This window comes from Candidatus Leptovillus gracilis, from assembly GCA_016716065.1.
Lineage (GTDB): Bacteria > Chloroflexota > Anaerolineae > Promineifilales > Promineifilaceae > Leptovillus > Leptovillus gracilis.
Genome location: JADJXA010000017.1, coordinates 1 through 56,606, shown reverse-complemented (window position 1 = coordinate 56,606; position 56,606 = coordinate 1). Strand labels below are relative to the sequence as shown.

Annotated in this window: 63 protein-coding genes and 5 tRNA genes (1 of these 68 running past the window's edge); 57 read left to right on the top strand and 11 right to left on the bottom strand. The window is 55.4% G+C overall.

Annotated features, from left to right (window positions below; all coding sequences use genetic code 11):
• From IPM39_25205 to IPM39_25190, 4 genes are all read left to right on the top strand, one after another.
• A protein-coding gene (locus IPM39_25205) for a GAF domain-containing protein (protein MBK8989319.1) crosses the window boundary here: on the top strand, positions 1-1,795 show its 3' portion. Its footprint begins 632 nt before the window's first position; the window shows 1,795 of its 2,427 coding nt (coding positions 633-2,427); its start codon lies off the left edge, out of view; the stop codon is at positions 1,793-1,795.
• Positions 1,796-1,870: 75 nt separating this feature from the next.
• A complete protein-coding gene (locus IPM39_25200) occupies positions 1,871-3,685 on the top strand; it encodes an NAD(P)H-dependent oxidoreductase subunit E (protein ID MBK8989318.1) in 1,815 nt (604 codons plus the stop codon).
• Complete coding sequence (locus IPM39_25195; protein MBK8989317.1) at positions 3,682-4,371, top strand: (2Fe-2S)-binding protein; 690 nt, start codon at positions 3,682-3,684, stop codon at positions 4,369-4,371. The genes IPM39_25200 and IPM39_25195 overlap by 4 nt, the downstream gene beginning before the upstream one ends.
• Positions 4,368-4,904 (top strand): hypothetical protein, encoded by a 537-nt coding sequence (locus tag IPM39_25190; protein ID MBK8989316.1) that lies wholly within the window; start codon positions 4,368-4,370, stop codon positions 4,902-4,904. Before IPM39_25195 ends, IPM39_25190 begins: the two co-directional genes overlap by 4 nt.
• Before the next feature lie 79 nt (positions 4,905-4,983).
• On the opposite strand, the gene malQ is transcribed toward IPM39_25190, so the two are convergent.
• Positions 4,984-6,501, bottom strand: a complete 1,518-nt coding sequence (gene malQ, locus IPM39_25185; protein ID MBK8989315.1) for a 4-alpha-glucanotransferase — start codon at positions 6,499-6,501, stop codon at positions 4,984-4,986.
• A gap of 13 nt (positions 6,502-6,514) precedes the next feature.
• A complete protein-coding gene (locus IPM39_25180; protein ID MBK8989314.1) occupies positions 6,515-7,888 on the bottom strand; it encodes a glycogen synthase in 1,374 nt (457 codons plus the stop codon).
• Between the two features lie 270 nt (positions 7,889-8,158).
• Between IPM39_25180 and IPM39_25175 the strand changes: the two genes are divergently transcribed.
• The 4 genes from IPM39_25175 to IPM39_25160 all read left to right on the top strand — a co-directional run bounded on the left by IPM39_25175 (position 8,159) and on the right by IPM39_25160 (position 12,120).
• On the top strand, positions 8,159-8,578 hold the full coding sequence (locus IPM39_25175) for a hypothetical protein (protein MBK8989313.1): 420 nt from the start codon (positions 8,159-8,161) through the stop codon (positions 8,576-8,578).
• A 338-nt stretch (positions 8,579-8,916) separates the two neighbouring features.
• Positions 8,917-10,095 (top strand): hypothetical protein, encoded by a 1,179-nt coding sequence (locus IPM39_25170; protein MBK8989312.1) that lies wholly within the window; start codon positions 8,917-8,919, stop codon positions 10,093-10,095.
• A 24-nt stretch (positions 10,096-10,119) separates the two neighbouring features.
• Positions 10,120-11,316, top strand: coding sequence for a Flp pilus assembly protein CpaB (cpaB, locus tag IPM39_25165; protein ID MBK8989311.1), 1,197 nt, complete (start codon positions 10,120-10,122; stop codon positions 11,314-11,316).
• A gap of 102 nt (positions 11,317-11,418) precedes the next feature.
• Positions 11,419-12,120: an NUDIX hydrolase gene (locus IPM39_25160; protein ID MBK8989310.1), complete on the top strand. Its 702-nt coding sequence runs from the start codon at positions 11,419-11,421 to the stop codon at positions 12,118-12,120.
• A 69-nt stretch (positions 12,121-12,189) separates the two neighbouring features.
• On the opposite strand, the gene IPM39_25155 is transcribed toward IPM39_25160, so the two are convergent.
• From IPM39_25155 to IPM39_25135, 5 genes are all read right to left on the bottom strand, one after another.
• On the bottom strand, positions 12,190-12,840 hold the full coding sequence (locus IPM39_25155) for a metal-dependent transcriptional regulator (GenBank protein MBK8989309.1): 651 nt from the start codon (positions 12,838-12,840) through the stop codon (positions 12,190-12,192).
• Positions 12,841-13,023: 183 nt separating this feature from the next.
• Positions 13,024-14,757: a M3 family oligoendopeptidase gene (locus tag IPM39_25150; GenBank protein MBK8989308.1), complete on the bottom strand. Its 1,734-nt coding sequence runs from the start codon at positions 14,755-14,757 to the stop codon at positions 13,024-13,026.
• A gap of 160 nt (positions 14,758-14,917) precedes the next feature.
• Positions 14,918-14,988 (bottom strand) — tRNA-Cys (locus IPM39_25145).
• Positions 14,989-15,026: 38 nt separating this feature from the next.
• A tRNA-Gly gene (locus IPM39_25140) sits at positions 15,027-15,098 on the bottom strand.
• 24 nt (positions 15,099-15,122) lie between these two features.
• A tRNA-Phe gene (locus tag IPM39_25135) sits at positions 15,123-15,195 on the bottom strand.
• A gap of 109 nt (positions 15,196-15,304) precedes the next feature.
• On the opposite strand from IPM39_25135, the gene IPM39_25130 reads away from it, so the two are divergent.
• Positions 15,305-15,403, top strand: a tRNA-Sec gene (locus IPM39_25130).
• A gap of 155 nt (positions 15,404-15,558) precedes the next feature.
• Here IPM39_25130 and IPM39_25125 read toward each other — a convergent pair.
• Positions 15,559-16,914: a cytochrome-c peroxidase gene (locus IPM39_25125; GenBank protein ID MBK8989307.1), complete on the bottom strand. Its 1,356-nt coding sequence runs from the start codon at positions 16,912-16,914 to the stop codon at positions 15,559-15,561.
• Between the two features lie 172 nt (positions 16,915-17,086).
• Here IPM39_25125 and IPM39_25120 point away from each other — a divergent pair, with 172 nt between their 5' ends.
• Positions 17,087-17,803, top strand: coding sequence for a class I SAM-dependent methyltransferase (locus tag IPM39_25120; protein MBK8989306.1), 717 nt, complete (start codon positions 17,087-17,089; stop codon positions 17,801-17,803).
• A 7-nt stretch (positions 17,804-17,810) separates the two neighbouring features.
• On the top strand, positions 17,811-18,476 hold the full coding sequence (locus IPM39_25115) for a hypothetical protein (protein ID MBK8989305.1): 666 nt from the start codon (positions 17,811-17,813) through the stop codon (positions 18,474-18,476).
• Positions 18,477-18,502: 26 nt separating this feature from the next.
• Here the strand turns inward: IPM39_25115 and IPM39_25110 are convergent, their stop codons facing one another.
• Both IPM39_25110 and IPM39_25105 read right to left on the bottom strand, forming a co-directional pair.
• Positions 18,503-19,492, bottom strand: a complete 990-nt coding sequence (locus tag IPM39_25110; GenBank protein ID MBK8989304.1) for a hypothetical protein — start codon at positions 19,490-19,492, stop codon at positions 18,503-18,505.
• A gap of 25 nt (positions 19,493-19,517) precedes the next feature.
• On the bottom strand, positions 19,518-20,462 hold the full coding sequence (locus tag IPM39_25105) for a hypothetical protein (protein MBK8989303.1): 945 nt from the start codon (positions 20,460-20,462) through the stop codon (positions 19,518-19,520).
• Between the two features lie 244 nt (positions 20,463-20,706).
• Between IPM39_25105 and IPM39_25100 the strand changes: the two genes are divergently transcribed.
• The 5 genes from IPM39_25100 to IPM39_25080 all read left to right on the top strand — a co-directional run bounded on the left by IPM39_25100 (position 20,707) and on the right by IPM39_25080 (position 24,690).
• Positions 20,707-21,369 (top strand): FHA domain-containing protein, encoded by a 663-nt coding sequence (locus IPM39_25100; GenBank protein MBK8989302.1) that lies wholly within the window; start codon positions 20,707-20,709, stop codon positions 21,367-21,369.
• Between the two features lie 36 nt (positions 21,370-21,405).
• Positions 21,406-22,650, top strand: coding sequence for an AmmeMemoRadiSam system protein B (gene amrB / locus IPM39_25095; protein MBK8989301.1), 1,245 nt, complete (start codon positions 21,406-21,408; stop codon positions 22,648-22,650).
• A gap of 184 nt (positions 22,651-22,834) precedes the next feature.
• Positions 22,835-23,047 (top strand): helix-turn-helix domain-containing protein, encoded by a 213-nt coding sequence (locus IPM39_25090; protein MBK8989300.1) that lies wholly within the window; start codon positions 22,835-22,837, stop codon positions 23,045-23,047.
• A gap of 58 nt (positions 23,048-23,105) precedes the next feature.
• Positions 23,106-24,233: a cell division protein FtsZ gene (gene ftsZ / locus IPM39_25085; GenBank protein ID MBK8989299.1), complete on the top strand. Its 1,128-nt coding sequence runs from the start codon at positions 23,106-23,108 to the stop codon at positions 24,231-24,233.
• 384 nt (positions 24,234-24,617) lie between these two features.
• Positions 24,618-24,690: transfer RNA gene (locus IPM39_25080), tRNA-Glu, on the top strand.
• A 151-nt stretch (positions 24,691-24,841) separates the two neighbouring features.
• Here IPM39_25080 and IPM39_25075 read toward each other — a convergent pair.
• A complete protein-coding gene (locus tag IPM39_25075; GenBank protein ID MBK8989298.1) occupies positions 24,842-25,081 on the bottom strand; it encodes a hypothetical protein in 240 nt (79 codons plus the stop codon).
• Between the two features lie 1,164 nt (positions 25,082-26,245).
• On the opposite strand from IPM39_25075, the gene IPM39_25070 reads away from it, so the two are divergent.
• From IPM39_25070 to IPM39_24870, 41 genes are all read left to right on the top strand, one after another.
• Positions 26,246-26,419: a hypothetical protein gene (locus tag IPM39_25070; GenBank protein MBK8989297.1), complete on the top strand. Its 174-nt coding sequence runs from the start codon at positions 26,246-26,248 to the stop codon at positions 26,417-26,419.
• A 65-nt stretch (positions 26,420-26,484) separates the two neighbouring features.
• Entirely contained in the window at positions 26,485-26,769 is a 285-nt protein-coding gene (locus IPM39_25065) for a hypothetical protein (protein MBK8989296.1), read from the top strand.
• 119 nt (positions 26,770-26,888) lie between these two features.
• Positions 26,889-29,348 (top strand): hypothetical protein, encoded by a 2,460-nt coding sequence (locus IPM39_25060; GenBank protein ID MBK8989295.1) that lies wholly within the window; start codon positions 26,889-26,891, stop codon positions 29,346-29,348.
• Between the two features lie 333 nt (positions 29,349-29,681).
• Complete coding sequence (gene ssb, locus IPM39_25055; protein MBK8989294.1) at positions 29,682-30,095, top strand: single-stranded DNA-binding protein; 414 nt, start codon at positions 29,682-29,684, stop codon at positions 30,093-30,095.
• Positions 30,096-30,155: 60 nt separating this feature from the next.
• Entirely contained in the window at positions 30,156-30,446 is a 291-nt protein-coding gene (locus tag IPM39_25050; protein ID MBK8989293.1) for a hypothetical protein, read from the top strand.
• 12 nt (positions 30,447-30,458) lie between these two features.
• A complete protein-coding gene (locus IPM39_25045; protein ID MBK8989292.1) occupies positions 30,459-30,680 on the top strand; it encodes a hypothetical protein in 222 nt (73 codons plus the stop codon).
• 593 nt (positions 30,681-31,273) lie between these two features.
• Positions 31,274-31,447 carry a hypothetical protein gene (locus IPM39_25040; GenBank protein MBK8989291.1) on the top strand — a complete coding sequence of 58 codons (174 nt, stop codon included), beginning with the start codon at positions 31,274-31,276 and terminating at the stop codon, positions 31,445-31,447.
• Between the two features lie 741 nt (positions 31,448-32,188).
• The gene (locus IPM39_25035; GenBank protein ID MBK8989290.1) at positions 32,189-32,506 is read left to right on the top strand and encodes a single-stranded DNA-binding protein; all 318 of its coding nucleotides are present in this window, start codon (positions 32,189-32,191) and stop codon (positions 32,504-32,506) included.
• A gap of 327 nt (positions 32,507-32,833) precedes the next feature.
• The gene (gene radC, locus IPM39_25030; protein MBK8989289.1) at positions 32,834-33,577 is read left to right on the top strand and encodes a DNA repair protein RadC; all 744 of its coding nucleotides are present in this window, start codon (positions 32,834-32,836) and stop codon (positions 33,575-33,577) included.
• 13 nt (positions 33,578-33,590) lie between these two features.
• Complete coding sequence (locus tag IPM39_25025) at positions 33,591-34,049, top strand: hypothetical protein (GenBank protein ID MBK8989288.1); 459 nt, start codon at positions 33,591-33,593, stop codon at positions 34,047-34,049.
• A 39-nt stretch (positions 34,050-34,088) separates the two neighbouring features.
• Positions 34,089-34,895, top strand: coding sequence for a hypothetical protein (locus IPM39_25020; GenBank protein ID MBK8989287.1), 807 nt, complete (start codon positions 34,089-34,091; stop codon positions 34,893-34,895).
• Between the two features lie 49 nt (positions 34,896-34,944).
• On the top strand, positions 34,945-35,151 hold the full coding sequence (locus IPM39_25015; GenBank protein ID MBK8989286.1) for a hypothetical protein: 207 nt from the start codon (positions 34,945-34,947) through the stop codon (positions 35,149-35,151).
• A 2-nt stretch (positions 35,152-35,153) separates the two neighbouring features.
• The gene (locus IPM39_25010; GenBank protein ID MBK8989285.1) at positions 35,154-35,381 is read left to right on the top strand and encodes a hypothetical protein; all 228 of its coding nucleotides are present in this window, start codon (positions 35,154-35,156) and stop codon (positions 35,379-35,381) included.
• Positions 35,378-35,689 (top strand): hypothetical protein, encoded by a 312-nt coding sequence (locus tag IPM39_25005; protein ID MBK8989284.1) that lies wholly within the window; start codon positions 35,378-35,380, stop codon positions 35,687-35,689. Before IPM39_25010 ends, IPM39_25005 begins: the two co-directional genes overlap by 4 nt.
• Entirely contained in the window at positions 35,682-35,924 is a 243-nt protein-coding gene (locus IPM39_25000) for a hypothetical protein (GenBank protein MBK8989283.1), read from the top strand. Before IPM39_25005 ends, IPM39_25000 begins: the two co-directional genes overlap by 8 nt.
• Before the next feature lie 167 nt (positions 35,925-36,091).
• Positions 36,092-36,652 carry a hypothetical protein gene (locus tag IPM39_24995; protein MBK8989282.1) on the top strand — a complete coding sequence of 187 codons (561 nt, stop codon included), beginning with the start codon at positions 36,092-36,094 and terminating at the stop codon, positions 36,650-36,652.
• Positions 36,645-36,890: a hypothetical protein gene (locus IPM39_24990; protein MBK8989281.1), complete on the top strand. Its 246-nt coding sequence runs from the start codon at positions 36,645-36,647 to the stop codon at positions 36,888-36,890. The genes IPM39_24995 and IPM39_24990 overlap by 8 nt, the downstream gene beginning before the upstream one ends.
• 260 nt (positions 36,891-37,150) lie before the next feature.
• The gene (locus IPM39_24985) at positions 37,151-37,372 is read left to right on the top strand and encodes a hypothetical protein (protein ID MBK8989280.1); all 222 of its coding nucleotides are present in this window, start codon (positions 37,151-37,153) and stop codon (positions 37,370-37,372) included.
• The gene (locus IPM39_24980; protein ID MBK8989279.1) at positions 37,372-37,572 is read left to right on the top strand and encodes a hypothetical protein; all 201 of its coding nucleotides are present in this window, start codon (positions 37,372-37,374) and stop codon (positions 37,570-37,572) included. The genes IPM39_24985 and IPM39_24980 overlap by 1 nt, the downstream gene beginning before the upstream one ends.
• 82 nt (positions 37,573-37,654) lie before the next feature.
• Positions 37,655-38,254, top strand: a complete 600-nt coding sequence (locus tag IPM39_24975) for a hypothetical protein (GenBank protein MBK8989278.1) — start codon at positions 37,655-37,657, stop codon at positions 38,252-38,254.
• Positions 38,255-38,282: 28 nt separating this feature from the next.
• Positions 38,283-42,215 carry a hypothetical protein gene (locus IPM39_24970; GenBank protein MBK8989277.1) on the top strand — a complete coding sequence of 1,311 codons (3,933 nt, stop codon included), beginning with the start codon at positions 38,283-38,285 and terminating at the stop codon, positions 42,213-42,215.
• A 6-nt stretch (positions 42,216-42,221) separates the two neighbouring features.
• On the top strand, positions 42,222-42,416 hold the full coding sequence (locus IPM39_24965; GenBank protein MBK8989276.1) for a hypothetical protein: 195 nt from the start codon (positions 42,222-42,224) through the stop codon (positions 42,414-42,416).
• Positions 42,413-44,149: a hypothetical protein gene (locus IPM39_24960; protein ID MBK8989275.1), complete on the top strand. Its 1,737-nt coding sequence runs from the start codon at positions 42,413-42,415 to the stop codon at positions 44,147-44,149. The genes IPM39_24965 and IPM39_24960 overlap by 4 nt, the downstream gene beginning before the upstream one ends.
• Positions 44,150-44,496: 347 nt before the next feature.
• Positions 44,497-45,168, top strand: coding sequence for a hypothetical protein (locus IPM39_24955; protein MBK8989274.1), 672 nt, complete (start codon positions 44,497-44,499; stop codon positions 45,166-45,168).
• 93 nt (positions 45,169-45,261) lie between these two features.
• Positions 45,262-45,801: a hypothetical protein gene (locus IPM39_24950; GenBank protein MBK8989273.1), complete on the top strand. Its 540-nt coding sequence runs from the start codon at positions 45,262-45,264 to the stop codon at positions 45,799-45,801.
• On the top strand, positions 45,798-47,201 hold the full coding sequence (locus tag IPM39_24945) for a hypothetical protein (protein MBK8989272.1): 1,404 nt from the start codon (positions 45,798-45,800) through the stop codon (positions 47,199-47,201). The genes IPM39_24950 and IPM39_24945 overlap by 4 nt, the downstream gene beginning before the upstream one ends.
• 11 nt (positions 47,202-47,212) lie before the next feature.
• On the top strand, positions 47,213-48,598 hold the full coding sequence (locus IPM39_24940; protein ID MBK8989271.1) for a hypothetical protein: 1,386 nt from the start codon (positions 47,213-47,215) through the stop codon (positions 48,596-48,598).
• 134 nt (positions 48,599-48,732) lie between these two features.
• Positions 48,733-48,918 carry a hypothetical protein gene (locus tag IPM39_24935; GenBank protein ID MBK8989270.1) on the top strand — a complete coding sequence of 62 codons (186 nt, stop codon included), beginning with the start codon at positions 48,733-48,735 and terminating at the stop codon, positions 48,916-48,918.
• 44 nt (positions 48,919-48,962) lie between these two features.
• On the top strand, positions 48,963-49,193 hold the full coding sequence (locus IPM39_24930) for a hypothetical protein (GenBank protein MBK8989269.1): 231 nt from the start codon (positions 48,963-48,965) through the stop codon (positions 49,191-49,193).
• A 248-nt stretch (positions 49,194-49,441) separates the two neighbouring features.
• Positions 49,442-50,137 (top strand): hypothetical protein, encoded by a 696-nt coding sequence (locus IPM39_24925; GenBank protein MBK8989268.1) that lies wholly within the window; start codon positions 49,442-49,444, stop codon positions 50,135-50,137.
• Positions 50,138-50,141: 4 nt separating this feature from the next.
• On the top strand, positions 50,142-50,759 hold the full coding sequence (locus IPM39_24920; GenBank protein MBK8989267.1) for a hypothetical protein: 618 nt from the start codon (positions 50,142-50,144) through the stop codon (positions 50,757-50,759).
• Between the two features lie 32 nt (positions 50,760-50,791).
• Positions 50,792-51,880: a major capsid protein gene (locus IPM39_24915; protein MBK8989266.1), complete on the top strand. Its 1,089-nt coding sequence runs from the start codon at positions 50,792-50,794 to the stop codon at positions 51,878-51,880.
• A gap of 8 nt (positions 51,881-51,888) precedes the next feature.
• Entirely contained in the window at positions 51,889-52,257 is a 369-nt protein-coding gene (locus IPM39_24910) for a hypothetical protein (protein ID MBK8989265.1), read from the top strand.
• Entirely contained in the window at positions 52,254-52,589 is a 336-nt protein-coding gene (locus IPM39_24905) for a hypothetical protein (GenBank protein MBK8989264.1), read from the top strand. Before IPM39_24910 ends, IPM39_24905 begins: the two co-directional genes overlap by 4 nt.
• Entirely contained in the window at positions 52,589-52,981 is a 393-nt protein-coding gene (locus IPM39_24900; protein ID MBK8989263.1) for a hypothetical protein, read from the top strand. Before IPM39_24905 ends, IPM39_24900 begins: the two co-directional genes overlap by 1 nt.
• Positions 52,982-53,006: 25 nt before the next feature.
• The gene (locus tag IPM39_24895) at positions 53,007-53,432 is read left to right on the top strand and encodes a hypothetical protein (protein MBK8989262.1); all 426 of its coding nucleotides are present in this window, start codon (positions 53,007-53,009) and stop codon (positions 53,430-53,432) included.
• Between the two features lie 7 nt (positions 53,433-53,439).
• Positions 53,440-53,709, top strand: coding sequence for a hypothetical protein (locus tag IPM39_24890; protein ID MBK8989261.1), 270 nt, complete (start codon positions 53,440-53,442; stop codon positions 53,707-53,709).
• 29 nt (positions 53,710-53,738) lie between these two features.
• Complete coding sequence (locus IPM39_24885; protein ID MBK8989260.1) at positions 53,739-54,269, top strand: hypothetical protein; 531 nt, start codon at positions 53,739-53,741, stop codon at positions 54,267-54,269.
• Positions 54,270-54,545: 276 nt separating this feature from the next.
• The gene (locus IPM39_24880) at positions 54,546-54,917 is read left to right on the top strand and encodes a hypothetical protein (GenBank protein ID MBK8989259.1); all 372 of its coding nucleotides are present in this window, start codon (positions 54,546-54,548) and stop codon (positions 54,915-54,917) included.
• Positions 54,918-54,955: 38 nt separating this feature from the next.
• A complete protein-coding gene (locus IPM39_24875; protein MBK8989258.1) occupies positions 54,956-55,264 on the top strand; it encodes a hypothetical protein in 309 nt (102 codons plus the stop codon).
• On the top strand, positions 55,257-56,606 hold a 1,350-nt coding region (locus IPM39_24870), incomplete at its 3' end, for a phage tail tape measure protein (protein ID MBK8989257.1). The genes IPM39_24875 and IPM39_24870, both read left to right, overlap by 8 nt.

Here is a 56,606-nt window from a genome sequence, read left to right as displayed (position 1 = left end):
GTTTGCCGAGCGCCTGGAAGCCATGCACGCCATTGATCAGGCCATTCTCTCGCGCCGCGCGCCAGAACAAATGGCCCAGGTCGCCTTGCAGCGCCTGCACCAGATTGTGCCCTGGTCACGCGCCAGTGTGATGCTGCTAGAAGAACATACGGGCATGACTAACATGATAACCGTGAACGGACAGATTGTCCTCACCCAGGATTCTGGCATTCAGTTCCAATTTGACAATGAAGAGGCATTGCAAAGTGTTCGGCGCAACGAAGTGCATTACGTGCCCGATCTGAGCCAATACAAGACCGATTCTAATGTGTTTGAGTGGCTGTATGAAACGGGAACCAGAGCCTATGTAAACATCCCGCTGATGGTGAACACCGGCGAACTGATCGGCCTGTTGAATCTAGGCGCAAACGAACCGGGGGCTTTTCGTGATGAACACATTGCCATTGCCCGTGAAATTGCCGACTCGTTAGCCATTGCCATCCAACATACCCGGCTCTACGACGCTGAAAGACGGCAGCGCGAAAAAGCGGAAGCGCTGCAAGAAACGGGGGCGGCGCTTAGCTCCACGCTGGATTTCGACCAGGTGCTGACGCTTATCGTGGACCAGATTGCGCGGGTGGTGCCGTATGACACGGCCAACATCATTCTGATACGCGGCGATCATGCTCATGTGACCAATTCTCGCGGTTACGAACTGTTTGGGCACGACGTGGCGATTCGAGTAGCCAACCTGACTTTTGATCTCAAAAACACGCCAAACCTGGCGCACATCTTGCAAACCCGGCAGCCATTGATTATTGATGACGTACAGACCTATCCCGGTTGGCTCAAAGAAAAAGCGGCTTCACATACCCGGTCGTGGTTGGGTGTGCCGATTTTTGTGCATGGCGAGGCAACGGCCGTGTTCGCCCTTTCCAAAAGCCAGCCCAACTATTATCACCAGAACCATGTGGAGATGCTGCAAGCCTTTGCCGCCCAGGCCAGCCTGGCTCTAGACAACGCCCAATTGTACGAGCAGCTCCGCACCCATGCCACCCAGTTGGAAGACCGCGTCATGGAACGCACCCGCGAACTGGCCGAAATGAATGAACGCCTTACCGAATTAGACCGTCTGAAATCTAAATTCATTTCGGACATCTCCCACGAACTGCGCACCCCCATCACCAACATGAACGTCTATCTTGATTTGCTGGAAAAAGGTAAACCGGAAAGACACGAACGCTACCGGCAGATCCTCAAGCAAGAAACCCTGCGGCTGACACATCTCGTTGAAAACATCTTCGACGAATCCCGGCAAACCAGTTACTTACACCAGGCAGACTACACCCTGGTCGATCTGAATCAGGTGGTCGCAGATGTGCTGAATGATTACGACAGCCAGATCACAGCCCGAAACCTGATGCTGACCAGCGCCCTCGATCCAGACCTGCCTTCTGTTTTTGGCGAGCGGTCGCAGCTAACGCGGGTGGTGGCAAACCTGCTGGCAAACGCCATCAACTATACGCCAGCCGGTTCGATCCAGATCAAAACATTCCGGCAAAACAGCAGCATCCACTTGCAAGTGGAAGATACCGGGGTGGGCATTGATCCGGAAGACCTGCCACATTTGTTTGATCGCTTTTACCGGGGTCGTCATGCCAGCCAATCTACGATTCCGGGCACGGGTTTGGGGTTAGCGGTCGTACAAGATATTGTGGGGCTTCACCACGGCGAAGTAAATGTACGCAATCGGGCCGAAGGCGGGGCGATATTTGACATTCGGCTGCCCGACAGGATGCCGCTGTCCAGGTCATAAACGGCCGTTTCGCTTGATATTGGTCGGTTATGGCTTACAATGGGAAGCATCCCTGCTTTTCCTGAGAGGTGAGTTGTGAATGGCCCTCTGACCGACGCAGTTGATTTGACTCTTTTGGAACCGGTGTTGGCGCGGTATCACGGCCGTTCCCGTTCCGCCCTTCTTCCCCTCTTGCACGAGGCCCAGGCCCTCTATGGCTGGCTGCCCCGCGACATACAACAGGCCATCAGCCGTACCCTGCGCGTCCCCCTGGCCGATGTGCATGGCGTGGTGGAGTTTTACACCATGTTCTACAACCAGCCAACGGCCAGACAGGTGGTGCGCCTATGCAGCGATGTGGCCTGCACGCTAAATGGGGCGGATGATGTGGCGACGGCCGTCGAAAGCAAATTGGGCCTAAAACCAGGCGCGACGAGCGAAGACGGTCGGTTCACCTACGAGCGCGTGCCCTGCCTGGGCATGTGCGAACACGCCCCCAACGGCCTAAACGGAACCCGACCAGCCGGCAACCTCACCCCTGCCGCCGTAGACGCCTTCCTGGCCGGAACCCACCCCGAACCCGAAGCCAGACTCTACGGCACAACCCTGCTCAAACTGCACCGCATTGGCAAAATTGACCCCACCAGCCTCAAAGATTACCTGGCCCACGATGGCTACGTCGGCCTGCGCCGGGCGATGGGCTACACGCCAGAGCAAATCATCCAGATTATGGAAACCAGCAGCATTTTGGGGCGCGGTGGAGCCATGTTCCCGCTGGGTCTCAAATGGAAATTCACCCGCGCCGCGCCCGGCCACCCGGCCGAGAAGCACGTCATCGCCAACGCCGACGAAAGCGAGCCGGGCACATTTAAAGACCGCGCCGTCTTAGAAGGCGACCCCTACAGCCTGATCGAGGCCATGAGCCTGGCCGCTTACGTCGTTGGCGCGGCCAACGGCTGGATTTTTGTGCGCGGCGAATACCCCCGCGCCTACCAGCGCCTCGGCCACGCCGTGCAGCGGGCGCAAGAAGAGGGCTACCTGGGGCGCAACCTGTTCGGCCGTCAGGGATTTCATTTTGACATTGAAGTGCGTCTGGGAGCCGGGGCCTACATCTGCGGCGAAGAGACAGCGCTGTTTGAAGCCATCGAGGGCAAGCGGGGCTTCCCACGCATCAAGCCACCCTTCCCCACGACACACGGTCTGTTCCAGCAGCCCACCGTCATCAACAACGTCGAAACGCTTATCGCCGCGCTCACCGTCGCCCGCGTAGGGGTGGAGGAATGGCTCCGTTTTGGAACCAACGAGTCGGCCGGTACAAAGTGGTTTTGCCTGAGCGGGCATGTAGAAAGGCCGGGCTTGTACGAACTACCTTTTGGCGTCTCCATCCGCGAGCTGATTGCCATGGGCGGCGGCATACGCGCCGGGCACGAGATTCAGGCGGTGTTGATTGGCGGGGCAGCCGGCGTGTTTGTGGGACCAGATAAGTTGGATGCAGCGTTGACCTATGAAGACGCGCGGCTGCAAGCCTTCCCCATTGGCTCCGGGGTGGTCATGGTGTTCGACGAAACGGCCGATATGCGCCATGTTCTCTACCAACTGAGCCACTTCTTCGCCCATGAAAGCTGCGGTAAATGCTTCCCCTGCCAGATCGGCACGCAGCGCCAGATGGAAATCTTGCGCCGCGTCGCCCACTCCCACACGGCCCAGCCCGGCGACCGGGCAACCTTGTTGGATGTGGGCTTCACCATGACCCAAACGTCGTTGTGTGGTTTGGGGCAAACGGCCGCTTCAGCCATCACTAGCGCCATCAAATTGTGGCCGGAACTGGTCGCTGTCCAAGCAGTTGGCGCGCAAGGCACTCAATTGCCCAACAGAAAACACCTTCGCCGCAACCATAAGGATTCACGATGAGCGAAACTGTAACATTGACAATGAACGGCCGTTCCCTCACCGTCGCCGCTCAGACCACCATTCTCGACGCCGCCCGACAGTTGGGCATCGAGATACCGGTCATCTGCTACCATCCACACCTGACAGCCAACGGGTTGTGCCGCGTCTGTTCGGTGGAAGCGGGCGGGCGTGTGCAAGCGGCCGCCTGTGTCACCGCCTGCAGCGAGGGCATGACGGTGCAAACAGATTCATATGCGGTCCACCGCACCCGGCGCACCATCCTGGAGATGCTGGCCGCCACGGTGAACCTGGCCGAGGCGCCACACATTCTGGCCCTGCTGGCCGAATACGGCGCGGACGCCGCCCGCTTCCCAGACGCCACCCGCCGCGAATCGCCCATCCACGACGACAATCCGTTCTATCGGCGCGACTATAACCAGTGCATCAACTGCTGGCGCTGCGTGCAGGTGTGCGCCGAGGATGCCCAATACGCTTTTGCCTTGAGCTTTGACAGCCGGGGCTACCACACCACCATCGGCACATTCATGGGCGATGGCATGACAGATACGACTTGTGTTTTTTGTGGGCAGTGTGTGGGCGTGTGCCCAACCGGGGCGCTGAAGCCCAAACGTCAGGCGCTTCTGGAGCAAGGCATGAACCCCGACGACATTTTTTACCAGACGCGACTGGGAAAGAAGAAACGATGAACAACGACCCTCTAACCGAGATAGCCTGCCCCAACTGCCTGGCGCCTATGGAACTGCACGGCCGTCACCAACACATCACCTGCGACGCTTGCGGCAGCCATTTTTTGTTGGAAGGGCACATTTGCCCTGCCTGTTACACCTACCACCGCGAAGCGCGGGCCATTTGCCGCCAATGCGGCGCAGCCCTCACCCGGGTCTGCCAGAAGTGTCAGGCTGTCAATTGGGCCGGCGACGAATATTGCCACACCTGCGGCGCAGCGCTGGACATTTTTGCGATGCTGCAAAAGGTGGACGCCCAATCACGCACCGCCCGCCTGAATGAACGCCAGACGCAGATCCGCCAGTTGAAAGAAGAAGAAGAGAAAGCCTCGCAGCGGCGCATGGCTGAATTAGTGGCTGTCGAAGAGGAACGCCAGGCGGAATTGGCCCGCCAAACGGCCGTCAGCCGCCGCCGCGACCAACAAATCCTGACGGCCGTTGGCGTGGGGCTGCTGGTTTTTGTCCTGGTGATTTTAGCTGTCGCCCTGCTGTAAGCAAAAATAAAAACGGCCGTTTAGCCATAGGCAAACGGCCGTTCAATCGTCAATCCTTCGGCAAGCTCAGGACCAATCGTCAATCGTCAATCACCAATGGCTCCCGCCCATATAACACCGTTAGCTCCCGCAAAGCATGGGTGATGTGCGGCGTCAGCATATCGGCCGTGTAGCGCCAACGCCAATAGCCGCCGACCTTACCGGGGAAATTCATCCGCGCTTCAGTGCCCAGGCGCATCAGGTCTTGCATCATCACCACGGCCGTATCCCCCACCGACATATGGGCCATGCGCATCATGTCCCAGGCCACGTTACGGCCGTCTACGGCCATATAGCGCCGGAAATGGTCCCGTTCAGCCTCGCTGGAACTGGCATACCAGCCCAGCACTGTGTCGTTGTCGTGCGTACCGGTATAGACAACACAGTTAGCCGCAAAGGTGTGGGGCAAAAAGCCGCTGTTGCGTTCGCCGCCAAAGGCAAACTGCAAAATTTTCATGCCGGGAAAATCAAACCGGTCGCGCAGGGCCACCACTTCCGGCGTAATCAGACCCAAATCTTCGGCAATGATTGGCAGCACGCCCAACTGCCGCTCCATGCTCTCGAAGAAATCGGCCGCCGGCCCCTTCGCCCATTGCCCAACAACGGCCGTTGGCTCCTCCGCCGGAATCTCCCAATATGCTTCAAAACCACGAAAATGATCAATGCGCACAATGTCGGCCTGGAGGAAAGTCATTTGCAGCCGCTTCACCCACCAGGCATAATCGGTGGCCTTCATCTGCTCCCAGCGATAGAGCGGGTTGCCCCAACGCTGTCCGGTAGCGCTAAAATAATCCGGCGGCACACCGGCAATAAACGCCGGCGAGCCATCTTCCTTTAGATAAAACAGGTCAGGATTGCCCCACACATCGGCGCTGTCGAAGGCCACAAAAATGGGGATATCGCCGACAATTTTGACGCCGCGTTCATTGGCGTACTGCTTCAGCGCCAGCCATTGCGCAAAGAAAAGGAACTGCAAAAATTTGTGTAAGGCGATTTCGTCGGCCAGTTGGTGTGACCAGGCGGCCATCGCTTGCGGTTCGCGGTGGGCAATGTCGGTCGGCCAGGTGTTCCACACGCCGCCATCTTGATCTTTGTGGTACTGTTTGACGGCCATGAACAAGGCAAAATCGTTCAGCCAGAAGCCATTGTCGGCGCAGAACTGATCAAACGCGGCCACTTGTTCGGGCGTGCCCTGCTGTTGGAAATGGGCAAACACCTGCCGAAACAGCCCATTTTTGTACTCGATTACCGCGCCATATTCAACGGTGTGGCTGGGGAAGGGTGGGACGGTGTGCACGGCCGTTGCCGGCAAATAACCATCCACCACCAATTTGTCTGGACTGATAAGCAGGGGATTCCCGGCGAAGGCAGAAAAACATTGGTAAGGAGAATCGGCGTAACCGGTTGGCCCCAGCGGGAGCACCTGCCACAACGATTGTTTGCTGGCTACCAGAAAATCAACAAATTCATAGGCGGGGCCGCCAAAATCGCCCACGCCAAAACGACCGGGGAAAGATGTGGGGTGTACCAGGACACCCGCTGCACGGGGAAAACGCATGTGAAGTCACCTCTTACTCATTACCCACGCGGGCAATGGCCCATTCATACAATTTTTCATAGCCAACGGCCGAACGCTGCCAGGAGAAGTCGGTCGTCATGCCGTTTTGTTGAACAGCTTGCCAGCGGGGTTTATCTACATTGTAGACATAAATGGCGCGCTGAATCGCGTGCCAAAACGCTTCTTCGTTGTAATCGTGAAAGACAAAACCGGTGATGGGTTCTTGCACAGTATCGGCCAGGCCGCCGGTGGCGCGCACGATGGGCACGCTGCCATAACGCATGGCGATGAGCTGGCCCAACCCGCACGGCTCGAACAACGACGGCATCAGGAACATGTCGCTGCCGGCGTAAATGAGCGGGGCCAGGTCGGCTTCGTAGGCGAGAACGGCCGTCATCTTCTGCCGGTGATAGGCGGCCAACTGGGCAAACATGTTCTCGTAATGGCTGTCGCCCGTGCCCAATACCACAAACTGCGCTTCGCCGGAAAAGCCATTCAGCAATAGGTGCAAGACGTGGCCCATCACATCCAGCCCTTTTTGGCTGGTGAGTCGGGAGACCATCGCCAGGATGGGTACGTTGTCTACCTGAGGCAGGCCCAGGCGGGTCTGGAGGGCGCGGCGGTTTTGCAGACGGCCGTCTAAATCCACCGCGCTGTACTGGGCGGGCAGTCGGAGATCCGCTGCTGGGTTCCACTCGTCGTAATCAATGCCATTCAGAATGCCATGCACGTCGTAGGCGCGATGACGCAGCAGGCCATCCAACCCGGCCCCACCCTCTTTGGTGCGAATTTCCAGGGCATAGGTAGGGCTGACGGTGTTGACCATCGTGGCGTGGTAAATGCCGCGGGCGATCAGGTTCACTTCGCCGTAGGCCTCTTCGGTCAGGGCATGGGTGAGAATGCCCAGGTAATCGAAGATGTGCCAGTTGGTGTTGCCCTGAATTGCCAGGTTGTGGATGGTGAACACGGTAGGGGTGTTGGCGAAGAAGGGATCGCCGGCGCCGGCCGTCGCCAGCCAGGTGATGGCTGGGGCGGTATGCCAGTCATGGGCGTGAACAACGTCTGGCTGCCATTTCAGCGCCCGCACCAGTTCCAGGGCGGCGCGGCTGAAGAAGGCAAAGCGGTATGGGTCGTCCCAGTAGCCGTAAATGTTGTCACGCTTAAAAAGCTGCCATTCGGCGATGAAATAGATGGGCACATCGCTGCCGGGCAGCGTCCCTTTGAAGACGCCGCAAGGGATGATACCAGACCCGGTGGGCACGTTAAGGCGTATGGGCAGGGGGGTGATGTCTGGGAAACGGCCGTCTTCAATGCTCTTATACGCCGGCATTACCACCCGCACATCGTGACCCAGAGCTTGCAGCGCCTTGGGCAAAGAGCCGCCCACGTCGCCCAGTCCGCCCGTTTTGGCGAAGGGGCTACTTCCGCGCTCAGATAGAGGATTTTTCGTACTTTAGCCATGAAGTCGCCTCAAATTAGGTTGGCAGTGGTTCGCAGAAGGGTTCGTTTCCTCTTCACCCATTACCCACGACCAACTCCGTTATCAATCACCGGGTATTGTCCCTGATTTGGCCTGGTTATTCAAATTCAGCCTACAAACGGGCAAAGGCATTCTTTTATTGCATCAACGGCCGTTACCAGTTAACATTTCAGAACGATGCGTAAAAATTTGTTTCGCCAACGGCCGTTACTCACGCTCCCCCAAATCCTCATCTTGCTAATGGTGATTGTCGCCCTGTTTGTGGGCCTGGACCTGACCCGTCGGGCGCAGGCTGGCCGATTGGTCGGCGCCGGCGAAGAATCCCTCACTCACGAAATTAGCCTGGAAGCTACGCGCCAGATAGAACTGCAAGCCACCCTGTCTTACGTGCAAAGCGACGAATACGTCTCGGCTTATGCGCGCGACGAAGGCGGCTACATCCAACCCGGCGAAAAACGGATCGTCCCGATGGTCGTTGAAGCCACACCTGGCCCACCGCCGCAGGCTGCTCCCACTCCAGACCCGGCGCTGAGCGCCCGTCCCTGGCAAGCATGGTGGCAGCTATTATCCGACGCCCCACAGCCATCACGTCCTTGATCCATAAAACACGACAGCGAGAGTTATAACAAACCTTTGTGACTTCTCCGTGCAATTCCGTGCCCTCAATGGTGACCAATACATAATCCTGCTCTTTTTGTCCCTCAATGTCCCAATCAGCCATACTACCCAGGACGGGAGTACTAGTTATTTGCCATTCAACTTTACATATGTTACCATATGCGAGATCGGGAGGTTTACATATTGTTAGCAATAGACAATATTTTGTTTAAACCCCAAGTAGTTCGCTTATATGCCCTCGCCTGTGGGACGCAGCCATTAACTCGCACCGCGCCAACACACAGCCTAGTCACGATATCACGTAAAGGGATAAAACGATGGGCCGTCGTACGATAGCTATCATTATTTTGGTTATAGGCATTCTTCTGTTTGCCCTTGTCGCCTTTATGTTCTTGCAACAACAGGGCACGCCAACAGCAACGCCAGCGCCAGTCGGTGAAGTAAACGGCGATGGGGAATTACCCCCTGTCGACGCCGAGTCCGGCGAACCGGGCGTGTCTGAATTAGACCCCGCTGTCTCCGTCGAAGTGGCGCCAACGGACCTGGTCGAGGTGGTTGTGTCGTTGCAAACTGTGCCTCGTGGCTGGCAAATGACGGCCGATGAGCTGACAACCGATCTTCGTTTTCCCGACGAGGTTGGTCCCAATGTCATCACCGACATCAGCGAAGCCATTGGTCTGTATGCCCGTTCGGACATCTATCAGGGGCAAACCCTGACCAAAGATGCTCTGGTTCAGGACATTCGGCTGGTAGCGACTGAGTCTTATGGGCCATCTTCTCTCATCCCATTCGGCTTTGTGGCGCAGGCTGTTCCCATGGACCGTCTGGCCAGCGTAGCCTACGGGGCGAGCGAAGGTGACTATGTGGATATTTTGATCTCGTTTGTTTTGCAGGAGATCGATCCCCAGTTTCAGACTTTGCTGGAAAACAGCATCACCTTCTATTTGCGGGACGAAGAGGGCAACCCGATATTGGTGGCGATTGATCCATACGGCCGTTTCGAAGACCTGCCAACCGGTGAAGTCACCCACATCGCCCCCTCCGAAACAAACCGCCGTCCCATTCTGGTTTCCATGATCCTGCAAAACGCCAAAGTCATTCAAGTAGGTACCTGGCAGCCAGAACTACCGGTATCGGCCGCCACACCCACACCCGAACCGGTGGCCGAAGGCCAAGAAACGCCCACGCCGGCCGTTGGCGAAATTCCCACCGCTACCCCTAGTCCACCAGATACCCTGCTCTTGGCCTTGCTGCCACAGCAACAATTACTCCTGAAATACGCCATCGAATCCAACGCCAACGTCACCTTTGCTTTGCGCGGCATCAACGACGCTCAACTTTATACCATTGAAAACGTGGACTTCAACTACATCAGAGAACGCTTCAATATCACTATTCCACCCAACTTTGAATTTTCAGCCGAATTCATTGAAGTCACACCCACTCCGGTCGTCGAAGAGCCGACTCCGCCCCCTGCACAAGAAGGCGGCCAGTAGACAGGGTTTCATAGGATAGATACCATGCGTCTAAGAACATTCCTTCTCCTGTTTATAGTGATTGCGCTTATCGCTGTTGCTGGTGTATTGGCATACGTTCGCTTCTTCGGTGGCAACGCAGACAGCAGCATAACGGATGGCGTCACTGCGCCAATTGGTGACCAATCAGGTGATGATGCTTCCACCGGCGAACCTGGCTTACCGCCACCCACAGCCACACCTGCCACCCGGTACATAAACGTTGTTGTCACCACCAGAAATCTGCCCATTGGTACAGTCATTCGCCCAGAACTGCTCAGTTTTGAAACGAGGCCAGACTCCAACATCGCCTTGCAGGGCGGCTATGTGTTCACTGACCCGGAAGAACTTATCGGGCGTATTGTTAAGACAGAAATTGCCGAGGGAGAGGCCATCCTTGCCCCTATGCTGGCCCTGAGTACCACTGATCTGGCAGCTTTTGGTTCTGATCTGGCCCTTTATGTGGACCAGGGCAAAGTCGCTGTTGCCTTCCCCATTAACCGGTACACCGGCGCGGCTTACGCCATGCGCCCCGGAGACATCGTTGACGTACTCATGTCTTTGCCCATTGTGACTCTGGACCCGGAATACAACACCAAGCTGCCCAACGTTACTCAGCGGGTAGATGACTTGGGGTTAGCTGAAGGACGTTCATTCCTGTTCCCAGAAGCTTTAGAAGGTCGCCTGGAATTAATTGATCAACTTGAGATGGTTGGCGAAGTAAGCGGCCCAATCAGTTCGCAAGAAGGTTCTAAAAGCACCCAGGTTCAACGGCGCGCCACGCAGCTAACCATTCAGCAGGCGACTGTGTTGTGGGTTGGAACCTGGCGCGATCCGCGTGATCTGGCGCGAGAAGCGGCGGCAGCAGCAGCAGCAGCCGAATTGGCAGCGGCCAGCAGTGATATACCTGTGCCCACACCAACCCCGTTACCGGATCGTCTTGACGCGACGCCGGATGTTGTCATTCTGATTATGCCGGCGCAAGATGCGTTGGCGCTTAAGTGGTCGCTGGAAAGAGGCATCGCCATCTCTCTTGTCTTGCGCTCTCCCGGCGATGAAACAACGTTCTCCACAGTCACGGTTTCCCTGCCGCAGTTGGTGGAACAGGGCGCCTTGCGCATACCGGAAAGAAGCGAATATGATATCGAGCCGTCCATGCGCGACCGGGAGTTTCCGAGGTTAGACCAGCCAGAGTCCCCCTAATCTCTTGCTTTTTTAGAAACATGATATGATAAGCCCCCAGTAAAGCTGGGGCTTTTCTTTATAAGCGCAATAGACAAACAGATTTTTGTGGAGAAGACGTTGATTGTTGAAACGGTAGAAAACTACGACCCCGCACAGTATGAACGGCCGTCTGTCACCGTAGATGTCGTTATTTTCTCGTTGGCAGACAATGATCTGCAAGTGTTATTGGTCAGGCGTAAATATCCCCCGTTTGCCGGGGTTTGGGCCATCCCCGGCGGTTTCGTACACATGGATGAATCGCTGGAAGATGCCGCCCGGCGTGAATTGGCTGAAGAAACCGGCGTCACCGAGGTGTACAGCGAGCAGTTATATACCTTTGGTGAACCCAACCGCGATCCACGTACCCGCGTGATTACGGTGGCTTACTTTGCGCTGGTCCCCCAAGATGCCATTCGCCATCGCCCAGGTGATGACGCCGCCGAAACGGCCTGGTTTTCAGTTTTCGACTTGCCTGGGCTGGCCTTTGACCACGAAGAGATTGTGGCTTATGCCTTGCAGCGGTTGCGCTACAAATTGGAATATACGGCCGTTGGCTTTCAACTCCTCCCGGACGTATTCACCCTGTCTGAACTGCAACACGCTTACGAAATTATTCTGGGGGAGCAGTTAGATAAGCGCAACTTCCGCCGCAAGATATTGTCGGCCAGCATATTGGAAGAGACCGGTCGCAAGAAAAAAGAAGGGGAAGGCCGCCCGGCGATGTTATACCGTTATGGCAAAGACGCCGTGGCCGAAATAAAGACCCGTCGGCTGTTCCCCTAAACACAAAGGGTTAATCACCTCGTTCGATGCCACTTTGCCAGATACAGAATCCCCCTTGGGTAGATGTTCTTAAGTTACCCACAACGATTTTGTCAATTCCAGTCCCAATACCACGTCCTCACGGCCAACGCGCAAACGCATCGGGCCGTTAAACGGTGCGCGCCCAATAATTTCCACCTCTACGCCTGGAACCAGGTTCAGCGAAGCGAAATATTGCAGTCTTTCTGGTTCATGGGTACGGACCCGGCTTAACTGCCCCGTGTGGCCCACCGCCAGATTGATGATGCACACATCATTAACAGACGGCAAACTGCCATGCTCATCGGGAATGGGTTCGCCGTGAGGACAGCGTTGGGGGAATTGGGTCATTTCAGCCATACGCTGGGTCAGGGCTTCGTTCAGCCCTTTGCTCAGCTCATCGGCGTATTCGTGAACCTCGTGCCAGGCAAACCCCATCACCTGCACCAAAAAGACTTCTAAAATGCGATGCCGCCGAATTTCTTCCAGGGCCGCCTGGCGACCACGATCAGTTAATTCAACGCCCTGGTAGGGCACGTGTTTGACGTAACCGGCGCTTTTCAGCCGTTTCAACATCCGCGGCACGGCCGGGGCAGAGACGCCTAACCGGTCGGCCAGATGGGTGGTGCTAACTGTGGGTGAATCTTCTTGCAAACGATAAATTTCAGCCAGATATTCACGCATTGCGGTGCTGGGCGTCATGGATTCATACTCCTTAGGCTCCAAAACATATTATCCCATTCTCTATGCTTGCGCCAACCACCCTGGCTGTGAAATACGTCGAATAAAAAAGAAGCAGGCGTAGGAAAACTGCGGTTTTCTTACGCCTGCTGGGTTATGAGTGTTGGCGACTATGTTTAGTGTTCAGTGCTCGGTATTCAGTTTTCAGTGTTCAGTGTGATCTGTCTCAAGAATGGTTTCTAGATCTTCCACCGTGCTTTCAATGAGCGTCACCAAGTCTGTCAACATGGCGGTATCGAAGCGAAATTCGGCGCCGGCAGCGGTGAAAAGCTCCGGTAAGGTTTTAGTATTGCCCAGAGCCAATGCTCGACGATAGGCCGCCACAGCCTGCGCCTGGTCTTGGAGGGCATTGCGCCAGACTTGCAGCGCGCCAACCTGGGCCATGCCATATTCTACGTAATAAAATGGCGAGCCAAAAATGTGGGGTTTACGATGCCAACCGGTTACACGAGCAGCTTCGTAGTCGGTCCAATCCACGCCGGGCATGAAACGAGTCCACAGGCTGTCCCAGGCGGCGTCGCAGTTGGCGGCGCTGCTGGCTTCTGCGGGGTGGGTATACACCCAGTGCTGAAAAGCGTCTACGACAGCCATATAGGGCAAGAAGGTGATAATGCCTTCCAGATGTTCAATACGCGCTCTGGCCGCTTCGGCCGGGGTGTAGAAACCACCAAATTCGTTGGTGAGGTACGGGGCGGCCAGCAGTTCCATGGACATGGAGGCGACTTCGCAAAATTCCATTGGCGGATCGGTTTGCCAGATCAGGGGCAGCACGGCCGTTTCAAACACATGGAAGGCGTGTCCGGCTTCGTGGAGCAGAGTTTGTACATCGTCGTGAATACCAACGCCATTCATGAAGATGAACGGCCGTCGCCGCAGCGGCAGCGCAGCGCAATACCCACCCAATGCTTTGCCCGACCGCGTCTGCAAATCCAGCAAATTCTCTTCCGCCATGGTGGCAAAGTGCCGCCCTAAAGCGGGGTCCACATGGTTCAAGATATTCAGCGAACCATGTATCAGGGCGTCTTGCCCCTGATACGGCTTCAGGGGGGGATGTTCACTGGTGTCTACCGCGATGTCCCAGGGGCGCAGTTGGACCAGACCCAGCCGGCGGCGTTTTTTCTCATAGATGCGGCTGGCGGCCGGCACAACGGCCGTTTCTATCGCCTGGTGGAAAGTCATACAATCGTCGGGGGTGTAATCGAAACGGCCGTACTGCCGAAACACATACGCCCGAAAATCCGGCAAATCAGCATTGCCCGCCACCTGCTGCCGCAAAGCCAGCATGTCGGCGTAAAGCTGGTTCAACGCCTCCCGCTGGCTCAGCCACAAGTCCATCGTCATCTGCCAGGCGCGTTGGCGCACCCCCCGGTCTTTGTCGGTGAGATATTGCCCCAACTGCGACAGGTTGTGTTCTTCACCTTCCCAATCCGCCTTTAAGCTGCCGGTGATCTTGTCATAGGTGTTGTCCAACTTCGCCAATTCCGTTTGCAGCGGCACATTCTCAACCCGGTACAAATCTGCTTCGTTGCGCATATGGCGCAGCATCAACACCAGATCATCCCGGTCGGACATATCCAGCGCCAACAAGCGCGTTTTGATCGTCTGCTCGGCCACCATGGCCTGGGGGTAAATCTTCTCCACAAAATCCAGAAAAGCCTGCTCTTTGCCGGCGTCGGTCGTGTCCAGGGATTTTTGGATATGGACATCGGTCATCACTTCGGTTAAGACGCGGGCCAGGCGAGACCAATGGTCCAACCACGCCTGACGGTCGGCGGGGAGGATAACGGCCGTTTCCAGAGCCGCGTAATGAGGGGCAAAGGTTTGCCAATCCAAAGGATCGATCTCGTCAATACTGTCAGGTAAAGAGGGTAACTGCATGATAACACGCTCCTGTGGGAATTAATCAAACACCAGGCGGCGCGGCGCAAAAACGTCGTGCCACCAATCAATGGAAAATGCGCGCAGCTCTGACACGTTGACTGACAAAATGAACTGCAAAAAAGCCCTTGTGCGCGCACAAGGGCTAAGGCTTTTATAAAGGCGACGACCGGATTCGAACCGGTGATGAAGGTTTTGCAGACCTCTGCCTTACCACTTGGCCACGTCGCCAGAAACAGATTCGGCAGGCTTACGCCTGCCGAATTTTGAGCGGGCAACGAGATTCGAACTCGTGACCTTCTCCTTGGCAAGGAGACGTTCTACCACTGAACTATGCCCGCATTGCACCTGAGTTTTAGAGCAGATGCCAGGACCCAGACTCGAACTGGGGACACCTGCATTTTCAGTGCAGTGCTCTACCAACTGAGCTATCCCGGCACGTATTGAACTTTTAACATTTGCTGTAAAGCGAACCTGATTCTATCCAAAGGCGCGGTGGCTGTCAAGTCCTCGTGCGTGTTTTTGCCGGTGAGGGTAAACTATTTGCGGGAGTGGTTGTGTCCCGGTGGGCGCCCCAGTCTTCAAAATTGGTGGCCGGTTGCGCCGAGCAAGCGGCGGTGGGTTCGACTCCCATCCATTCCCGCCATAGGACAGGAGGCATTCTGCGCCAGGTTTAGGAATCATCTGGGAGCCTGTCGGAGAACAAATGGGATGCGAATTCGCACGGATTGTGGCGGATTTTTACTGATTTACCGGCGAAAATCCGCCGCAGTTGCGTTTAGTATCCGTTCAGCCAGCTCTTTAGTCTTGTACGGGCAGGCCGCTGGGAACGGCCGTTGGCTGAACACCCGCCAGATCGAAAACGGCCGTATCTGTGAGTGCCTGCAAAAAAGCCAACAACGCTTCAATTTCACCCGGCCCCAGGCGGCGCGCCGCCGCCAACTGCGGGGCCAACGAGGCCAACATCTCCTGGTGCAAGGCCGGGTCTTGCTGCACGCTGTCTTGCAAGTAGGCGGGCAGATGGGCGGCCGCATCATAGGCAGACAGGGCGGCCGCCGGGTCCTGATGGTGGGCAATAACGGCTTCTAACGTGGCGTATGCGCCATTATGCAGCCAGGGTCCGGTGGCGGCGACGTTGAGCAAGGAGGGGGTGCGGAAGGCGAATTTGTCTTCTGGTCGGGCGGTTTCCCGGAAACGGCCGTAATCCAGCGGCGCTTCCACCCCTTTGCCCGGCCCCAACTGCGGCGCGGCCAGGTTGTGATACGCCTGATCGGTTAATAATGAACCGCTGTGGCATTGGCCGCAGCCCGCCGCGCCAAAAAACAAGACTGCACCCCGTTTGGCCGTTTCCGACAGCGCCGCCGTATCCCCCTGTAAATAGTGATACCAGGGACTTTGGCATTGGTTGAAGGCGTCAGACTCGAAGGCGGCCAGGGCATTGGCGGCATGGACAAAAGTCAGGTCCGCCGGGGGTACGGCGGGATAAGCAGCCTGGAACAAGGCGACGTAACCGGGCAAAGCCAACAGGCGCGCCATCAAGCTCTCCCACAAAGTTGTCCAATCGTCCTCAGGAATGAGCGCCAGCTCGTTGGGCTGCCCAAACACGTCCAGGTCGCCGGGCAAGCCGCGCATTTCGTCCACGGAAGTGACGGGGAACATGGCTTGCACGGCCAATATGTTGTCCAGGCCGGGTGGCAGTTGGCTGCCGGCCGGGCTGACAAAGTAACCACGCGCACTGGCGGCGGCCCGGCCGTCCCAAAACATGGTTTGCCAGGCGGCGCTGCCCCGGTTGTACACGTCTGGGGCGTTGCGGGCGATGAGGATACGGCCGTCGCCAAATTGTCGCTCCACCCCCAGCCCCTGCCCACCTGTGCCCATCGAAAGTGGCAGGTTGTCTGTCGTGCCCAACGTGGGGTGATGACAGGTGGCGCAAGAGATGTCCCGGTTGCCGCTGAGTTCCTTGTCAAAAAAAAGCGCCTGCCCCAGGGCAACCAGAGCCGGATCGGCCGGCGGGCCAGGCTCAAAGGGGCGGATATCTTGGGCGGCGATTAGCGCTTGCAACTGCTGGTCGGCCGTTTCCACCGGACCACAGCCCGACAATAAGGCGGCCAGAAATAAGGCCACCACCACAACTATCCCCATATCGTTTTTAGCCATACCCGGTTTGCTCCCACAAAAATTCGCGTTTGTTGGCCGCCGCATGAATCGGCGACCCGTCCACCCGGCTTTGCATTTTTCGCCGCGCCCACCGATAATGAAACCCATCGCCAGATTATAAAGAATGTCGGCGATTCTTTGTAGCTTACAGACATAAAAGGATCAGATCAGCGTGCTGTCGTTAGAACAACAAAACAGGCTGCGCGAACAATACCGGTCGCGGAACCCCGACTGGCAGCCGGCGACTGAAGTGTATGCGGCGTTGGTGCGGGACAGCTTACGGCCGTCTGCCCGCGTGTTGGACCTGGGCTGTGGCCGGGGCGGGTTGGTGGAGCAGCTTAATCATCCGCTGCGCCTGGTGGTGGGCGTGGACCCGGATTGGCAGTCGCTGCGCGAACACCGGCTGTCGCTGCCCCGCGTGGCCGCCACCAGCGATGCGCTGCCGCTGGCGGCTGGCTGCGTGGACGTGGCCTTTGCCAGTTGGCTGTTGGAACATTTGGAACGGCCGTCGCTCACCTTTGCCCAATTGGCGCGGGTGCTGCGGCCGGGCGGGGTCTTTGTATTTATCACGCCCAACAGGCGGCATCCGCTTTCGGGGTTGAACCGGACATTGGGCCGATTTGCCCGTTTGCAGAGGACGTTGGTGGCGCGGGTGTACGGCCGTGCCGCAGCCGACGCCTTTCCCACCTTTTACCGGGCAAACTCACCGGTCGCGCTGCGCCAGTTGGCAGCGGCACATGGTCTGGAACTCAGCGCCCTGCACGCCATCCCCGACCCCACCTATCTGGCCTTTAACCAATCCTTCTTTCGGTTGATGGTACGCCTGGAGGAACGGCTGGCGGCCGACCGGCAGCTTCACCTGGTGGGCTGCCTGCGCCGCCCGGAGTAACTTGCCGATGACCGACCTGCCATGGGACCGTCAATTGTTTTATCGTTACCTGGGGCTGGCCTATGCCTTCACCCATTGGACCAGCCACAAGACGTTTTTGGCGGCGACTGTTCGCGGCTGGATTCAATTTGCGGCGCTGGTTTTGCTGCTGGTTTCTTTGCTGCTGCGCTGGGGGGTGTGGGGGATTGGGGGCACGGCCGTTTTTTTGCTCTGGGTTCGGTTTAGCTATTGGCGGGCGCAAAAGGCAGGTTACAGCCGATTTGTACCCGATACAAACGGCCGTTTCGTGCCGGATGCAAGCGCGAGCCTGCGGCCTTATCAACGGGCGGCGCTGCAGGCCACAGGTGTGTACCATGTCACCGAATTGAGCCAGGCGGTGCTGCTGCGGCCGGCCGAGTATTGGCAGGCGCCGCTGGGCCAACATATTGTAATGGTGGAACATCGGCGACAGAAGTACCTTTATCAGTTTTTTGATGCGCGTACCTTGCAGCAGGTTCAGAAGGGGTGGTTGATCTTTGGTGTACGGCCGTTAGACAGCCTGGCCGTCACCTTCGTCTCCGCCTGGGTGGGGGATGAAGTAAAACCGGTCGTGGAGACCATCTATTTCTCGTTTGCGGATGCGGCCGGGCAAACAGCCGTGTGGCAGACGATAATAAAAGATGTGCGCAGTTGATGCGCCAGGCTACAGTGGTTGACGCATCAGGGATTGGTGACGGCCGTTTCGCTTTCTGTCGCCGCGGCCGATTCTGCGGCGGGCAGAGGCAGCAGACGGGTCGTCAGGATTTGGTCCAGTTCGTCCCAGGCGCTTTCCAGATCGGCGGCCGCCTGATTCGGGTTGGCGGGTAGATTGGCGGCGGCCAGCGAGAGGCGCGTTTGCACCACTTCCAACGGGGCGCGGTCGGCCGAATCTTCAGGCAGCAGGGTAATGACGGCCGTCACTGTTTCCAGCGCATTGTCCACGTCGTTGGCCGCCAGACCAAAGTTGGTCTCCAGCAGGCGCAGCCGGGCGCGAGCCACCAGTTCCCAGGCGCGGAACAAGACGAGTGATTGCGCCATTTCGCTGACGGCCGTGTTAGATAAATCTGACAATTCGGCGGCGGCAGCGGCCGTTTCTTCCACCACGCCCAGGTCTGTTTGCAGCCGGTTCACTGCGCCGGCCAGCCCATCTATCTCGCCGCCCAGGGCATCTATCTGGCCGGTGCTGGTGTTGAAGTCCGTCTGCAAAATGGTCAGCGCCTCGTTCAGACCGGTGATATTTTCGACGGCCGCAGCGTCGTTCGCCAGCGTGACCGCCAATGAAGCCTCCAGGGTCGTCAGCAGCTGCGATTGTTGGTCTATGCTGCGGGCCAGGGCATCCAGACGGCCGTTCAACTGCGTGGATTGGCGCTGCAAATCGCTAATGTCCTGTTCTTGTCCGGGGTTGGCGCTGAGTAGGGTATCTACCTCGCGGCGCAAAATGTCAATACGCGATTCCTGAGCCGAGAAACGGGTGGCGACGCTGGCGGCCGAACGGTCAATTTCGCCGCTAATCGTCTGATAGAGCCACAAACCACCCCAGGCCACGCCGGCCAGCAGGGCGATAAGCAGCAAAGAAATGATAAAAGCGCGCAAAATGCGATAGAGGCTGCGCCCCAACCGGCGACCAACGCCGGGTTGTGCCTCGGTAATACCTGGTTCTTCGTCCATCATAATCAATTCCCTTGTGATACAAACGTTATGGCTGCGGCGCCGGGGTGTTGGTGGCTAAAGCGGGCAGCGGCGTGCGGCTGGGTTGGGGCGTCCGGGTGGGCTGGCTGGTGGCTGATGGGCTGGCAACGGCCGTGCCCGTCCCTTCTCTGGTCGCCGGTGTGATTGCGGCCGCTGAAGTGGGCGTGGGCGTTGCGGTGAGTGTGGAAGCGGATGGGTCCGTCTCCAGCAGCAGTTCGCGCAAGCCACCCAAGAAGCTGTTGAACGATTCGGCGGCGGCAGCGGCCGTTTCAATTTGCGATTCGGTCAGGTCCAGGCGGCTGTCCAGGCTGGTGATGTCGTCGTAAACGGCCGTCACCCGTCCCTCTACCGCAGCCATCTCCGCGCTCACATCGGTCAATTGAACGGCCGTGTCGGTCTGCTGGGCATCCAAACCTTCTAGCCGGGTCGCCAACGCTTCCACCTGGGCATCCCGCGTAGACAAGGCATCTTGCAAACCGGCCTGCCGGATATTGGCCTCGGTGATGTCGCGGCGCAGTTGGGCATCGGTCTGGCTGAAGGTGAGTGTTCCATTGAGTCCCAGCAAAATCGCCAGGCTAAACATCATGCCCAGCAGCGAGCCAAGAATCGCGCCCAGGAGCAACAACACACAACCACGCCGCTGTGAAATGGCCGAAGGCGCAGCCGGTGTGGCAGAGGATACAGGGGGTCTTACATCTTCGGTCATAGTAGAGGCTTCCTCAACGGCGGGCAAAATGGTTAGCCGAGATTTATTAACGGGGATGGGCGCGTCGTCAGGGTTTGATGAGGGTGTATCCAGGGGGGAGAATACGGCCGTGCCCACCACAATATCTTCGTCCAACGGCGCCTCGACGTCCAACGGCGCGCCAGCACCCAACTCCTCTTCTCCTGCGGCGACGGTCGCCAGGGTTTCGCCATCGTCAATGGCTGATTCTTCTTGTTCAGTATCCATACTGCCCGTCCTTACGCAAAAACGAACCGCGTGTTGTATAATCTTGGCGTAGTTACCGAGTCAATCGGTTGGTTCATCATCATTTTACAAGAGAGTTCATGAGTGGGCACATCCATCACCATGAATGAAAACTCTAGGAGCGCAGGCGTCTCGCCTGCCAGGGCGGGCGGGTCACGCCCCCACGGAATACCGAATACGGATTACCGAACACCTACCTAGATTATCACGTTTACAGGAGCAGCCAATGAGCCAGGCAATTGCCCAATTGATTGTGCAGCGCGGCCCCAATCCCAATCAGGTGTTCGACTTGCTCGAAGACAAACTGACCATCGGCCGGTCGCCAACCAACGGCATTCCCATCACCGACCCAGAGATTTCGCGCAAACATGCCCAGCTTGTGCGCCAGGATAGCGGTTATGCGCTGGAGGATTTAGGCAGCACCAATGGCTCTTTTGTCAACGGCCGTCGCCTAGCCGGCCTGACGCCGCTGCACCATGGTGACGTGATTGACCTGGGAGAAGCCATCAGCCTGCTGTACGTCGTCGGCGCGCCAGAGGATGCGACACTCGTGGAGGGCGGTGGCAGTCTGGCCGAAGTAGACACGGTTCCCGAAGGTTTGGCCGCTCCAGTCTATACCCCACCGCCGCATCAGCCCCCGCCAGTCTATGAGGCCGACCCCAGGGTAGCGGCTCCGGCAGCCGCTCCAGACGCCGAGGCCAGGTCCATGTCTTGCGGGCAGCAGGTGTTGTTGGGCTGTGGTGGGCTGGTTTTTTTGCTCTTCCTGTGTGTGGCGACAGTATATTTTCTGGACGCCTATGACCAGGGACGATTGTTGTATTGTGGGGCATTGCGGCCGTTTTGGCAGCTTGTCCTCGGCCCCTTTGGTTTTGCGCCCATTTGTCCCTGATAACGTTGTGCGCCGAAATGCACAAAGGAACATCGTTTGACCGAAAATCCACGTCTCCGCCCGCTCGATTTTCAGTCTGTCCACCATATGGGGCAGCAAATGTGGTATCTGCGTGACCCGTTGCAGCTAACCCCTTACCAGCTCATCATGCCCCCGGCGCTGGCGCAAATGCTTGTTTTTTGCGATGGAACCCGCACACCAGCCGAAATCCACGCCGCGTTTTGCCGCCAGATGGGGCAGATGGTGGACTATGGCATCGTCTATGACGCTCTGGAGCAGTTGGACAAAGCATGTTTGCTTGAAAACGGCCGTTCGCGCCAGGTTCAGGCCGAGATGCTCAAGGCGTATCGCGCCCAACCGCATCGCCCGCCGGCCCTGGCCGGATTAAGCTATCCAGACGAGCCACAGGCGCTGACAGCTTTGTTGCAGCAGTATGGCGCGGGCGATGACTTGAATGGTTGGCGACCCTGGCAGGGGCGAGGAATTATTTCGCCGCACATTGATTATCAGCGGGGTGGGCCGGTGTATGCCAAAGTTTGGCGGCGGGCGGAAACGGCCGTCGCCCAGGCCGACCTGGTTCTTATCTTGGGCACAGACCACAACGGCAGCGCCGGTTCCGTAACGCTGACGCGGCAGGCTTACGCCACCCCCTATGGTGTGCTGCCCACCGACCTGACGCTGGTAGACCAACTGGCGGCAGCCATTGGCGAAGAAGCCGCCTATGCAGAGGAAATCCACCACCGGCAGGAACATTCCATCGAACTATCGGCTGTCTGGCTGCATTACACCACGCAAAAATTGGGCCTGGCGCCCAAACTGATGGTTCCCATCCTGTGCGGCTCGTTTCACCATTTTGTGATGAACGGCCCTCACCCGTTCGAAGATGCTCGGTTAACGGCCGTCATCAAAACCCTGCAACGGGCCACGCAGGGCAAAAAAGTCCTGGCCGTCGCCTCGGTAGACTTCGCCCACGTCGGTCCCAATTTTGGCGACAGCTTTGTGATGGACGCGCCGCGCCGCGCCGCCTTGCAAGCGGCCGATGACCACCTGATGACCGCCATTTTGCGCGGCGATGCGGCCGATTTTTATGGGCAGATAACGGCCGTGCAAGACCGCAACCGCATTTGTGGTTTTTCCTCCATTTACCTGCTGCTGCGCTATCTGGGCAGCACAGGCGACGCGACAACCGCCGGCGACGGCCGTCGCGTCACCTACGCCCACTGCCCCGCCGACCCCCAGGACCATTCCCTCGTCTCCATCTCCGGCCTGCTGTTGGATTAACGGCCGTCATGTGCGCTCCGTGCTGCGTCAGGCGTCAGGCGTCATAAATGACCTACCACGTATGATAGATCCCCAATTGTTGTAAAAACTCAACAAAATACTTGACATATTCCCGATTTTGTTGTATTTTTACAACAGTCAATTTGTTGTATTATCCCGCATTGATAATCGGGTAAGCGGTCGTATGGCGAAAGAAGATCTCTTAGAAAATTATGCCGGCGTTCAAGAAGTTGGTGATCGCCTGAATATCCACCCGGAATCGGTGAGAAGGCTCATTCGCCAGGGCAAACTGCCGGCCATCAAATTTGGCAACAAGTGGCTGGTAGACAAATCTACACTGGAACAGTACGCCAGTCGTTACGACCCACGTCCAGGGAACAAAGCAACATTGTTGTAAATCAGGCGGCGTTCATCCAGGCCGACCTGACGCCTGACACGTTGGAAAGGGTATCCATATGCAAAGAGCACCTGAAATCGAAAATGTAGCTTGTATCCGCGTCGTGGGCGTGGGTGGTGGTGGCTGCAATGCCATCAACCGCATGATCAGCGAAGGCGTCACCGGCGTAGATTTCATCGCCGTGAATACGGATAATCAGGCCCTACACCTCTCCAACGCCTCGGTGCGCGTGCGCATTGGCGACAAATTGACCCGTGGCCTGGGGGCCGGCGGCAACCCGGAACAAGGGGAAAAAGCGGCCGCCGAATCTACCGAAGAACTGCACGAAGTCCTGACCGGTTCCGACATGGTGTTTGTAACGGCCGGGATGGGCGGCGGCACAGGCACAGGCGCCGCGCCCATCATCGCCAAAACGGCGCGGGAAATGGGCGCGTTAACCATCGGCGTCGTCACCCGACCCTTCCTGTTTGAAGGCAGCCACCGCACCAATGCCGCCGAACAAGGTATTGAACGACTCAAAGAATACGTGGATACGTTAATCGTTATTCCCAACGACCGCCTGCTGGAACTGACCGATAAACGTGTTTCCTTGAAAGATTCCTTCCGCATGGCCGACGACGTGCTGCGCCAGGGTATCCAGGGCATCAGCGAATTGATCACCATCCCCGGTCTGATCAATCTGGATTTTGCCGACGTGAAGACAATCATGTCTGAGGGCGGCGCGGCGTTAATGGCCGTAGGGCATGGCGCAGGCGATGACCGGGCGCGCATTGCCGCCGAACAGGCGATTAGCTCCCGCCTGTTGGATGTGACGATTGATGGAGCGCGGGGCATTCTGTTTAACGTGACCGGCGGACCAGACATGAGCCTGTACGAAGTGAACCAGGCTGCCGCCATTATCCGCGAGACCGCCCACCCGGACGCCAACATGATTTTTGGCGCAGTGATTGACGAAAACATGGGCGACGAAATGCGCATCACGGTGATTGCCACCGGATTTGATCATTCTTTGTCCCGCCGTCAATTGGTGCAGCAGCAGTACAGCCGCCCGGCGACGCCGGTTGTTACCCCGCCGCAGCGGCAAGCGCCGCCGCCCATCCCGGTTCGTGAGCGTGAACCTGAACCGGTGCAGCCTAAATTCACGCCTAACAATTTGGATATCCCTGCGTTTTTGCGCAGGCGATAGAGGCCGCCAACACCTTTGCTTTCGTTGAAGCGATTTGTGAATCGCTTGCGAAACACATCCCCTCTGCGTGCGCCCCCCTGTTCAATTGAACGGGGGGCGTATTTTTTTGCGTCATGGACCAAAGGTCGCCGACAACGTTGGACCCATGACATGAGAATGAGCAACGGCCGTTATGAATCTGCCCCCACGCCGGTTGCACAGCAATTCTCAATTTGAAATCCAGCCACAGGGGCGAGACGGCGCGGGAAAATGCCGTTCGCTGCGGCTGTTACCTGTCCGCGCCGTCCCGCCCCTACTAGCAACACCCAGGCAAATTGAGAACTGCTGCCGGCTGCAAAATGGGCTTGACCGTACCGGTTGGGAATGATAGAATTCCCTCCGCTTGCCCTCATCGTCTAGGGGACCAGGACGTAAGCCTTTCAAGCTTAAAACCGGAGTTCGAATCTCCGTGAGGGCATGATCATAAGCCTTGCTAAGATTCAATTAGTAAGGTGCGATTGAGAAACGACCGTAGACACCTTGGCCGGTATGCGGTCGTTTCGTTTTTTGGTAAATAATAAAAGCGTTACGTAAGTCTTAGGTAACGCCAAATGGCAATCGGCCTGTTTTCAGGTTTTGGCGGCCGCTTTGCGCAGGTTTTCGTAATAATCAACTCCGGATTGGGTAATTTCGTAGGGACTGTTATTAGTTGTCGGATTTTTCTTACTAGCTCCAGGGAATAGTCCCGCCCCAATCCACCTATTTATAGTTCTTGTTCCCACTTTATAGCGCTGAGCGAGTTGTTTAACAGAATAAACTTGCTCGGCAGTTTGCGTTTCCAATTCCTGAATATTTGTTTCATGTGCCATGTAGGACATTATAAGTCGGCCTGGCTTTTATGGGCAACAAACTCAAGCTTAAAATTATCTACCACCGGAATATAAGACATCTAGATGATTGGTGAAACGACAGTAGTGGCGAAATAATTGCGCCTGATCAACAAACTCGCCACTATTCAAAAACGCAGGGACAAATTATAATGCGCACCATGCTTACCTGAGACACTTCCTCTCCCTGGCTTCAACTGACACGTTCTCCCCCCCTGAAAAGGCCCAGCAATTTAGCTGGGCCTTTTTTTGTCCTGAAGTGGTTTCTGACCAGCAACTTATAAAACAAGCCGCATCGAGCGGCTTCTTTTTATGCGCCTTGCCCTGGCGCGGTGGCTGAAAGATCACTTCCCCTCGAAAATCCCCAAACCTACGCACAACACAAACAAGGGCTAACCACGTCAAAAGCTCTACAAGATAAACCCGGGCTGACCGCAGCGAAGACGCTGCGGTCAGGCGGCATACGCCGATTTATCGCTGTTCTGCCGGGCTGGGGTCAGCCGTCGGCCTCGCGCTCGAACTTTAGCCCGCTGCGGAAGACCGCAGCCCGCTAAAGTTCGAACACCGCGAGTGCGACGGCTTCCCGCGCCCGGACAGAACCCGCCTTGAGCGCCGATGCGGCGCTGCGGCGGCTTTTTAATTGAAAAGAAGGGGCGGCCGAAGCCCCGCCCCTTCTTGCTATTTTTTACGATGTTGCCTTTACGCCTACCGCCTGCCCGGAGGACCGGGCGCGGGGCGGGCAACATCGCAAAAAAGAGCATCTTCCCCGACTTCCCCCTGTCACCTTAATGGTAACACATCGCTACATAATTTTTTCCAAGCCTTGCCGAAAGAGGAACTTTCGGCAGTTTGAAAAAAATTACTCTGGCTTGCCGGACGCTTTGCAAACTCATTTTTTCCTCGAAGACTCGGAAAAAACGAGTTGTGCTGCGTCCTTTGCCCCCGTTGGCTTTACTGCCCCCGGAGGACCGGGGGTCAGGCCAACGGGGGCAAGTCGCTGCATCGCTCGCACGGAACACGGCAGCCGGAGGACCGGGCGGCCGTGTCCGGCGGTTTCGACGATGTGTTCCCATAGGTAACGACAGGGGGGTACAACTCGTATCGCCCACACAGTTAACCAAAGAAAAAAACAAAGAGGAGCATCAAATGAAATACATTATTTACGTCATGGTCAGTGAGTACGACGAAGAACCGTATGCCGAAGCCGAAACGCTTGAAGAGGCAGAACGCCTTCAAAACGAGATTGATGAGCAATTTTTCTTTTACGAACCTCGAATCGGGATTGAGTACGAAGTCGGGGAATCAGAAATACCATTCTAACAACAAAGCGGCCGGTCAGTAGATTACGAGTCACTGACCGGCCTAACGTCATCTATGAGGATAACATGAACATTTTAACAGATTACGACGCCTTTACAACTGAATACGACGAGATGCAAGAGCTTGCACAAATGAAACCTATCCCACCGCAGAACAATATCACATACGAAACACTGCGTAGCCATTACAAACCATTGTCTCTGCGCGAACGTGTCGAAATTCAACGACGCGAAGAAGCAGCAAAGCACCAAGCCCGGTATGGCAGCAATAAAACAGCCTCGAAGGGCTTGAAAATGCTGGAGAAGGCTCGGAAGGAAGCCGAACAGCCTAAACAACTTCGTCTTTTTTAGAGAGGAATTAATTTGACGGCCTAACGGCCGTAACTTACCGATTTACTGACCGGAAAACAAAACGGGGAACCTGGCTCCGCTTGGAAACTTAGCCAGATTCCCCAAAAGGAATAAACCTCATGCACAGTATAACCAAAATTACACCGGCTGACGACCTGGGCGGGATGGAATACCCGTTCCTGACCCAATTTCCCGATTGGGTCATTTACACCTATCCGCTAGACGCTGTGCCAGCACCCGCAAATCAAACGTTGCGCTGGGTAAAAGGCGACAAGGTCAGCGACCTGCACATCCTCGGAACAAATACTGAGCAATTTCTTTATGCTATGGGCCTCAAGCTGGACGTGGCTCGCAAAGGTCCGTTTGTACTCAGCAAACGGATCAGCCGCATCATGCGGCCGTATCGCTTCTACGAATTTCGCCGTTGCAATCAGGTCTCTATTGATTTCGCCACCGACATCTCCAATGCTGAATGGGATGGCTGCGCCCTGATCAGCCGCACTTACCTGGACGGCATGGCACGGCGCTACAGCGCCACCCATGCCGGACAACCTGAACACCAGATTGCCAGCCATTTGCGCGAGATCGAAACTTGCCAACGCTGGGAGATCACCATCATCCACGCAGATGGGCAAGAGAAAGGTCACGCGCTGGTCGTGGACGACCTGGCCGTTGACTTTCTTATTCCTGCCGGCGCAACCAAGCGCGAATTGGCGCTCGACGGCCGTGTGTTCATCGGCTTACAGCCGGTTCACAGCCACGACCACATGCGCCTGGACGTGCAAAGCCTGATCAATCTCTTTCCATTCTTTTCCGTCGAAAAATTGCTCGTCTGGCTGGCACAGGAAGCCGAACTCTTCCTAGACCGCATCAAAACCGGCCAACTTGACGTACTGCTCAGTCGCATCGAAAACATCCAATCCGATGAGCAGCTCGCGCAATTGCAGAAATGGTACATTGGCGAGTACATCGCCAGTGGGGGGAAACTGATGTGGTTTCCGGCCACCGTCAAAGCAATGGGGCGGCAATTCCTACGCCGCCTCAATCATGGCAGAGAAAACTTCCGCTTTCCCATTCCTGGTGGTCGCTTCTACATTTTCCCGGCCAGCGTCGGTCAGCGCGATGTGCCCGAAGGCCACATCGAGATTGACGCTCAGACCGCAACGGCCTGGGTCAACCAAACCGACTGGAACAATCACATAGTACAGGTGCTGGGTGGGGCAGATGGCGATGACGCGCTCTGGATTCATCAATTCACCGACTACGATGGCAGCAAACGGGTGCTGGCCTGGCGCAGCCCGAACCAGTTAGGAGAGTACGTCCTTTTCCAGCCGACAGATAATTGCTACACGATACCCTGGCAAATCAGCAGCACAACCGTTACATGGCCGCACATGGACAGCCGCAAGCTGCCTGCGCGGATCGACACGCTGAATTACACCTATGGAGAGCTGATCCCGTTTCCGCAATTCCATGCCGAACAGTACAGCATCGCCGCAATGGAACCGGCGATCAGCAACGCACTCACGAATGGGGGGATGCTCGGCGCGTACTGCAATGCGCTGATGGTACTCAAAGCCACCTACGGCGACGTGCCGCTAGAACTACCAGCACGCCTGGAAGACGTGATTGATGGTTCAGTCAAAGCCCCGGTGGACTTACGTCCCGTGGCTGACTGGATCCGCCTGGCAATGCGAGACATTGCCGCCGACCAATACGCCGCACTGCCGGCAGAACTAAGCCCACGCATTGAACCAGCACTTGACGCAGATACCATGAAGGCAGTGCAGATAAACCCTAATCACTGGTTCAGTAGCCTCATGCGCCAGGCTGAGTCACGCATTGACATCTTCATGCTGGAACTGAACAACCTGGCCGGAGAAGCCACGCCGCCCCTAGACATCTTCAAACATGGCACAGCCTGGCAAACCGAAGGCCAGACGCTCGTCGCACTGTATCAGCACGCGCTGCGAAGCAGCGGCCTGGACGCGGCAAACAATGCCGCGCTTGACCACGTTGTGAAGAACAACCAGGTCGAGACATTGCTGGGCGCAGCCGCCCATGTCTACAATCGCAGCCTCAGCGACGCGCTGCTCTGGCAGCCCGATCCCAAAGTACCAGGTGGCGCGGCCGGCCCGCGCCGGCCGGGACTAGCCCGGCTGTTCCTGAATGCGCTGCGACACATCGGCATAATCGGTGAACCAATTTGGCTCGGCAGCGCCGGAACGCTGCTGCACTTCGACCAAAAGCCCACCGGCGTCCCGGTGCAACTTAACGGCGTCTGGTTCAACTGGCTCAAAGTAAGGGACGGGCTATACGCAACCATGAGCGATGTCCCCAAAGACATCCGCACTCAAGCCAAAAAACTGGTTGCCGAACGAACCGCCGACTTCGTCGGCTTAACCATCTCTACCGAAATCACAGACGACGGCCGGATTGTCGCTCGTGGGCCATCTGGCCACACGCTGGCCTACATCCAGACCGGTCAGGAAATCCGCGTCATGGCTGAATCACGGTGGACAATCAGCCAGGCGCAGGCCAAAGACGGCAATCTGTACACCGTTTTGTGCCAAGCGTAATCTTGTGGTGGCGGGTGCAGCAGCGACCGCGCTGCACCCGCCACTATTTTTATTACACTGGTTTTTGTAAAGTAGTCAGCAGGGTAGGGCGGGCCTCGAAGACTCGGCCCGGCGCACGCAGCCCCGGTCGGGCGGAAGACCGCTCGACCACCGCTGTCTGTCCCCAATGCCGTCAGAGTTGGCGGAAAGACCGCCAACCGTGCGCGAAGAGCGAAGAAAAAAGCAAAGAGCGGGCTTAACAGCCCGACCGAAACGAAAGAAAAACGGGCTTAACAGCCCAACCCAAACAAACTCTTTAATTCCCAATCACACATTTGCAAGGAGACAAATCCCATGTATCAGAAAATCACCATCGTCGGCAACTTAGGACGCGATCCCGAAATGCGCTACCTGCCGGACGGCACGGCCGTGACCAGCCTCAATGTTGCGACCAGTCGCAAATACACCGACCGCGCAGGCAAATCCGTTGATGAAACAACCTGGTTCAAAGTCAGCGTCTGGAACAAGCAGGCGGAAAACGCCAATCAGTATCTCGCAAAAGGCAGCAAAGTTCTCGTCGAGGGCACACTGACCCCTGACCCGAACACTGGTGGCCCGCGCATCTGGAGCCGCCAAGATGGAACGGCCGGCGCATCGTTTGAAATCCGCGCCAATGATGTCCGCTATCTGTCCACTAGCAACGGAAATGGACGCGACAACCACGTTTCTCCCGAAAATCAACCGGAAGACGACCAAATTCCCTTCTAAACACTAACCACAAAGAGGCTAAGGCTTACGCCTTAGCCTCTTTTTTTGGAGGAAACATTCATGCACAAACCAACCACACCCAAACAAAAGCACATCATCATAAAAGTCGAAATCGCCATGAACATCGAAGGTGGCGATACAGGAGAACTGGAAGATGAAATCTCTGCCCTCCTGACACAAAACGGCATCGCCAACCCCGATAGCTTGATCCTGGACTGGCGATATTTAGAAATAAGTAAGGTTTTAGAAGCTCCTGACACAGAAATCGTGGAAGAAGAACTCTTTTGCCGTTACCACGCCGCATTAAAAGCCAAGACAGCGCCCGCTAAACTCATGTTTGCTAATCACTAACAAGGAATCTCAATGCCAAAGAACATCACTCAAGAAAACGAACCAGAACTTACCGCAATCTACATCATCATCGAAAATGGTGTAATCGAAGACGTGTATATGCCAGTCTTAGATAGCTGGGAAAAATACGTAGCCCTCGACCTGGACACTGATGACCCATATCTTGAACACAAAGTAAGCCGCCTGGTATCTATGCTTCATGATGCTGACTGTACAACTCATGTCGCCGTCTAAGGGGGAAGTCTCCCCCTGACTTCGGGTGCGCTCGATGCAGCATGTGGCCCCATCCCCATGCCGCTTCGGGCACACCCTCCATCACCCCCTCACGCGGACGTTCCCCCCGCAACCCCCCTAAGACCTCCGGCAAACCTGGCCGGAAGACCGGCCTTCGGCCGGTCTTCTTCGGCTTGCCCCGAAACTCGGCTGCGCCCTGCGGCACGTCCGGTGATGTCAGCGGCCTGCTGGTTACGGCTGCGAATAGGCGATGGTGAAGTTGTTTTCTCCATAAACCTCGTTGTACAGGGTTCTGCCCGACGAGGCAGGCTGGGCGATTTCTCCAGGGCTTCCCACTCGCCAGGCGCACCGTTGCTGTTGAATTTTTCCAACCACGTTCCTCCGCGTCAAAGTTGCTATGTTTTTGTTAGGCCAAGTTCTCCTTCCGTGTGTGTTTGTTTCCTGCTTAACGATTGCTCAAGGATATGAATCCGATCCAGTAGTCAACAGCCAATTTTTGCAAAATTGGCTGTTCCCCTGCGGTGACTCCTGGCTCTAGATTCAAATCTTTCTTGGCAATCAAGCAGGACAAACACAACTACAGGAGAACAAAAATGGCCTACAAAAACACTTATCGCACTTTGACACTACGGGAACGGGTTGAAATTCAACGACGCAACGAAAACAGCGCCCGGCTCGAACGGGAAGCCAAACTTCTGGAGAAATCGCAAGCCCAGCCGCTCGTCGAAAAGGCAGAACCCAAAACCGTACAACTCAGTTTATTTTAAGGAGAAAACAATGACCTACACCATCACCTGCTCTATTCGCACCTACATCGTAACCAGCCCCGCCGCCCGCGACATCATCCTCAACTTCCTCTTCCGCAAGGGCATCCCCTTCACACTCGAAAGCAAATAAGCCTCGAAAGAGGCTTATTTTTTGCCTTCGGCAAACCTGGCCGGAAGACCGGCCGCACGCGCAGCCCCGGTCGGGCGGAGGACCGCTCGACCGCCGCTGTCTGTCCCCAATGCCGTCAGAGTTGGCCGAAGACGGCCAACCGCGTGCAAAGGCACTCAAGCCCGAAGAAAAGCGGCCTTCGGCCGCTCTTCTTCGGCTTGCCCCGAAACTCGGCTGCGCCCCATGCCGCTGCGTCTCCCGCCTGCCAGGTGCGATCCCGGCCTTGACCCCAACTGGCCTTCGATGTTTGCCCCGCCGCCAATGCGCTACCACATAAACCCGAACCGTTGTTTTCGTTCGCCGCGCCGACTGCTACCCCCAGCGCCCTGCTGCGTGGTCATTGACCTGGTTCCTGCCCAAACCCCCGTTACCAATTGTGATTTTTCTCCTGAAACAAGATTCTCCTTCGTGATTTGGTTACTCAACAATTGCTCAAGGATATGAATCCAATCCAGTAGTCAACAGCCAATTTTTGCAAAATTGGCTGTTCCCCTGCGGTGACTCCTGGCTCTATGGATTCACATCTTTCTTGGCAATCGAGTAACACAAATTTCACTTAAGGAGAATCAAAAATGTTTCAGGAAATCACAATCATCGGTAACGTAGGTCAGGAACCCCAGGTCAGAACAACGACCACCGGCAAGCAGGTCGCCAATTTCTCGGTAGCAGTCAACGAACGCGCCGGCGAACAAGACAAAACAACCTGGTTCGGTGTGGTAGCGTGGAACAAATTGGCGGACGTAATGGACCAACATCTCCACAAAGGCCAGTTGGTAATGGTCAAGGGCACGGTATCAATCAAGACCTGGCAGGACAAAAACGGAGACACTCGCGCCAGCATGGAAATCAACGCAGACAAAATCAAGTTTCTGGGTGGCAAGCCAGAATAAAAGAGAGCGGCTCGAAAGAGCCGCTTTTTTTTGCTTTCGTGCCGCCCAGCAAAAAAGCCCCAGGCCGCTACCTATCCCCACCCGGGGCTGTACCTTTTGGGGCTGGGGGGAAGACCCCCCATCCCCAAAAGGGGCATCCTCTGGATGCCGAAGGTCTCAGATTGAGTTTTTGCCCGGCATAGTGGCAGCACCCAGGCACGGCCGTGCCCCATCCCCCTGCACCTTGCCACCATTTTTGTTGCCAATTGGCAACAAAAACCCACCAACTACAGGCTTAACAGCCTGTACTTGGTGAATACTGCCATCCCAACCTAGAAGGAGATACCTATGCAACATTCGCTCATTGACATGCAGGCTTACGACATGCGGCGCACAAAAACGCGCCGCCTGATCAAAGATATGCCTCCAGAAGAGCAGCCCTACACCCGCATGGATGCAGTCGGCCTGCGGGCACTAAGCACTGCCGAAGTCCTCGCCATCGCTCTCGGCAACAAAGACGGCCTCGACCTGGCTCAAGACCTCCTAACCTCGACCAACCATTTGCCAGGCATTGCCCGCAAAAACCGCCACGAACTGGCCACCCTACCAGGAATTGGGGAAATCACCGCCCGGCGACTGCTGGCAATCATGGAAATCGCCCGCAGATACCAGGCATTTCAATACCCGCCATCGTCCATAATCAAAACCCCACAAGAAGCAGCATATTACCTCATGGGCGACATGATGCACCTGGAACAAGAACACTTCGTCGTCATCTCTTTGGATACTCGCAATCACATCATAAACAAAACCACCATTTACATAGGCACACTCAACGCCATCCCAATCCGCATGAGCGAAATCTTTGAACCGGCCATTCGCTGCCGTGCCGCTGCGATCATCGTGGCCCACAACCATCCATCTGGCGACCCGGCCCCGTCTCCAGAAGACGTAAACGTAACGCGGATGATCGGCCAGGCCGGAGAGCTATTAGATATTCAGGTGATGGATCACATCATCATTGGCCTCAACGTATTTTACTCGCTCAAAGAGCGCGGACTTGGATTCGACTTCATTCCAAAATCCAAATAAGGAAAAACCCACCATGCTTGTCGGAAACACACTCATCGAATACGACCGTTCAGCCAGAGAATGGCAAGCCAGAACCAATACGCAAACCCTGGCGTTCCCCGCTGGCGAACAAGGCAAACAAGCGGCAATTGCTACGGCAATTGCCGCCGCCGACCCGGAGCTGCACCAGGCTCTCAGCGAAATGCTCAAACGCTACCCGGCACTCGGCAGCCGCGTTTGGCGCATGGGGATGCTCATACTGGCCGGGCATATCCAATTCATTCAAGAAGATGATGTGATAGCACACGTCAAATCCTACAGCCAGCCAGATACCCAATATGAAGTCAGATGGTCTGGCCGTAACTACTATTGCGGCTGCCAAGACTTCCATAACCCCAACTGCCCCCGCGTCCGCTGGCGCGACCAGCGCGTCTGTATCCACATCGGCGCAGTACAAACCCTACATTTCCTCGGCAGGTGGCCGGGCGACTAAAAAGCCGATAAACCCGCCACTATCGAAAAGGAACGCATTATGCAACAATCTGCAAATACCAATCATCGCATTTATGAATACATGACCAAAACCACCTGGCTGCACACGCAAAACGCGCTGCACTTCACCAAAGACTCTGGTGAACCCATCCCCAAGTTGCAGCTTTTTGCCGGCATGTATCGGCAAGGGGAGGGCGCTAATATCCAATTGTCGCATTGGCTCGACGCCGATGACGCCCGCGTCATCTTTGCCGATCTTTCCTGGGGTAAAGCAGTGGACTTCACCGACTACAAAGGCAGCAACGGCGAAAAACCTATCAGTCGGGTGCTGCGTATCAATGCCAAAGACAGTAAGGTCTATTTCCAGCTTACCGAAGGGCCAGGCAAAGCCACACCAACCGGCGCTATCACACCGGCCGGCCAGGTGGAAAAGAAAATCAATGTCGGCATGACCGCCCTGGACGCCCGCAAGATGGCTTACACAATCTTGGAATACATGCAGGCCCACACGACCGCGCAGATCATCATGCAAACCATGCCAGCGCCCAGGCGCGAACCATCTGCAATCGCAAAAGCAATTGCTGGCGACGATGACCTGGTTGGGGAACTCTTTGGCTATGGCGACCGGCCAAAACGCGCCACCGGCCAATCTTTTCGCGGCCGCGCCATAACCACCACCGCCGCCCCCAAACTACCAACCCCCATCAAACGCGACGGCATACCGTTGTACGGCTCTGGCGACTCCGTCGCCGCGGAAGATGTCAACGCCTACGAAGAATATCTCCAAGCCAACGGCCAGCGCCTGCCGCAAAGCCGCGAGGCACTCATGTCATGGTTTTACAGATAAACAACTACGCCCCCCTAACAATTACCATCTTAAACCCGCAGGAGGCATCATGACCCAAGAAGAATTTGAAAAACTTAGTCCCGGCGACAAACTACAACACCCACAGACTGGCGTTGTAGTCGTCAAACACACGTATTTGAAATACGTCTACGATACAGTGCCCGCCCGACAAGTCGTTTGGGCACTCGAAACAGAAGACGGCCGTTACCTCAAAGAGCAAGACCGCGACGTAGCCAAGGTCAGAAAGGTAAAATAGCAATGACTAAAGTCACAGTCGCCCAAATCGCCAAAAGCGGACAGTTGCTAGATCGCTACGAAGTCATCGAAAGCCCCAGCACAATCAAAAGTAACAACCGCAAATATCCCAAAGTTGGCACGCGCCTATCCTGGCAACAATACAAAGAGGATTACCCCGGCGTCACGCTGACACTCGACAGTTCAACCTACATTGACTGGAAAACTGGCAAAAGAAACAAATTCCCATGATCAAAACCATCACAACCTACACCCACAACAAGCCAGCGTCACCGCTGGCCCAAGAGCCGGTCGTAGACCCTGACCGGCTCTTCTTCGTCACCGTCCAAAACGACGGCAGAACCGGCTTTCTGGCCGGGCCGCTCGAAAGCCATCAAGAAGCGCTTGACCTGGTAAGCCCGGCCAAGCGCCTGGCTAACGCCAGCGACCCCTGGGCGGCCTTTTATCAATTCGGCACGGCATCCCTGCCGCGCAATCACCCACGGATGCCCACCGGCATTTTGAATAAACAACTGGAGGTAAACGTTATTTATGGCTGACACACAACTTAAACACACCATCGAAGGCGCAATGTCTATCACTGGCGCATACACCGGCGTCGGCATTGTCTACCAAGGTAGTAATGGCGTGTACAACTGGCAATATTCTGGCAACCCGGTAGGTTCGCGGCCCATAGCTACCATTCGGGATGGCTCACTGAGCGCAATCGCAAGCACCGCCACCCCTGAAGAAGCAGAATTTATCAGAGACATATCGAACAATGCCGTATATTGACCCAAGATCTCCCACAATCCAAAAAGAAAGCGGGAAAACATCTCGCCAACTAATCGCCCTGGCCGACAAAAACAACTGGCCCAAGCTCAAAGCAGGCCGCAGCATCTTTATTGACCAATCCTCTTATGAGCAATGGCTCACAACCCAAACAGAAGGAGAACCAAGCAATGTCTAAGCCCATCCACATCGGCGATCCCGATGCCGTCGAACGTCTGCAAGCCAAACTCGAAATACTCGAAAAACTGCAAGCTACTATGAAAGCGGCCAACAAAATTGCCCGCAACAGCAAAATGCACCCGGATGTCAAAATCCAGGAACTTACCAAGCTGGGCATCACCGAAGAAAACACCACCGTACTGCTCACTCCTCGCTATGGCGGGCACGTAGGTTTCAGCCCCTGGCAATTGACCAACAACAACGCCGAAATCACCCGCCTTAAAGGGCGGCTCGTCCAGGCCGAAGCCGCCACCAAACGCCAATCCTCCGATAAAACCAACGAAGATGGCGTCCGCATCGAATGGGCTGCGGAAGACAGCCGCGTGCGGCTCTACTTCCCTGAAACCCGCGTCAGCAATGCCATGTACAACACTCTTCGGCGCAACGGCTTTGTCTTTGCCCGCACTCTGGGCGCTTTCAGCCGCATGTGGACAAACAATGATGCCAAACATCACGTCCAAACCGTTCTAAATGCGTACAAAGCAGAACAAGGCGAGAAAGTCCATGCCTAAGTACGAATTCCGAATCAGAAAGGTTGGAGACCATCGAGACTGGCGCGACATCCCAAAAGAAACTATCAACGAAAGCCCAGAAATGGCCGAACACCGCGCCAGAACCATCGTTAATTACCTGACTTCCATTGTCGAAGTCCGTTACAACGTCGAAGGATCACAGCAAGGACACTATGTAGCAGGCAGCGACGAAAACCGTCGCCGGCATACCGAGGGAAATCACAATGTCAAAAGCTAAACTCGTTCTCGCAGAAGTAACCGTAAAACCCGAAACCAGCCAGCGTAGAATCGTAGTGCGTCGGAATGAACCGCTTTACCAGGTCATCGAAGCGCACAATATGCCATCCGTCTCACCAATCGTAAACACCCGAATAACCTGGGGCGAATTGCACGAGACGTATCCAGAAATTTGTAGAATCGCCACACTCGAAGTATCGAGAACAATCTTCGTTGATTGGGCCAGCTACAAATATCTGGATAAAGACGGGAACCCCATTAATGTCCAAAAATAACCAACCCTTATCAATTACCCGCAATGGGCAAACCGTTCTCTGCTATGGCGAATGGGAAGAAGATAGCAACGCAATATGTGTCTTCGACGACGAAGATTTTGATGCAACTTGGTGCGAAGGGGCTGACAACTGGACGGAAGCTGTTGAAATTCTGACCGCATATGCCAAGCGAAACAACACCACCCTGATCCAATTAGAGGCTTGCTAATGCCCAAGTACACACTTATCTACGTCAAAGATATTCACAACCGCCGCTATCGTATTGCCCAAGAGCATTACGACAGCAGCAGAACACTACTATCCTTGTTCAATCAATTCGGGAAAAAACTGGCCGACAACCCTCGCAACAAAGGCGAGCCAATCGCTATTCACCGAGACAACATCGCGCACATAATCACCAAAATCTAAAAAGAGCCTGGCATTGAGCCAGGCTCTTTTTTTCGGCTTAACAGCCGAAACCCTCCGAATCTTTTAGCTTCGGAGGAAAAGCATGTCAACTCAAACCGTACCAACCCAACGTGTTTACATCCACTCAGACCACGTAACCTACAGTACCTATTACGCCCTCGATGAAGAAGAGGACACCATTGTCGCCCTGCAAATGCTCGGACCAGAACAGGCAGTTAAAGCAGCCTGGGCGCACCTGGTATCCAGTGGCAAACAAAGCACAATGATTGACAGGTTCTCAGTCACCCTGGAAGGCTCCAAAATGCACGTCATGATGAAAGCTGTATTGCCTGATTCCAACTGGCTAGAAATGTGGTTAATCCACAAACAGGCCATCCCGAACCAGATCAGCCCTAGCAAAACGTGTTTCTACCTTTTCCAGCCACAAACCGGTTCCCACACATTGGACCAACTCTACTACCAATTCCAAGCCCCTTTTCTAAACTTGCTGGACCGCGTAATCAACACACCCGTCTTACCACAATGGGCGCGACACCTTTGGAATGCTGGCGATAACAAAGGCTTAATCAGCCCGCCACTCCCAGCCGAACGCAACGTCTTTGCTTACCGGATCAAGATCGATCCGGACGCCTGGCAACAAATCATCACTGATGGCCTGCGATACGGCCACATCACCTTTTAACCTCAACCAACACAAGGAGAGAAACACAATGCGTCTCGCCAACACTGACAAGGCCGGCTATTTCCCCACGGACGAACCTGTCACTAACATGATCCGCACTTATATCACCGCGCCTAATGGCGGCCGCATCCTCGACCCCTGCGTAGGCGAAGGAGAAGCCCTGATCCCGCTGGCGCGAGATTTAAACCTGATTCCCTATGGCGTAGAACTAGCAATCAACCGGGCAGCCGCCGCAGAACGTAACATCAAGAGCCTTATTGCCATGCGGCCGGATGCCAGCCAACTCGCTGGCCGCCACTTGCTGGCCGACAGCTTCGCGGCAATGATTGCCCCCAAAGAGAGCTTTAACTTCATTTACGCCAATCCACCATACCTGATGACCGAAAACGGCCGTGCTGAATACGCCTGGCTGCGCGACGCACGGCCATATCTACAACCAGGTGGCCTGATGATTTGGGTAATTCCACGTCATCTGCTGCACTACGAAAAAACGGCGCCCTATCTCCTCTCCTGGTTTGAAGACATCCAGATTTTCCGGTTCCCTGACCCGTTCTACGAACGATTCAAGCAAGTCATCGTCTTTGCCGTCGCACGCAAAGACCGCATCAGCCCAGAAGCCGATGCTGTACGGAAAATCCGCCAATTAGGGCAGCCCATCCAGGCCGTAGACATCGAACCCTTAATTCCTGCTCCTGAGCCAGTATACACCCTGCCAGCCTTAACCCTGCCTCAAGACCAAATGCGCTTTCGTAGCTGGAACACCAGCCCGGCAGACGCCAGCAAAGAAGCCCACGCCAGAGGCGTGATCACTACGGCAGCCTTCCGGGAACTAATCGCCCCAACCACCAGCAAAGGGCCGGACCTCCGGCCTGTCACCCCGATGAAGATCGGCCACCTGATCGGTGTCATCGCCGCTGGCTTTCTCAACAATCAAATCCTGACAAACGACGACGAGCGCATCCTCATCAAAGGGTTGAGCTACAAACAGGGCAGAATAGTCACGGTTCAGCAAGAAAACCCCAACGCTGGCGGCAAAGACGAACACGCCTACACCGAACGAACAACCAACACAGACCAGGTGATCACCAGCATTACCACAATCACACCCAAAGGCGATGTTACCGCATATGAGGGCGCAGCCCTCAGCAGCTTCATGGCGAAGTGGCTGCCTGTGCTGACCCAGGTTGTTACCGACCGCTATCCACCGTTGTACAACTTCGACTACAACGGCTACGAAGCGGCCATCAACAAGCTAAACCTGACACGGAAGATCCCCATCGTCAACCGGCCTGGCCTACTGCCCGCTCAAAAACACGGCATCGCCGCGGCCGCCACTCGCCTGGAAAATAACAAAGACTGCTGGATCGACGGCGAAATGGGAACCGGCAAAACCGTGATGGGCGCTGGTGTACCGGCAATCATGGCTGCCAAAGGCTACCCCATGAATCACATCATCATCCTTTGCCCGCCGCACCTGGTAGACAAATGGCAGCGCGAAATCAAATTCGTTTGGCCTCGCGCCAGCGCGATGGCCCTGACCAGCCGCCAGGACATTGACAAATTCTTCAGCTTGCCCGGCCCAATCTTCGGCGTCATCAAAGAAACCACCGCCCGCGCCGGCAGCGGCTGGGCGCACGCTTACCAGGCACGTTTGGGCGCAATCATGCACAAGCCACGGGCACAAGATGGCACTTTCGAGATACTACACTCAAGCGTTTTAACCAACGGACACGCCAAAGAAATACTGCCCGAAAAACTACATAATCGGCTGCCCGACTTAAGAAAAAGACGACATGTACGTTGCCCAGCCTGCGGTCACATTCAAACTGACGACGAAGGCGTTTCGCTAAGTCCCGGCCATTTCACCAGCAAACAATTCTATTGCCGCAAATGTCACGGCGCTTTGTACCAGGACAGTCGGCGTTACACACCCAATCAAAAGCCAACAACCTTCAAGCTGCACGCTAACCGCGTCAAAATGCTGGCGGCCAAAGACTACCTACCCACGCCCACAAATGAAGGTTACTCCCGCTATCCGCTGGCAAGCTACATCAAGCGGCAGTACAAAGGCAAACTAGACCTCCTGATCGCTGACGAATGCCATCAGTACAAATCAACTGACAGCGACAGAGGCTATGCGTACCACCGGTTGGCTGTCTCTGCCAAACGTGTCCTAAACCTGACCGGGACCACCTACGGCGGCAAAGCATCAACACTCTTCTCGCTGCTTTACCGCAGCTCATCGGATATGCGACACGCTTATGATTACGCTGGAGAAAATGGCTTAAAGAAGTGGATAAACCAGTACGGCATCATGCAGGAAATAACCGAAGTAAAATTCGATGCCAACGGCTTTGAAACTGGCAACAGCCGCAGCAAAACCCGCGTCACCGAACTGCCTGGCGCATCACCGGCCATGCTGCCCTGGCTGCTCAACCGAGCCGTCTTCATCAGCCTCAAAGACATGGGCATGGCGCTGCCTGACTATCAAGAAATCCCGGTCGGCGTCTACATGACCAGCGATCAGCAAAATCTCTATGACCGCTTTGCCGACACGCTCCGCAAAGAGATGGCCGAACGATTGCAACACAACGACAAATCACTGTTGGGTGCATATCTGCAAGCCCTCTTATCCTGGCCTGATAGTCCCTGGCGCGCCAAACGAGTGGTAGACAAGAAACGCCTGGCTGCTGGCTATGACCTCGATGCAGCCACCATCGCCCAAGTACCCGCGCTCCGCGATGACCGGCTGTATCCCAAAGAAGAAGAGATTGTCGAACTGATCAAAGCCGAGAAAGCCAACGGCCGTCGCGTGCTGCTGCTGTGCCAACAAACCAGCACCCTGGACATCACGCCACAATGGGTAAAAATGCTCAAAGACAACGGCCTGAAAGCCGTTGTCCTGACAGTCGAACCCAACAAGCGCGAAACCTGGGTGAAACAGCAGGTAAAAGCCAATGTGGATGTCATCATCACACACCCCAAGCGCGTAGAGACAGGTCTGGATTTGCTCGACTTTCCCACCATCGTTTGGATGGGCACAGAATACTCTGTCTACACCATCTTGCAGGCCAGCCGCCGATCCTGGCGGATCGGCCAAGACCGGCCGGTCAAAGTGTACTTCTACTACTACGAAGACACCTTGCAATCGAACGCCATCCGCCTGATCGCCGCCAAAGTCGGCGCAGCCCTCCGCGTGCGCGGCGATACGCTGCCAGAGGACAGCATCAGCGAAATGGACGACCTCGCCAACGCAGACATGATGACCGAATTAACCCGCATCGCCCTGCAAGGTGGAACCGGCAACCAGGTAGAAAGCCTGGAAGACCTCTTCGCCAAAGCCAACGCGGATGTTGCGAAAGAAAACATGATCCTCGGCGGATTTGACGCCCAGGCCATTTACACTGACCTGGGACCAGAACCAGAACCGGCAATCGTCCAGGCGGCAAGTCCAATAGAAGAAACCACCTTCAAAACAGCAACCGTCACAGTCGGACCCACCATCTCTAAACAACACCACAGCACACCAGCAAACGGGAAACGCTTTGTATTCGGCGTCGGGATGGTAGACGCAGCCGAGGCTGACAGGCTGATGGGCAAAACACCGAAACAAGAACCAGAACCGGACCTTCAAGTCACTTGGAAAAAAGCCGTGATCGTTCCAACCCGCAACGGCGTACAAGCCGTGCCCATTGCCGACCCAGACCCCGCAGTAGTGGCAAATCCAGCTCCGCCGGCGGGCGCCTGCCACTACAGACACGCAGCGGCCTACAATCCAACACCTGCAAGATATGTTGCGCAGCAGCACCAAACCCAAACGCAAACCAACAGTCGCACCGCCATCCCTCTTTGCGCCCGCGCAAATGTCTCTCTTTGGTTAGTGGCGATGGGGCAGCTTCGCTGCCCCATCCGTCACTATTCACACACGGCCGTGCCACATATCATATACACAAGGAGATAGCCATATATGAAAACAGTCAAATGCAAAGGCTACTATGGCCCCTACACTTGGGAACAAACCGTATATATGGATGAGGAAGACGACCGCGACCCGGTAAAAGTTGCCATCGCCCAATTAAGAAAAGACGGCCATATGACTCTAGGAATGGCCTCAGTTGGTGGCAAAGTCGTCTCGATCACAGACACAAACGAAGAAGAATGAACGCATTAACCACCACCGAACAAACCGAACTCCGCAACCTGGAAATCGTCATTGAGAACGGACTCCAAACCTTTTTCGATGTCGGCAATGCCCTGAGTGCAATCCGCAGCCAACGCCTTTACCGCGCCAGCCACGAAACCTTTGAAGAATACTGCAATCAGCGGTGGAAAATGAGCCGCAGCTATGCCAGCCGGATGATCGGCGCAGCCGATGTGGTCAACAACTTGTTGCCAATTGGCAACAATGAACCGTTGCCGACCAACGAAAGCCAGGCACGGCCGTTGACAAAACTAGAACCAGAACAACAGCGCCAGGCATGGCAGACTGCCGTGGAAGCCACAGGCGGAAACGTCACAGCAACGGCCGTCAAACAAGCAGTAGAAGAAATTACAAACCCGGAAGAAATCGCCTACGAGTGGCTCAAAACTTACACGGACGGTCACAGAAACTGGACCAGTCTCACGGCCAATCAGACCTACCACGGCTCTTCCCCTTGCTGGCAAAGATACGAGCGAGAACTGCCCTACATTGCAAAAGGCTCCAAAGGCAAATTGCATCTCAAAATCGCCAGGGAACGACTGCTTTACGAACGCAATCTAACCATCACCCCAGAGCAGGTTGAAGGGTTAATCACCGCCGCAGTAAACGACTGGCTGCATGAGAACGCAAGCGTAGTAGAAATTGCCGATCTGTTACAAAGATGGATGACACCGAACAACGGCAGTTTTCTTCCATCAAGAAACAAGCTCGACGACCGAACAGAAGGCATCAGCCCCAACAAAATTCGGGCAGCCCTGGAAGCCTGTTACGAGCGAGTGGCATACATTCACGACGATCCACCAATAACCCAAATGCCTGGCGAGGACACGGAAAGATACCTTGCGCGAACACTCGACAACATTGAGAAAACAACAGTAACAAAGCCTCAACCAGAATCGAGCGAAGAACGTCGCCAACGTCACATGCGAAAAACAAGATTGTATTTCAAACCAATGCAGGACTATGCCGCTACATGCGATTACCTCAGCCCAGATGATGAACAGGTAGACACAGAAGTAGCACTCGTAGGATTATTGTCAGGGCAGGTCAACATATACGATCCGGCCGACCTGCAAAAGAAACTAAAACACCTGACAAAAGAAGAAATAACAAAACAGTTATACGCTCATCCAATACGGCACATTGATGACGCAATTATCAATGTTCGTCGCTGGCTAAATCAACAAACAGGCACAAGCGAAACGTCAACCATCGAACCAGAGCGAGGCGAAGACATTGCCGATGTCATGTTCCAACACTTGACCGGAACCAAACCTACACCTGTGTCTGCACCTGATGTCAATGTTCACGACCCAATCATGCTTTGGATGTTTCACAAACACCCTCAAGACCTTCGTGGTCAATTCGCGGTAATGAAAAACCTACTCGAACACCAAGAAGATTCCGAACTATGGCCAGAACTGATAGAACAACTCCCATCTGGCTGGAAAAAACGGCAAGTCGTTAACACAATAAAGCTATTTTACAACCTAACCAGACGGCTGCTTTTTGGCATAGATGTGGCGGAGGCACGAACAAAATTACTCGTAATCGTCTCAAAACTCGACAGCAAAACCGAAAGAGACACTCTATTTCTTCTCAACACCGCAGTCTTAAAGCTCTTTGATGCCGAAAAGCAGCTCAAAAACTCATCATTGGCCGAGGAAACAATACCTCACACATGGAAACCGTAACACGAACCTGCGACATCTGCACAAAAGAAGCCACCTGGATAGACCCGGAAGATTCCCGATACGGCTATTGTGACAGGCACAAGCCCTATATCAGTGCCATTGGCTACTGCGAAGGGTGCGGCCAGCAATTGCCAGAATGCCGTCATTCCAATATGAAATACTGCACTAATGAATGCCGTCGCAAGACGAAAACCGCTCCGGCCCTGACGGGCCAGACGGAGCAAGTTTAATCTAAAAAAGCCCACCGGCTTATAGTCGGTGGGCTTTTTTTTAGTGGCAATCACATCGAGGCCACCCCTCAAACTCGCCACTACTTACACAACCAGAAGCGTGCTAACATAAATTTCATGGCATTAGCGCATCAACTTATCCTACAAACCTCCTACAAGGTGGAATATTACACAGACCCGCTCATTACGGCCGCTGCGCGGCGCGTAATGGGCAGCATTGACCTGGACCCGGCCAGCAGCCCCACCGCCAACCAAACCATCATGGCAGGGGCTTTTTTTTCTGCGCCAGAACCGCAGCTTGTCAGCCAGGCGGCTGACGGCCTGCCAGTTTACCAAATCGCAAAGGGCGGACTAGCCCACGAATGGCACGGCAATATCTGGATGAATCATCCCTTTGGCGCACGCGAAAGCGCGTGCAAAAGCCGCTGCCAAAAAAACAAATGCCCGGAGCGCGGCTTTCACATCGCCAACAACCAACCCGGAAATGAAGATTGGATCGCCCACCTGGTCACAGAATACAGCCATGGCCACATCCAACAGGCATGTTGTATCACCTGGGCCAGCACGTCAGAAACATGGTTCCGCCCACTCTATGACGGCCTCATGTGCAATTTGATTCCCCGCACAGGTTACATTCTGCCAGATGGCACAAAAAAGCCCGGCGCAACCAAAGGCAGCGTCGTGACCTACTTTGGCGACAACTGGCAAGCATTTGTTCAAGAGTTCGCCCCACTCGGAGCCATACCAAATCAAAAACTACTAGACAGGTCAGGTTATAATCAAAAATGACAAGATAGCTACCCTTCTTCGTATAGTAGACCCGGCCAAACCGCATCTGTTTTTTTCTCATCAAGCGAAACAAAAACAGACCATTTGTAGACCATGACAGACGATACAACCCCACCCACAACTGGAAATCTTAACGCAACTGGATGGCACTCAGCCATTGCCGCCGAACTTGGCCGACTCACCTCCCCACTCCAAGTCAAAACAGTCACAGCCGTTATCACGGCGCGACTAAACGGCGAACCCTATGACACCGATGCCTTTTGGGGTCGGCCTGACACCTGCTCCCGGTCTACATGGAACAAATGGAAAAAGCATGACCGAGCCTTCAACAGCGTACTTGAAAGGGCCTGGGACATTACCAAAAGCTGGCAAACCGAAGAAGCTACCAACGCCATCGAACGCGCCAGCACCATGCTGCAACTGGCAGCCCCCGACATGGCGAAAGGCGTGATTACCCTGGCCTCCGGCCTCGACGAAAGAGGACGCCTGGTCAAACACGCCGACCGGCTACGGGCGATGCTGTCCGCGCTGGACCGCGCCAGCAGCACCACTGCTCCCAAAGGCCAGGTGGAAGTCCGCGGTCTGGAAGAAGCTCTCGCCCGCATTTATGGCGATGAGGAAGAAAACGCATGACGGCGCTGGATCGCGCCATAAGCGCGGCCAAAGAAGCCGGGATGCCACCAGACCAGATTTCCCGCTTTTTGCGTGCCGGCTACGTGCCCCAGCCTAAACAAATGCAATTTCACGCCCTGGCACGCCTTGCCGACCTACCTAACAAACCTGACCGTATTGCCATGGGAGGCGCACGCGGACCAGGTAAATCTCACGCAATCATGGCTCAAGTATCCCTTGACGATTTGCAGCGTTTCGATGGCCTCACGGCGCTTTTCTTGCGAAAAGTCGGCAAAGCTGCACGAGAAAGCATGGACCGCTTACGCGCCAACACATTCATTCGGATACCTCATGAATACAACCGCAACGAGGGTATCATCCGGTTTCCCAATGGCAGTAAAATTATCGTCGGAAATTTTCGCCACGCTGACGACATAGATAAATATCAGGGGGTAGAGTTTGACATTTTAGTCGTCGAGGAGTACACCCAAATCCCCCACACGCGCATCGAGATGCTCGAAGGATCGCTGCGAACCAACCGCAGCGACTACCGACCACGCGAATACAATTCAGCCAATCCTGGCGGCCTCGGCCACCAGGATTTCAAAAAACTCTATGTAGAGCCTAATCGAAAAAAGCAAGAGAGCGGCCGTCACCGCTTCATCCCCGCCACCTACAAAGACAACAAATTTCTTGATGCCGGGTATGTGCAATATCTGCTGGAGCTACCAGGACTGCTGGGGCGGATGTGGCGCGACGGCGATTGGGACGTTGGGGCCGGCATGTATTTCACCAATTGGGACTATGACAAGCATGTCATCGCCCCATTCTCTATTCCCGCCTCCTGGCCGATTTGGGGGAGCTTTGACTATGGCTTTAGCCATCCCACCGCCGCCTACTGGTGGACGGTAAACCCCGACAACGGCACATATTACACCATTGCCGAACATCACCAACCTAGGTGGTTGGTTCCCGAACACGCCCAGACAATGAAAGAAATCGCAGGCCGTTTAATCCGGCCTATGCCGGTTTTCCTCGCCGGCCACGATGTTTTTGCCCAAAAAGGCGACGAGCAGGGCAAAACCATTGCCGACCAATATGCCGAACAAGGCATTCATTTAGTACGCGCCAACATCAACCGGCTCAGTGGAGCCGCCGAGATGCTAAAACGGCTGGGCAACCCGCAAGCCAACCTACCGCCAACATGGAAAATCTTCAACACCTGCCCAAGCCTGATTGACACTGTTCCAGCCATGCTGAGCGACCCACACCGACCAGAAGACGTTTTGAAGATTGACGCCGACATCGAAGGTAATGGCGGCGATGATCCTTATGATTCAGCCAGGTATGGTATCTGGGGACCAGCCAAAGCCGTGAAACAACAACGACAACCCCAGCCGTATGCCGTAGCAACTATGTAAGGAGATAGCATATGTCATCAACTCTATATTTACCTGTGCCCAACGCCAAAGAAGCATTAGAACGTATTCCCAATCAAAATGCAGATTGGTTGCTCGCTAATCTGAAATTTTATAACGGCGATCACTGGCAGAGAGGGACCGGCTGGACCGGTCCCTCTCTGCCAAGCACCCATGCAAAGTATAGTCACACGATGCAGCTGCTCGAACAGATTTTTGTGTCTCGTAACAGCATCGCTCAGGCCGTGAACCAACACGTCGCTGGTGTGCTAGGTAACCCGCCCCGATGGACAATTACGGGCGGCGATGAGGCTCTGGCGAAAGAGGCCCAGGACTTGCTTACGACCTGGCTGGCAAACCAAAAGGGTTATGCTATGCGGGCGTTGAGCGAGGCAACTAAGCTATGTTCCCCGATGGAAACAGTGAACTTGGCCACAAAACACGCTTTACTCACCACGAGGGGTGGGCTGCGTCTCTTTGTCGCCGTCCCAGAACAACTTAAAGATGTCCAGGATAAAGCGGATAAAGAAACAGCCAGTCAGCATCATCTAGCGATTTTGCCTGCGGAACTCGCTATCAACCAGATTTTCGTCCACAACCCAGATCCGCGACACGTAACCGTGTTTGTGGACAAGAACACCATGACGGCCGTTGGCCTCTACACCTACCTCGATGACGACGAACAAAAAGCTGAACTGAGCTACATCGCTCCAGACGGCAATACCATCCTGCTCATCCTGGACGAAACCGGTGTCGAATCCGGCATCCCATTGCCGCTGGGACGGCGATTACTGCACTATGAAATCGAACGGCCGTTATTCATCACCCAACAAATTCGCGCCGCGCAAAAGGCGCTCAACAAAGCCGAAACGATGACCAGCAAGAACCTCGACGCGGGTGGCTTCCTGGAGCGCGTCTTCCTGAACGCTCAACCGCCCGGCGTTTGGGAGAAGAACGACCAAACAGGCACGGAAGATTTCAAGCCCACACCTTTGGAAATTGGGCCAGGCATGACCACTTTCCTCTCTGGAATGGAAGAAATGCGGGCCGATGGTACACGTACTTACGCCACACCAACGGCACTCTTCCGCGAACCAACCAACCCAGACGCATTTACCAACACAGCCGAACATTACCATGCAACCATCCTGGAACAATGCGGGCAGCTTCACACCCTGCTTTCCAAGCAAGGCAACATCAGCGGCGAAAGCCGCAGCCAGGCGCGAGACGCCTTCAAGAAATCCTTGTTGGAAACCAAACCGGAAACCGACAAGGCGCTTATCTGGTTGTTGGAAACCGTGTTAGCACTGACGGCTGTGCTGTCAGGCCTACCCGGTCGCTACGAAGCATTAGCCGTTTCCCGTGGATTGCCAGCTAGACCTGGGCATTGTTACCAGTGATGAAATTAGCCAAGCTGTGCAGTCCTATCAAGCTAAACTCTTGAGCCGCGAGACAGCCATGTCTAAGATCGGCATTTCCGATCCAGCAGCAGAAAAACAGCGCATCGAAGACGAAGGAGAGCAACTTGCCAGCAATGACGACGATACAAGCCTGTGACCTGCACAGCAGCTCCCTGCCAAAATCAGCTATCAGCCTGGCGAAACGTATAGCCAATTTACCGGCCGGTGAATACGTTATTCGCCTTACACGCGGCGAAAAAGGGCGCTTAGTATGGCAAATCCTGCAACCTTATGGAGACCCAGAGGTCAGCAAAGACTAGTTCATACTCCGGTAGCATGTACTATCATTCTTGGGCAATTTTAGATGGCGGATCTCGACCCCCCATTGGTCTTTATCATCAACTTTGGCGGCAAGAGAGGCAGCATAACAAACGCCGATCTGGACGCTTTCGCCACCATATGCGACGCGCAATGGGCTTACCTGGGCGCTAACTTTACCTGTGAGAATCCACGCGCCGACCAGGTGCGCCATGCCTTGAAGAAGTTTTTTCAAGACATCTTGCAGTACGCCGAAACCGGCATCCCTCCGGGATAGTGGCAAACCTGAGCGCGCCGGCACCCAATCCTGCCACCAATAGCCGCTTGCGTCTGCCAGTTTCTTCATGCTAGAATCTGCTCAACAACCTAAACGCGGCCGATGAGCTTACCCTCACCGACGACGCGCCCGGACCATTAGAAACACGGCGCTGATGACGATCAAGGATCGTTGTCAGCGCCGTTTTTTATTTCGGCCAGGCCAAGGGCCAGCCCCACACAACCCCGTTCAAGGAACAGGTGAATATCATGCGAAACATGCGACGTTTTTATCTCAGTCCTCACAGCGATCCGGGCAACCCCAGCGCAAACAATACACCGGCGCAGCAGCCCGCGCAGCAAGCACCGGCGCAGCAGCCAGACCCGCAAGCAGCCTTTCAAAGCCTGCTCGACCGCAATGCCAATGACGCGCAGCGCGTCGCCTGGTTACTGTACAACGACAACCACGCAGCCCGAAGCGAGGCCAGAGACTTGCAGACCAGAGTTTTGGAGATGCAAAACCAAATGGTGCAGCTTCAGCAGCAAGTGCCAACCGATGGATCAGTGGTGCTAAGTGGCGAACTGGTGAACGCCTGGACACGCTACCAGGCGCTTGGCACGCCTGAGGACATCGCTACATTGCAACGTAGTTACGTGCTGCGCGACGCAGCCGAGGCGCACGAATACAAGGTATCTGTGCTGCAAACCCTGGCGAACAATCTGACATTAGAACTGCGTCCCAACGTCGAAGGCGGCGGACAAACCGCCTACGTCGTCACAGGCGAAAACCAGGCCACCCCCCTGCCAGAATACGTGCAAAAGAATTGGCCCGACTTCCTGCCAGCGCTGGAAAACAAACCGCAAAGCCTGGCATTCCCGAAACAAACGATTGGTAGCCCGTTGCCAAATGGAAACGCAGTGCAGGCTGAATTAAACCGTCATTATGCAATCCCGAAGGAGAAATAACTAAATGGCTCAATTAACTAGAACAATGAACCAAATCACTGCACCTCGGTGGGCAGGTGATTTTTTGAATCCTGACCACCTGATACCAGGTGGAGCGCGTGTGGACGCTGCCCAATTCAACGCTTACGATGCCGTTGCCGTCATCGTAGGCGCGGCCGGCGCTTCTGCCAACGCCACATCCGTTCCCGTAGACGCCGTAAGCGGCCCCATCCCTGCCGGCACAGTGCTGGACTTTGGCGAGAAGAAACTGGCTGTGCTGACAGCCGCTGCCGTTGCCGGAGCTACGGTCTTGATGGTTCGCGCCATCCCCACGGCTCTCGTCAGCGGAGACACGGCCGTCTACAAAGGCGTAGGTCGCAAGATCATTTTGAGCGGCACGGCCGTTGGCCGTACCTTCGCCGAACGCGCTGCCGGCACAAACTTCGGGCCAGCCCTCCACACCGATGACGAAATCTACCTGGTAGCCTTTGACGTTCCTGACGCCGACCGCAACCCGGACATCGTACTCTACCGACATGGAAGCGTGGTCAAAGAAAATTTCTTGCCTGGCTACGCCACAATAGACGCAAATCTGCTGACCAAGCTCCGCGCCGCATACGCAACCACCATCGGCGCGGACTAAGAGCCTACCTATCCCCACAAGGAGCATGAAAAATGGACTTGATCACCTTGCTGAACGAAATCCGCCAAAATAACGGATTTGAACAAATCGCCCGCAACCCGGCCGCTCAATTCGGCCGGCCACGCCGCCAATACCTCGGAGCAACCCTCCTGCCAGAACGGACTGACATCCCCGGCAATGCTTACCGAGAAGAAAATATCCGCTACCGGACAGTCGTAGCCAACTCTGGCACACGCTACAGCCCTACCCAGAAAAAAGAAGGAGACTTGGTAGGTAGCTTTTGGGTAGAGTTGGCCGAAAGCGACATCGCCCGCGAATTTACCGGCCAGAAATACGACACGCTGTTAAGCATCCTCCAGGGCAATCGGTCAATGCAAGCCATTGCTTCGATCACGAACTGGCTGGACACAACCGTTAACCTGGCTCTGGTCGAACTGCTGGAGGCGCAACGCTGGCAAGCCATCGTCAACGCCCAAATCGTCCGCACCGGCGACAACAAACTGAGCGAAACAGTTGTCTACTCAAATCCAGCCGGCCATCGAGCAGCGGCATCCGCTGCCTGGTCGGAAATCACAACCGACCCATTCGCAGACATCCACGCCCGCGTAGACCTCTTGGCCAGCAAAGGCTACACCGTCAACCGCATTATCACCCGCCGCAACGTCCTCAGCATCATGGCACAAAACCCCAAAGTAAAGACCCGTGTAGGCGTAGCCGTTGTCAACGAAGACGGGCAGATCACCAGCGCAGTTGGCCGTGCTTCGCACGACGCCATCAATGGCGCTTTGCAGGCCGATGGCCTGCCGGCCATCGAGTTGTATGATCAGCAATACACCACACAAAGCGGCACCGAATTTTTCCTGCCTGCAGGCACAATGGTCTTCGCCTGCACCACCGGCCAGTCGGAAGAAATTGACCTGGGCGACCAGGCCAACACCATCTACGACACATTGGGTTACACGGCCATCGGCCGGGGTGTAGGGCAATCAGCCAACGGCCGTGTCATCCGGGCTGAAGCATACACCAACAAACCCCCGCGCATCGAGGCTGAAGGCTGGCAAACAGCCCTGCCAGTCATCACCGAACCGGAAGCCCTGGCGGTGATTCACACCATCAGCTAGGAGTCAGTATGTTTACTTACGGCGAAGGCGCAACCGAGTTAATCAACCAGCTACGCAACGAGGTTCAAGACAACAAGGAATCACCGGATGGAGTTTTCCCCCTGGGCGAAAACTTTGGAGATGATCACCTGACGTATCTCTACCATGACGAAAGCCAGCATCTCGGCCGTTTCACGGCGCGATGCTGCGAGATTCTCGCACGCGCCTACGCCCGCTTCCCAACCGCTTCGCGGTTGGGACCATCTGACGAAACGCTGAAAGCCGCAGACTACTACAGCGCCGAGGCTCGACGCCTAAGACAACTGTATGGCTACCCCAACAACACCGGCATCCGCTATCCATTCAGCGGCAGCGTGCCGTTTCAGAGTGTACCATGACACGAATCCAACAGCGGCGAAGCCTAAATCGCGCCTGGCGGCGCATTGCCGAAGTTGCCCAAGTGCCCGCAACGGCCACCAACAGCAGCCAACGGCAGACCGTTGTCTCCTCTCTGCGCTGCACCCATGTGCAAGCAATGGAAGACCAGGATAAAGAACGCGCCCGCATGGGCGATGTCGTCCGCGCTTACGTGGTCTACACTGAGCCGGCTAATGGGATCGCAACGAACATGCGCTTCCTCCTGGACGGAGATTACCGCATCCATGCTGTCACCCCACACCCGGCCGGACGACCCATTTACCTGGAAATCCACCTGGAGGAAGAAGCCTGATGTGGCTGACGGCTGAGTTTGCAGAAGTCATGAGCCAGCTTTGGAAGCTGCGCCGTGACAACCACCAAATGCTCTCCGCCCTGGCCCAAGACGGCCCCGTCGTCAATCGTACAGTTGCCTGGATCGTGCGCGAACTAACGCTAGAGCTAATAGACGCCGCACCAGTGCTAACCGGAACCCTCGCCAGCGCCCACCGAGGCGTGGCCGAAGGCCACGAAGGGCTGCTCTTCATTGACCAAAACGTGCAAAACCCCGTCTTTGGCGGGTTCCCCGCCTTCTACGGCGAAGAGGTCCATGAGATCGGCGCGTTTGGCGGCTGGGCACACCAAATCCCTGGTGGCGCGAAACGCTTGAAGACAGAGGCGACCAGATTCTTGCCGAAGGCATGTTGATGCTAGACGCCGACATTGATGCACTATGGAATCAATAATTAACGAAACCCTGGCAGAAATCTGCCGCATCCTGACAGAACTACTTGTCCCGACTCACGCCAACGCCGTCTACGACTACCGCACCATGCCGGCAAAACTGCCCTTCGTCATCTCGGCCAGCTTCGCCGGTGGTAGGCCAGAAGTAGACACGTCAGCCGGTATAAGACCCGTCTTGACATTCTTTCTGGTAATGGAAACGCAGCATGAGAAAACAGTGGACAGCTTACGCCTGGCCGAACAACGACTCAACAGAGCAGAAGGCATCATCTACCAGGCTTTCAATCACACGTACCAGGTACACGACGGTCATTGGATTTTTGCCGAAATCCACCGCGACAGCGCCCGGCCGCCGTCGCCCCCGAATTATCCAACGTCCCGTCTGGGAACCATTTACTTACGAATCATTGTCTGAGGTAACTATGCCCAATCAAACCTATTTATTAGCGAGAAACGTTTTTTATACCAATCCCGGCCACCCGCTGTGCAACTGCCTGATCAAGCCCGGATTGAAAAAGCAAGACCTGAAAGCCACCTATCCAAATCTGGACGAAAAAGAAGCGGCCGAGGTGGCCAAGCAATTCGGCAAAGATGGCACGCTGCTTTTAACATTTCCTCACCTGGATGACAAAGACCGCGCCAAACTGGTGGCTAAAGGCACTATCGTCGCTTACCACCTGGAAGCCAAATAGATTCGCTATTTCTCAAGGAGACCTAATCAATGGCAGACCAAAAAACCATCAACGCATTTGTACCCCATCGCGGCGATCTCAAAGTGGGGATCAGCGCCGCCGCGGTAACGGCCATTACCGCATTTACAACCGCCCAAGCGATCAGCATCAAAGGCGTATTGCGTAAATTTGAGCGCAGCAACACCCCAGCCCGCCCAGAAGAATCCATGCGCGTCAGCGGCCACCCAAAACCGCTTTCCTTTGTCGGCGGCGTCGAGGAAACCGAAAAGTGGCGCATCGTCATCGTTGACGATTTCTTCAAGGGCGCAGCCGGCGAATGGGGCACAGACCTCTTAACCGCCTATGAAATTTTCGACCTGCACCTGCGCCACGAAATCCCATTAGACAGCCTGGTTGGAACCCCAGCCGGCGAAGCGACTGGTATGAAATCCATCGTCCTAGACACCCCCATCACCGTGCTGTCTGTCACCCCAGCCAGCATTGACGCCGACGCCAAGCGCGGCCAGGAATTGGAAATCATCGTCAGCACGCCCGGCCACGAATACGCCGATCACGCTTAATCGAAACCCGCCAATAGTGGCAGGTGTAGCAGCTTCAGCAGCTCCATCTGCCACTAACTACCTAAACAATCCAATAGTGGCAGGCCCGCCGGCCGGCGCGCCTGGTTTTGCCACTATTACCAAAACCCTGAACCGGCTGGAAAGACCAGCCGGGCGCACGCAGCCCCGGTCGGGCGGAGGACCGCTCGACCGCCGCTGTCTGTCCCCAATGCCGTCAGAGTTGGCGGAAAGACCGCCAACCGTGCGCAAAGAAAAAAGCAAAGAAGGAGCTATCTCATGACCCAACCCACCATCGAAAATACCAAACGCATTGATGTACCCAAAGATATGGCCCCACTAATCGGCCATGTCTTCGTCCCTGTTATTTTGACGCCCAAACAATTCCATGAATTTTGGGAGATAGTCAAACGGCAAGAAACGCTTAAAGACGACCGGCACGCCATCATGCAAGCATACGAAAGCCGTAGAGTCCTGGTAAGACAAAGCCACCTGTACATAGGCACAGAAGCCGTGACCTTAACGCCATCGGGCGACGACCTGGCAGACCAGGCCATCGCCCCCTTCATTGTGGCCGCGACCCAAGACTGCGTAAACCGTGCCACCCGCATCCCTACCTTGCCCGATCCATCCAAGACTGCCACCGAGTAGGATCGGGCAGCGCCCCGCCCAGGCCCTGGGCCTGGCATATGGCGCAATGGTGTGCAGGACCGGACAAACGGCTGCCCTATCCGCGGGGCAACTGGTACGAAGACCAAACATGGAACACCCTGCCATTACAAGCAATGCGAATTGTCTTGCTGGCTGAAAAAGTATTCAGCAAGCCAGGGGACGAGTGGGAAGACTTCGAGATCAACTTCTTCGATTGGTTATGGGACGCCGTGCAGCTATACGACGCCCTGGACAAACTGCCAGCAGAGTTAACGAACGAAGACCAGAGCCTGCTGGCGCAGGCTAACCGGATTTTGCAGAAAGAACACGAGTATCTCAATGGCTGACGACAAGCATCTCCAGGCAAAAGTCACCATCAACAGCGACGTTGATGGCCTTAAACGCATCACCCTATCCTCTACGGACACCGAAAAGGCCATCAAGCAGCTCAACCAGGCTGTCAAAAACGCCGGAACGGAAGCGCGGGAAAGCAGCCAGGACATTGACAAACTGGCGAAGAACCTCAACGACCTCGAAAGCGAACTCAAACAAAATGCAGCCGCAGCTAAAACAGCCGAAGAAATACTCAAAGACCTGAACAAAGGCGCGTCACGGGGAGCAACCGACATTGAAAAGCTCGCCTACGAACTGCAAAAGTCCGCGCAGCATTGGAAAACCCTGAACTCCGCCCACATCACCGCCAGATCCGAATATAAGATTTTGCAGGCAACCATCGGCACAACCACCGAGCAATTTGAGCAGCAAAGCCAAAAGATCAAAGACGTACAAAAACAAGAACTGGCCGCAATTGAAAGCACCAGAGAGCTAGTAGAAGAGTACAGGCAGAAAGCCGGCGTCTTAGGCATGACCAACACCCACTATGATCAGCTTTCCAGGCGGCTGCAAGAAGCCGAAGGCTGGATCACCGGCATCACTCCCAAGCTAAAAATGCAAGAGAAAGGCTTCAAGGACGTGGCCGGAGCGATAGACCATGTGGGCGACGAAGTGCGCGGCCTGGGAAGCATATTCAGCGATGCAATGGGGCGCATCAACACCGACATTGATGAAGTCCTGATCGGCGCAGCCGTCGCCGGCTTTAATTTCGTGGTAGATGCCGCACAAAATGCCGGTCGAGCAGTCGTTGAATTTGTCAATGAAGCAAACACAGAGTTTCAGGACTTCGACAGAGAAATCAGACAAGTCTACACCCTGATCCCCGGCCAATCAGAAGCCATGAAGCAGGCGGTCGGTGGGGATCTGCGAGAAATGGGCAAAGAAATCGGGCGCATTTCCGACGAATACCTGCCGGCAATGTATCAAGCCCTCAGCCTGGGCATTCCGAAGGATAATTCCCTCGACGCTCTCAAGACAGCAAGCCAGGCGGCCAGAGCCGCCAACGCGGAACTAACCCCCACCCTCGTCACCGGCCAGAGCATTGTCAACGCCTATGGCGGCGAACTTTACGACCTGAACCGGGTCTACGACCTACTGTTCTTTGCCGTAAAGAACGGCGCCGTAACTATTGACGAACTTAACGCCGGCATGAGCGAAATCACCAGCGTGGCCGGGGAAGCCAACGTGCCGTTGGAAGACATAGTAAGCGCCATCATCGTGATGACCAAGCAAGGTGATTCATTCAACGAGGTCAGCGGACTTATGTCCAACATGCTCACCCAACTGAGCATCTCT

Excerpts from the sequence above, each read along its gene's own strand:
- IPM39_25040 (MBK8989291.1), top strand. The coding sequence starts at position 31,274 with ATGGCCTACAAAAACACTTATCGCACTTTGACACTACGGGAACGGGTT.
- IPM39_25025 (MBK8989288.1), top strand. The coding sequence starts at position 33,591 with ATGCTTGTCGGAAACACACTCATCGAATACGACCGTTCAGCCAGAGAA.
- IPM39_24905 (MBK8989264.1), top strand. The coding sequence starts at position 52,254 with ATGACACGAATCCAACAGCGGCGAAGCCTAAATCGCGCCTGGCGGCGC.
- IPM39_25170 (MBK8989312.1), top strand. The coding sequence starts at position 8,917 with ATGGGCCGTCGTACGATAGCTATCATTATTTTGGTTATAGGCATTCTT.
- cpaB (MBK8989311.1), top strand. The coding sequence starts at position 10,120 with ATGCGTCTAAGAACATTCCTTCTCCTGTTTATAGTGATTGCGCTTATC.
- IPM39_24995 (MBK8989282.1), top strand. The coding sequence starts at position 36,092 with ATGTCTAAGCCCATCCACATCGGCGATCCCGATGCCGTCGAACGTCTG.
- IPM39_25115 (MBK8989305.1), top strand. The coding sequence starts at position 17,811 with ATGACCGACCTGCCATGGGACCGTCAATTGTTTTATCGTTACCTGGGG.
- IPM39_24980 (MBK8989279.1), top strand. The coding sequence starts at position 37,372 with ATGCCCAAGTACACACTTATCTACGTCAAAGATATTCACAACCGCCGC.
- radC (MBK8989289.1), top strand. The coding sequence starts at position 32,834 with ATGCAACATTCGCTCATTGACATGCAGGCTTACGACATGCGGCGCACA.
- IPM39_24935 (MBK8989270.1), top strand. The coding sequence starts at position 48,733 with ATGACGACGATACAAGCCTGTGACCTGCACAGCAGCTCCCTGCCAAAA.
- IPM39_24920 (MBK8989267.1), top strand. The coding sequence starts at position 50,142 with ATGGCTCAATTAACTAGAACAATGAACCAAATCACTGCACCTCGGTGG.
- IPM39_24900 (MBK8989263.1), top strand. The coding sequence starts at position 52,589 with ATGTGGCTGACGGCTGAGTTTGCAGAAGTCATGAGCCAGCTTTGGAAG.
- IPM39_25045 (MBK8989292.1), top strand. The coding sequence starts at position 30,459 with ATGCCAAAGAACATCACTCAAGAAAACGAACCAGAACTTACCGCAATC.
- IPM39_24925 (MBK8989268.1), top strand. The coding sequence starts at position 49,442 with ATGCGAAACATGCGACGTTTTTATCTCAGTCCTCACAGCGATCCGGGC.
- IPM39_24945 (MBK8989272.1), top strand. The coding sequence starts at position 45,798 with ATGACGGCGCTGGATCGCGCCATAAGCGCGGCCAAAGAAGCCGGGATG.
- IPM39_25195 (MBK8989317.1), top strand. The coding sequence starts at position 3,682 with ATGAGCGAAACTGTAACATTGACAATGAACGGCCGTTCCCTCACCGTC.
- IPM39_25000 (MBK8989283.1), top strand. The coding sequence starts at position 35,682 with ATGGCTGACACACAACTTAAACACACCATCGAAGGCGCAATGTCTATC.
- IPM39_24970 (MBK8989277.1), top strand. The coding sequence starts at position 38,283 with ATGCGTCTCGCCAACACTGACAAGGCCGGCTATTTCCCCACGGACGAA.
- IPM39_25010 (MBK8989285.1), top strand. The coding sequence starts at position 35,154 with ATGACTAAAGTCACAGTCGCCCAAATCGCCAAAAGCGGACAGTTGCTA.
- IPM39_25015 (MBK8989286.1), top strand. The coding sequence starts at position 34,945 with ATGACCCAAGAAGAATTTGAAAAACTTAGTCCCGGCGACAAACTACAA.
- IPM39_24955 (MBK8989274.1), top strand. The coding sequence starts at position 44,497 with ATGGCATTAGCGCATCAACTTATCCTACAAACCTCCTACAAGGTGGAA.
- IPM39_24950 (MBK8989273.1), top strand. The coding sequence starts at position 45,262 with ATGACAGACGATACAACCCCACCCACAACTGGAAATCTTAACGCAACT.
- IPM39_24910 (MBK8989265.1), top strand. The coding sequence starts at position 51,889 with ATGTTTACTTACGGCGAAGGCGCAACCGAGTTAATCAACCAGCTACGC.
- IPM39_25060 (MBK8989295.1), top strand. The coding sequence starts at position 26,889 with ATGCACAGTATAACCAAAATTACACCGGCTGACGACCTGGGCGGGATG.
- IPM39_24895 (MBK8989262.1), top strand. The coding sequence starts at position 53,007 with ATGGAATCAATAATTAACGAAACCCTGGCAGAAATCTGCCGCATCCTG.
- IPM39_24885 (MBK8989260.1), top strand. The coding sequence starts at position 53,739 with ATGGCAGACCAAAAAACCATCAACGCATTTGTACCCCATCGCGGCGAT.
- IPM39_25020 (MBK8989287.1), top strand. The coding sequence starts at position 34,089 with ATGCAACAATCTGCAAATACCAATCATCGCATTTATGAATACATGACC.
- IPM39_24915 (MBK8989266.1), top strand. The coding sequence starts at position 50,792 with ATGGACTTGATCACCTTGCTGAACGAAATCCGCCAAAATAACGGATTT.
- IPM39_25075 (MBK8989298.1), bottom strand. The coding sequence starts at position 25,081 with ATGGCACATGAAACAAATATTCAGGAATTGGAAACGCAAACTGCCGAG.
- IPM39_25065 (MBK8989296.1), top strand. The coding sequence starts at position 26,485 with ATGAACATTTTAACAGATTACGACGCCTTTACAACTGAATACGACGAG.
- malQ (MBK8989315.1), bottom strand. The coding sequence starts at position 6,501 with ATGCGTTTTCCCCGTGCAGCGGGTGTCCTGGTACACCCCACATCTTTC.
- IPM39_24940 (MBK8989271.1), top strand. The coding sequence starts at position 47,213 with ATGTCATCAACTCTATATTTACCTGTGCCCAACGCCAAAGAAGCATTA.
- IPM39_24985 (MBK8989280.1), top strand. The coding sequence starts at position 37,151 with ATGTCCAAAAATAACCAACCCTTATCAATTACCCGCAATGGGCAAACC.
- IPM39_24965 (MBK8989276.1), top strand. The coding sequence starts at position 42,222 with ATGAAAACAGTCAAATGCAAAGGCTACTATGGCCCCTACACTTGGGAA.
- IPM39_25035 (MBK8989290.1), top strand. The coding sequence starts at position 32,189 with ATGTTTCAGGAAATCACAATCATCGGTAACGTAGGTCAGGAACCCCAG.
- IPM39_25070 (MBK8989297.1), top strand. The coding sequence starts at position 26,246 with ATGAAATACATTATTTACGTCATGGTCAGTGAGTACGACGAAGAACCG.
- IPM39_25155 (MBK8989309.1), bottom strand. The coding sequence starts at position 12,840 with ATGACGCCCAGCACCGCAATGCGTGAATATCTGGCTGAAATTTATCGT.
- IPM39_25105 (MBK8989303.1), bottom strand. The coding sequence starts at position 20,462 with ATGGATACTGAACAAGAAGAATCAGCCATTGACGATGGCGAAACCCTG.
- IPM39_25100 (MBK8989302.1), top strand. The coding sequence starts at position 20,707 with ATGAGCCAGGCAATTGCCCAATTGATTGTGCAGCGCGGCCCCAATCCC.
- IPM39_25175 (MBK8989313.1), top strand. The coding sequence starts at position 8,159 with ATGCGTAAAAATTTGTTTCGCCAACGGCCGTTACTCACGCTCCCCCAA.
- IPM39_24975 (MBK8989278.1), top strand. The coding sequence starts at position 37,655 with ATGTCAACTCAAACCGTACCAACCCAACGTGTTTACATCCACTCAGAC.
- IPM39_24875 (MBK8989258.1), top strand. The coding sequence starts at position 54,956 with ATGGCGCAATGGTGTGCAGGACCGGACAAACGGCTGCCCTATCCGCGG.
- IPM39_25090 (MBK8989300.1), top strand. The coding sequence starts at position 22,835 with ATGGCGAAAGAAGATCTCTTAGAAAATTATGCCGGCGTTCAAGAAGTT.
- IPM39_24930 (MBK8989269.1), top strand. The coding sequence starts at position 48,963 with ATGGCGGATCTCGACCCCCCATTGGTCTTTATCATCAACTTTGGCGGC.
- IPM39_24890 (MBK8989261.1), top strand. The coding sequence starts at position 53,440 with ATGCCCAATCAAACCTATTTATTAGCGAGAAACGTTTTTTATACCAAT.
- IPM39_25125 (MBK8989307.1), bottom strand. The coding sequence starts at position 16,914 with ATGGCTAAAAACGATATGGGGATAGTTGTGGTGGTGGCCTTATTTCTG.
- IPM39_24960 (MBK8989275.1), top strand. The coding sequence starts at position 42,413 with ATGAACGCATTAACCACCACCGAACAAACCGAACTCCGCAACCTGGAA.
- IPM39_25005 (MBK8989284.1), top strand. The coding sequence starts at position 35,378 with ATGATCAAAACCATCACAACCTACACCCACAACAAGCCAGCGTCACCG.
- IPM39_25190 (MBK8989316.1), top strand. The coding sequence starts at position 4,368 with ATGAACAACGACCCTCTAACCGAGATAGCCTGCCCCAACTGCCTGGCG.
- IPM39_24990 (MBK8989281.1), top strand. The coding sequence starts at position 36,645 with ATGCCTAAGTACGAATTCCGAATCAGAAAGGTTGGAGACCATCGAGAC.
- IPM39_25050 (MBK8989293.1), top strand. The coding sequence starts at position 30,156 with ATGCACAAACCAACCACACCCAAACAAAAGCACATCATCATAAAAGTC.
- IPM39_25150 (MBK8989308.1), bottom strand. The coding sequence starts at position 14,757 with ATGCAGTTACCCTCTTTACCTGACAGTATTGACGAGATCGATCCTTTG.
- ftsZ (MBK8989299.1), top strand. The coding sequence starts at position 23,106 with ATGCAAAGAGCACCTGAAATCGAAAATGTAGCTTGTATCCGCGTCGTG.
- ssb (MBK8989294.1), top strand. The coding sequence starts at position 29,682 with ATGTATCAGAAAATCACCATCGTCGGCAACTTAGGACGCGATCCCGAA.
- IPM39_25110 (MBK8989304.1), bottom strand. The coding sequence starts at position 19,492 with ATGATGGACGAAGAACCAGGTATTACCGAGGCACAACCCGGCGTTGGT.
- IPM39_24880 (MBK8989259.1), top strand. The coding sequence starts at position 54,546 with ATGACCCAACCCACCATCGAAAATACCAAACGCATTGATGTACCCAAA.